Below are 57671 nucleotides of genomic sequence, written 5' to 3'. Positions count from 1 at the left end.
CCGCCGACCGGGACGGCCCGGCCCGCGCGGAGCGGCTGCGGAGGCTGGATCTCGGCGAGCGGCCCGACTCCTCGTTCGACGACTTCGACGCCTTCGCCGACAAGGTCGCCGAAGTCACCGCGTCCCCCTTCTCGATGGTCAACTTCATCGACGAGAACCGGCAGTTCTTCGCCGGACTGCACACGCCGGCGGGCCGGCGCGGCGGCAAGGAGCTCGGTGCCGTCGCGGCCGGCGGCAACCGCGGCGCCCGCCACATGGCCCGCGACCACGGCTACTGCCCGCATGTCGTCGTGCGGCGCAAGGCGCTGGTCCTGGACGACGTCTGCGACTACCCGCGGTTCGCCGGCAATCCGGTGGTCGACGACATAGGCGTCCGCTCCTACCTCGGCGCACCGCTCATCGACCGTACGGGCATCGCGCTCGGGACCGTGTGCGCCGTCGACACCGTGCCGCGCCCGTGGGGCCGCGCCGGTCTCGACACCATCAAGTCGCTCGCCCAGGAGCTGGTCCGCCAGATCGACCACCGGGAGGGCTACTGTCACCCGTGACGACTCCCGTGCGGCGGCGGACCGTGATTTCAGGCGCCTCAACTCCCTTGCGGTGGCGGACCCGTGATTCCAGGCGCCTCAACTCCCGTGCGGTGGCGGACCCGTGCTGCCACGCAGCACCACCTCCCCGTCGACCCGCACCACCCGCGACCGCCCCGCCCCCGACGGCGAGCGCAGAGCCAGCGCGATCACCTGCTCGCCCATCGCGGTGAGCGGCAGCGCCACCGTGGTCAGCGGCGGGGACAACTCCCGTACGAGAGGGATGTCGTCGAACCCCGCCAGCGACATGTCCTCCGGCACCCGCACCCCCGCCTCGCGCAGCGCGGCCAGCGCACCGACCGCCATCACGTCGGTCACCGCGAAGACACAGGTCGGCCGCCGGCCGCCGGCCGCGAGTAGCCGTCGCGCCGCCAGATGCCCGCCCTCCCGGGTGAACGCCTCCCGCACCACCCGCTCCAGCCGGATGCCCGCCCCGGCGAGTCCTTCGCGGAACCCGGCCAACCGGTCGGCTACCGTGGTCAGTTCGGGTGGCCCGGTCAGTACGGCGAACTCCCGGTGGCCGAGCGCCACCAGCGCCTTCGCCAGCTCCGCCGCCCCGGCCCGGTTCTCCGGCCGCACGGTGTCCACCCGCAGCGACCGGTGCCGGCTCACCACCGCCACCCGGCCGCCGGCGCGTACGTACGGATCCAGCTCCGCGTCCATCGCCCGCTCCCAGGCCCGGTCCTGGAAGCCGGAGCCGATCAGCAGGATGGCCCGCGCCCGCTGGGCCCGCAGCATCGAGACGTACGCGATCTCCCGGGACGGCTCACGGAAGGTGGAGGCGAGCATCACCAGCAGGTCCTGCTCCGCCGCCGCCCGCATCACCCCGCCGGCGATGCCCGCGAAGTACGGGTCGCCGACGTCATGGCAGATCAGCCCGACCGTGCGGCTGCCTTCGGTGGAGGCGAGGGCCTGCGCGTGGGCGTTGGGGATGTAGCCGAGGCGATCGGCGGCGGCCCGCACACGGGTGCGCAGGTCGTCGCGGACCCGGGTGGTGCCGTTCAGCGCGCGGGAGGCGGTGGCCGGCGACACGCCGGCCTCGCGGGCCACGGCGTCGAGCGTGACGTGAGGGGCCGGGGCGCGGCGGCGCGTATCGGGGCGGAGAGGTGTTTCCCGTTCACTCAACTCGACCCCCAGGGGTGCGGTGGTGGCAGGGCCCCGAAACTTCGGGACGACCTATTGACCGTGTGCGCGCACAGTCATTAGCGTGGCGGCACCTTATCAGAAAGCGCTTTCTGAAAGCGCCTTCAGCCCCTCACCTCCAGCATCGCAGCATCGCACAGCTCGTCACAACTACCCCCATCTTGCAGGGAGTTCACCGTGAGTGAGAGCGCGTTGGCCAGAAGGCCCGCCGAGGTGGCGGGAGTCGCCCGCCGGGCCGGTCCCACGGCGGGGGAGCGGCTGGCCCGGGCGGCGGAGCGGAGCTGGCGGCCGGTGGTGCTGCTGCTCGCCTGCTTCGCCCTCTGGTGGGTGATCGCGGCGGCCGAGCTGGTCGAGCCCTATCTCGTGCCGTCGCCCGGCGCGACCCTCGACGTCCTTACGGGCAAGGCGGGTTACCTCTGGCAGCACAGCTGGGTGACGACGTACGAGACGCTCCTCGGCTTCGTCATCGCGGTCGCCGTCGGGGTGTTCGCGGCGGTGGTGATGGTGTACTCCTCCACCGTCGAGCGCACGCTCTACCCCATCCTCCTCTTCGCCCAGGTCGTGCCGAAGATCGCCATCGCGCCGCTGTTCGTGGTGTGGCTCGGTTTCGGCATCGCTCCCAAGATCCTCATCGCCGTGCTCATCGCCTTCTTCCCGGTGGTGATCTCGATGGTCACCGGCCTCAAGGCCGTCGACCCCGAGATGCTCCAACTCTCCGCCACGATGGGGGCGAAGCCGTGGCAGACCTTCCTGAAGATCCGCTTCCCGGCCTCGCTGCCGCACCTGTTCTCCGGCCTCAAGGTCGCCGTCACGCTCGCCGTGACTGGTGCTGTCGTGGGCGAGTTCGTCGGGGCGAACGAGGGCCTCGGCTATGTCATCCTCCAGGCCAACGGCAACCTCGACACCCCGATGCTCTTCGCGGGGCTGCTGGTGATGTCACTGATCGGCGTCGTCCTCTTCGTCGTCGTGGAGATCGCCGAGAAGCTGCTACTGCCGTGGCACGCGAGCCGCCGCGAGACCTCGGCCACCACCACGTACTGAACTCCCGGAAGCCACCGTCCCGTTGCGAGAAGGGCCAGCCCATGCACGCGCGCAGACTCCTGATCGGTGCCGTACCCCTCGTCCTGGTGGCGACGGCCTGCGGCGGCAACGACGCGTCGACCACCACCAGCGATTCCGGCAAGAAGCTGGACCGGGTCACGCTGACGCTCAACTGGTATCCGTACGGCGAACACGCGCCGTTCTACTACGGAAAGCAGCAGAAGATCTTCGAGAAGCACGGCATCGACCTGGACGTCCGCGCGGGCCAGGGCTCGCAGAAGACCGTCCAGGCAACGGCCGCCGGACAGACGGACTTCGGCTGGGCGGACACGCCTGCGCTGCTCGCGGGCGTGGACCAGGGCGTCAAGGTGAAAAGCCTCGGCGTCTTCCTCCAGACCACGCCCGCCTCCGTGCAGTCCTTCGGCGCGAAGGGCATCGCCGCGCCCGGTGACCTGAAGGGCCGCACGATCGCCGGGACGGCCGGGGACGCACTCTCCAAGACCTTCCCGATCTTCCTGAAGAAGAACGGCCTCGGCGAGTCGGACGTCAAGGTCCAGAACACCGACCCGGCGGGCAAGATCGCAGCCGTGATCTCGGGCAAGACCGACGGGCTGCTCGGTTACGCCAGTGACCAGGGGCCCACCATGCAGGACAAGGCGAAGAAGCCGGTCTCCTACCTCCGTTTCTCCGAGCACGGCCTGAACTTCTACTCCAACGGTCTCCTCGCCGGTCAGAAGATCCTCGCCGCGAAGCCGGAGCTGGCCCAGCGCATGGTGCGGGCGGTCAGCGAGGCGTGGGCGGAGGCGGCGAAGGAGCCGGGGCCGGCGGTGGCCGCGATGGAGGGCGCGTCCGAGCAGCTTCCGCCGAAGGCCGTCCTGTCGGAGCAGTTCGCCACGACGCTCACCCTGCTGCACACGGAGTCGACCGAAGGAAAGGCACCCGGCGTCAACTCCGAGGCCGACTGGCAGCAGACCATCGACGTGTTCGCCGAGGCGGGGATGGTCGCCTCACCGAAGGCCGTCGGCGACTACTGGGACACGAAGACGGCGTTGAAGGGATGACGATGCCGAAGGAGAGGGCGACGACAGCAGCACCGCCGTCGAAGGAAGGTGGCGCGGCCGCGGTCCAACTGGACGATGTGGCGGTCCGGTTCCGCAGCAAGAAGCGTGATGTCACGGCATTGAGCGACGTCTCGCTGGAGGTGGCGCCGGGAGAGTTCGTCGCCATCGTGGGCCCGTCCGGCTGCGGCAAGTCCACGCTCCTCAAGCTGGTCGCGGGCCTGCTCAACGCCTCCTCGGGCGAGGTGCTGCTCGGCGGCGAACGGGTGAACGGACCACGCCACGACATCGGCTACGTCTTCCAGCGCGCGGCCCTGCTGGAGTGGCGCTCCACGCTGCGCAACATCCTGCTCCAGGCCGAGATCCGCCGGATGCCGGCGGCCCGGGCGCGGGGACGGGCGGACGAGCTGATCCGGATGACCGGCCTGACCGGGTTCGAGGACGCCTACCCGCACGAACTCTCCGGCGGAATGCAGCAACGGGTCGCGCTCTGCCGGGCGTTGCTCCACGAACCGCCGGTCCTGCTGATGGACGAGCCGTTCGGCGCGCTCGACGCCCTGACCCGCGAGCAGATGAACACCGAGCTGAACCGGATCTGGCGGTCTACCGGCACCACGGTGCTGCTGGTCACCCACTCGATCTCGGAGGCCGTCTATCTGGCGGACCGGGTGGTGGTGATGAGCCCGCGGCCCGGCACCGTCACGGAGATCATCGAGGTCGGGCTGCCCGCCGAGCGTGACTACAGCGAGACGCTGGGCCGCCCGGAGTTCCGCGCCGCCGCGGCCCACATCCGCGACCTGCTGGGGGCGGTGTCGGGGGAGGACTGAGAAGGGCGGGGGAGCGGTTGTCGTACGGGGGTGCGCTCGGCGTCCCCCGGGAGGCGGCCCGGCTCCTCGCTCGCTCCAGCCCGAAGGCGTCCGCCGGCAGATCCATGTGGGCGCCCAGCGGCGTGCTGCCCCGGTGCGCCATCCCGGCGAACCGGCCGGCCGGCTCCAGGCTCACCGAGCCGTCCGCCGGGCCGGGGTTTTTGGCGGCGAGGAGCGGCAGGAACGGGCCCAGCACCGCGCGGGCCCGTTCCAGTGTGTCGGCCGGGGCCGCGTAGCCGGCCACCGGGTCGCCCTGGATCAGCACCTGCCGGTGGGGTCGGGCGATGGCCCAGGCGCGGTATGCCCCGGCCAGGTCGTGCAGCCGTGCGCGAGAGCTTTTCGCCGCGCGGGTCTGCACCCGGTACCGGCGGGCGCGTGGTCCCTGGTGGGTCCGTTCCATCGCGGTCCCTTCTCACCGGCCGAGCTCACTCCTGCTACAGACTCTAACAAGCGCTATTGCTATGAGCTGTCGTGAGAGTTATGGTCTCTAACAGAAGTGATGAGCCGTTCTGGTGGCGTGCCCGCAGCGCGACCCGAACGAACACGGACCCATCCCGAAGGGGCACACCATGACCACCGCACCCGCTCTGCACACCGTCCTCGGCTCCGGACCCGCCGGTACGGCCCTGGCCGTGGAGCTGGTCCGCCGGGGCCATCCGGTCCGGCTCGTCGACCGGTCGGGCGGCGGCCCGGCGATCGAAGGGGTCGAACGGTACGCCGCCGATGTGGCCTCCACCGAAGGGGCCCGCGCGGCCGTGGCCGGCGCCGCCGTCGTCCACCACTGCGTCAACGTGGGCTACCACCTCCAGGTCGAGCTCATGCCGAAGATCCAGGATGCGGTCCTCGACGCGGCCGGGCGGGAAGGCGCCCGGCTCGTCGTCCTGGACACGCTCTACCCGTACGGCGAGACGCACGGCGCGGTCATGACCGAGGAATCCCCGTGGAACGCCACCTCCCGCAAGGGCCGTATGCGCGCCGAGCTGGACGCCCGCTACCTCGCCGCCCACCGCGAGGGCCGGCTGCCCGTCGTCCTCGGGCGATCCGCCGACTTCGTGGGCCCGGGGGTCCTCAACTCCACGCTCGGCGGCGCCGTCTTCCCCGCCGCGCTCACCGGGCAGCCGGTGCCGGCTCTCGGCGACATCGACCTGCCGCACAGCTACACGTACATCGCGGATGTCGCCACCGGGCTCGCCACGCTCGGGGAGCGCCCGGAGGGCGACGGCCGGGTCTGGCACCTGCCCACCGCGCCCGCGCGCACCACCCGCCAGGTCCTCGCGCTCGTGGAGAAGCGCACCGGCCGCCCGCTGGAGCTGACCGTGATCCCCGAGCCCCGCCCCTTCGGTCCCTTCGACGCGACCTTCATGGCGGAGTACGCGGAGATGTTCTACCAGCACACCGAACCGCAGATCGTCGACTCCTCGGCCATCGAGAAGGCCTTCGGGCTCACTCCGACCCCGCTGGAGGCGGCCATCGACGCCACCCTCGCCTGGTACGAGGACCTCCTGGCCGCCGCACAGCGCTGAACGCGCCGCGGCCCCGGGCGCGGAACCGCACACCCGGGACCGGACGACACGCACCACCGACCGGCGGCCGGCCGAAGCGCGGACCTGCCACCACCTGGCGGCCGGTCGAAGCACAGACCAGCCGCCGGGCGGCGGTCGTCAGTAGCGCAGCCGCGACAGATACCGGTAGCTCGTCCGCGCAGAGGCGAACGGGTCGGCCGGTGCGTCATGTTCCACCAGCCACTGCCGCACCCCGCCCTGCCGCGCGGTGTCGAACATCTCCGGGAAGTCCAGCACCCCCGACCCGACGTCCGCGAAGTCCCCGTTCGGCGCCATGTCCTTCACATGGAGCGCCGGGAACCGCCCGGGGTGCCGGACGAACAGCTCGCCGGGTGCGGAGGAGCCTCCCTTGGCCGCCCAGTACACATCCAGCTCGAACCCGACCAGCTCCGGATCGGTCTCGTCGAGCAGGATGTCGTACAGGCTGACCCCGTCCACCACCTCATGGTCGCCGCCGTGGTTGTGGTAGAGCAGCTTCAGCCCGGACTCCCGGGCAGCGAGCCCCGCCCGGTTGAACTGCCGTGCCACCTCCCGGTATCCGGCCGGGGAGTGCAGCGACCCCGGCAGGCTCGGTACCACGATCCACCGGCCGCCGAGCGTATGGACGTCCTCCAGCGCCTGCGGCAGCCCGGAGCCGGTCACGATGTCGTAGCCGACGTGTTCCAGGACGGCCTTCAGTCGCACTCGGTCCAGCATCTGCCGTATCGCGGAAGGGGAGTTGCCGTGCCGTCCGCTGACACCGACCGTCGTGTAGCCGATCTCGGCGAGCCGCTCCAGCGTGCCCGCGAAGTCCGCCGCGAGCGGTGTCCGCATCGTGTACAGGTGCATCCCGATCCCGGACGGCGGGATACGCCGGCAGCCTCGCCGCCTCCCGGCCGCCGAGGCCGGTGCCGCGCCGATGCCGGTGGCGACGACGGCGGCCGTACCGACTCCCGCACGGAGTAAGGCTCTTCGTGTGCTGTTCACGCGCTCTACGCCCCTCACTTCACGTCGATGCGCACGGCACCGGTGGTCGTGTCGCCCTTGTCGTCGGTGACCGTCAGATGCGCGGTGTAGGCGCCCTTGCGGTCGTAGCGGTGCGTCGCCGTCGCGCCCTCGGGACCGGTCGGCTTCACGTTGTCGCCGAAGTCCCAGTGGTACGAGGCGATCGTCCGGCCCTCCGCCGGCTCGACCGTGCTGCTCAGCGCGACGGTCAACGGCGCTGTGCCGGAAGACGGTTCGGCCGTGACCGTCACCTCCGTACCGCCCGCCTTCTCCACGCCCGGCCCGTTGAAGTGCAGCCAGTCGACCGAGAGCAGGTCGGCCTTGCCGGCGCTCCACTCCGGGTTGGTGAAGACGGCGTACAGCGTGGTCGTGGATCCCGGGTCCTTGAGCTCCGTCGTCGGCGAGATCAGCTTCTCCCAGCCGCCGGTGCCCGGCACGGTCACCGAGCCGAGCAACTCGCCCGTCGGGGAACCGGATCGGAACTCCACCGTGCCGCCGAGCCCGCCCGACGAAGCGCCGACCGTCACGGAGTCGACACCCTTCAGGTTCACCGGATCGAAGGTGACCCAGTCGCCGTCCTCGATCTCGATGAGCCGCTTCCCGCCGGAAGCGTCTCCCCGACTCCCCACCTCGGCGCCGCCGTTGCGGCCACCGGTCGAGATGAAGTGCTCGGCCTCGCGGTGGGAGGTGCGCAGGGTGAGCGAGGTGGAGCCGGTCAGTGCGGGAGCGTCCGGTGCGCCCTTGTCCTCGTACTGGGCGGTGATCCCGTAGTAGAGGTTCTGTCCCGGGCCGTGGCTGTCCCCGGCATCCGTGACGATCTCGCCCGTGCAGCCGGTGTAGTTGTCCAGCGGATGCAGATGGGTGTCATGGCCGAGCTGTGACTGCACCACGACCCGCGAGCAGTCGATCGGACCGTTCTGCCCGTCCTCCTCGTCACTCACCTCCACCGTGAAGGGAATGGTGTCACCGAAGCTGAACATCCCTCCGTCCGGCGGCTGTTGGATGGTCACCTCGGGCCGGGTGTTGCCGACGGTGATGTCCTGCACCGCCAGTGCCGTCAGCTCGTCGGGTCCGGTGACGGTGAGCCGGGCCGTGTGGAGCCCCTTGGCGGTGTAGGTGTGCGAGGGGTTGGCCTCGGTCGAGTCGGTGGTGCCGTCCCCGTCGAAGTCCCAGGCGTAGGTGACCGGTTGGCCACCGGGCAGTCCGGAGCCCTCGCTGGAGAAGTCCACGGTCAGTGGCGCCGGACCGCTGTCCCGGTCGACGGAGAGCTTGGCATCGGGCAGCCGGCCGTCACCGACGTAATCGATCCGGTAGATGCCCGCACCCTCGTTGCTGCCGCCGCGTCCGGTACCGCTGCCGAGCCCGAAGTCGATGACGTACAGCGCCCCGTCGGGACCGAAGTCGGCGTCGAAGGGCTGGTTCCACTCCATGTCCTCGAAGATGCCGTTGATGGAGTGGAGATCGCCCGCCTTCACCGGCTCGAAGCGCGGATCGGTGAAGTCCTGGTCCTCGCTCTGGAACGAGAACGTCTTGAACCACCGCCGGGTCAACTCGTAGTTGAACGCCTTGCCTTCGAAGTACGCGGGGAACTTCGTCCGGTAGGTGTTGTCCGGGTCGTAGTCGTAGACCGGGCCGCCCATCGGGCCGCCGCCCCCGGTGCCGACCTCCGGGAACTCCGCCGACGCGGAGTACGCGTACCAGACCGTGGCGGGCTGGGCGGGCGGCAGTTCACGCAGGCCGGTGTTGTTCGGCGAGTCGTTGACCGGCGCCGCACAGTCGAACTTCGGCCCGGACTTCTTCGCCGCGAAGTCGTAGTCGTTGAAGGGGGTGTTGTCCCCGATGCAGTACGGCCACCCGAAGTTTCCCGCCTCCGTGATACGGGTGTACTCGACGGTCCCCTCCGGCCCTCGGTCCGCCACCGCGGCCCGCGCGTCGGGACCGTAGTCCGCGACCATCAGCGCTCCGCTGCTGGGATCGGTGGTGATGCGGAACGGATTGCGCATGCCCATCGCGTAGATCTCGGGCAGGGTCTTCTCCGTACCCGGCGCGAAGAGGTTGCCCTCGGGCACGGTGTACGTCCCGTCGTCCAGCGGTGTGATCCGCAGGATCTTGCCGCGCAGGTCGTTCGTGTTGCCCGCGGTCATCTGCGCGTCCCAGGCGCGCCGGCCCTCGCCCTCGTCGATCGGCGTGAAGCCGTCCGATGCGAACGGGTCGGTGTTGTCACCGGTCGCCGCGTACAGGTTGCCGTCCTTGTCGAAGGTGAGCGAACCGGCCATGTGCGAGTTGGCCCGGCCCTCGCCGCGCAGCGTCGGGACGGTGAGCAGCCGCTTCTCGGACGAGGGATCGACGGTATTGCCGTCCGCGGTGAAGCGCGACAGGTTCAGCCGCTTCTCGACCTTGTCGGAGTAGAGCAGATAGAGCCAGTTGTTCTCCGCGAACCCGGGGTCCAGGGTCAGGCCGAGCAGCCCGTCGGACTGGCTGGTCATCTCCGGCGTGTACGCGAAGTCCAGCGCGGTCGACACCTTCATGGTCTCCTGGTCGATCACCTTCAGCTTCCCGGTCCGCTGGGCGAAGAACACCCGGCGGTCCGGGGCGATCGCCAGCTCGAACGGGTCGGCCAGGTCGCTCGTCGCGAGCGCCGTACGCTGGAAGGAACCGGTGCGCGTCGCCGTGCAGTCGCCCTCCGCCGCGCCCGCCGCCCACTGGATGCCGCCGAGCAGATGCTGGACGAAGGCCTCCTCCTGGAAGGAGGCCTTGTCGTGCCCGCCCGCGGTGAACCAGGAACGCCCGCCGTCGTAGTTCTGGCACCAGGAGAACGGGTGGTCCACGCCCTCGTCGAGTCCGGTGACCCCGTCCCGTACCTTGATCTGCGCGAGCGTGTGCACCTTGGAGGTCGGGTTGGTGCGCCAGTTGTACCACTCCTCCGTCCGCTCCCAGAGGTCCGGCAGATGCTCCGTGGACGGGTGGGCGCGGTCCAGCACCTTGACCCGGCCCGTCTGCACCTCCGGGTGCTGGTCGAAGATCGCGCCGACCAGACCCTCGTACCAGTCCCAGTCCCGCTCACTGGCGGAGGCGGCGTGCACGCCCACCCAGCCGCCGCCCGCGCGGATGAACCGCTGGAGCGCGGCCCGTTCGCCGGCGGTCAGCAAGTCGCCCTTCTCCGGCGTGGAGTTGGTGTTGTTGAAGACGACGGCCTGGAAGCGGCCGAGATCGGTGTCGTTGAAGACGGCGGAGTCCTCGGTGGCCTCCACCTCGAAGCCGTGCTCGGCCCCGAGCTTCTTCACCGCCTCGATCCCGGCCGGAATGGAGTCGTGGGTGAAGTTGGTGACCTCGGAGTAGACGAGGACCCGGTACGGGGCGGCCTGCGCCTGCGGTGGCACCGCCACCAGCAGGGCGAGGACCAGGGCCAGGAGCGAGGTGAGGGCGATGAGAGGGGATGGGCCACCGGGCGAACGGCCGACGCGGCCGGCCCGGCGTGACGAACGGCGTCTCATGGGGCGCTCCCTGTGCGGTAGATGCCGACTGTGGGGTGTAGAAAGCGCTTTCTGAAGTACGCCGTTCAGGGTAGGTTCACGGCTCCGACGGGGTCAATGGGTCTGCGGCGCCTGCCGGTTCGGGTGCGAAGCGGGTGAGTGGCGGCATGGGGTTCGGGGCGGTCTGCGGGTGGATGCCAGGTCGGGGCCGGGTGTCGGTCCGGCATCGGGTGCCGGTCCGGGGGTGGATGCCGGTCCCGCGCGTTACGGTCGGATCCCGGCAAGGCCGCCGGGATTCGACCGATCGGAGATGCGGGATGACGGCCGGAGAACCCAGGAGCGACAGCGCCACCACCCCTCTCACCGCCGCCGATGTGCGCTCGGCCGCGCTCTCGCTGCCCGACACCGGCGAGAAGCTCGCCTGGGGGCAGCCCACCTTCCGGGTGGCGGGCAAGATCTTCGCCTCGCTCGGTGACGACGACACGGCGATGGGGGTGAAGTGCCCCAAGGAGGACCGCGCGGAGCTGATCGCCACCGAGCCGGAGAAGTTCTTCCTGAGGGAGGGGCACGACGATCATTACGCCTGGCTACGCGTCCGGCTGGCCGCGCTGGAGGACGCCGAGGAGCTCGCCGCCATCCTCACCGACGCCTGGCGCCAGGTCGCCCCGCGCCGGCTGCTGGCGGCGCACCCGGAGCTGGAGGGGACGGGGGAGTCGGGGGAGGAGTGAGGGGGCCGGGTTCCACCGAGCCTCCGGCCTCCGGAGGCCTCAGCCCCGCAGAAACCCGGTGATCCGCTCGCGCAGCCCGCGCGCGTCGAGCCCGTGCGCCGCCAGGTGCTCGTCCATCTGCCCGTACCGGCGCAGCTCGGCGCGGCCCACGCCGAGGCCGAGGACGCGGTGGGGCAGCTCCATGAGCGCCTCGTTCGCGGCGGCCGTCGAGGTGCCGGCCAGATAGGGCTCCACGATCACCACATCGGCGCTCGGCCTCGCACCCGCATCGGCGCCCGGACCCGCCCCGACGGCACGGCGCAGCCCCGCCGCGTCGAACGGCCGCACGGTCGTCGCGTACAGCACGCTCACGTCCAGCCCCTCGGTGGCCGCGAGGACGTCGTCGAGCATCGGGCCGACCGCGACGACGGTCCCGCGCCGCCCTTCCCGTACGACGGAGAACCCGCCGGAGCCGCCGACCGGCCGTGCGGCCCGGTTCGCCTGGAGGGAGAGGCGTACGTACACGCGGTCATCGCCGTCCACCGCTGCCCGCAGCAGCGCCTCGGCCTCGTCGGGGTGGCCCGGCACCTGGACCGTCCAGCCCTCCAGCGTGTCCAGCAGCGCCACATCGCCCGGCGCCATATGGGTGAAGCCGCCGGCGGGCCAGTCGTACGAGCCCCCGGCGCTGACCAGGATCCCGCCCACGCCTTGGTGCCCGAAGTCCAGCTTGACCTGCTCGAACGGCCGCTCCACCAGGAAGCTGGCGAAGGTGTGCACGATCGGCCGCATCCCGGTCAGCGCCATCCCCGCACCGGCTCCGATCAGCAGCTGCTCCCTGATCCCGACGTTGATCACCCGGTCCGGGTGGGCCCGTCGGGCCGGGGCGAAGCCGTCGGCGCTGATGTCGGCGAGCACGACGGCCAGCCGGGGCTCCTCGTCCAGGAGCTGTGAGGCGGTGGCGATGAAGCGGTCACGCATGGTGTCCATGAAGGAGTCCTCCGGAGGATGCGCCGGTCACGGACCGGCCGGATCAGGGTTTACGGGGGCGGGATCAGCTCTTGGGTTCGACCTGGGCGACCACGGCGCGGGGCCGGCCGGGGTGGGGTGCGGTGAACGCCGCGTACAGGGCTTCGTGGTCGCGGCCGTCCACCGTCGCCGCCGACCATCCGGCGGCCGCGAACCGGGAGGCGATACCACCGGGCCAGCCGTGCGTGGCGGAGGCGTTGTCGATCACCAGCGTGTGCAGCTGCTCCAGCCCGGCCGGTCCGGCGTGGGCGATGGCCTCGTGGTTGCTGCCCTCGTCCAGCTCGGCATCGCCGACCAGCACCCAGACCCGCGGATCGGTGAGACCCTGGGCCCGCAGCCCGAGGACGGTCCCGACGGCCAGCGGCAGACCGTGACCCAGTGAGCCGCTGCCGATCTCCGCACCCGGGACGAGCAGCCGGTCCGGATGGTGGCCGAGCGGAGATGCGTACGATCCGAAGCCGCGCAGCACCTCCGCGTCGAAGAACCCGTGAGCCGCCAGAACCGCGTAGTACGCCATGGGGCCGTGCCCCTTGGAGAGGAGGAAGCGGTCGCGCCCGGGATCGTCGACGGTGGCCGGCGTCACGCGCAGCACCCTGTCGTAGAGCACCCAGAGCGCGTCCGTCGTGGAATGCGCGGCGGGGGCGTGCTTCTCGGCGCCGGTCATGAGGGCGATCAGGCGGCTGACGTCTGTGAAATCAGGGAGGTCGCGGAGCCCGCGTACGGGTGCGGCGGTCGTGTTCGTCATGGAGCCGAGCGTTCACCCTCGACCAAGGTTGAGGTCAAGCGGGAAACGGGTTCGTGACCACCTGTGCAAGTGCGGTATTGTTCTCATGCGCGTTCGGCCAAGGGGAAACCCCAGGTCAGGCGGGCATCGGGACGTGGCGCAGCTTGGTAGCGCACTTGACTGGGGGTCAAGGGGTCGCAGGTTCAAATCCTGTCGTCCCGACTGTGCGGAAACGCAGGTCGGAGGCCGTTCTCTCATCCGTGAGAGGGCGGCTTTTCGTGCGTGTCGGCGGGTGAGGGTCCCCGTGTCGGTCCCGCGCCCGGAGGCCACGCACCCCAGGGGAGGATCCGGGGCTACGCACCCCAGGGCTTGTCGTCGGCGGGGAGTATCTGTTCGGCCCAGATGACCTTGCCTTCGGGTGTATACCGAGTGCCCCAGCGCTCGCTGATCTGTGCCACCAGGAACAGCCCGCGGCCTCCCTCGTCCATGCCGGCCGCGTACCGCAGGTGCGGGGCGGTACTGCTGCTGTCCCACACCTCGCAGGTCAGGGTGCGATCATGCAGAAGACGCAGGTGAACCGGCGCCGCGCCGTACCTTATGGCGTTGGTGATGAGTTCGCTGAGGATCAGCTCCGTGCTGAAGACGAGTTCCTCCAGCCCCCACTCCTCCAGCTGCGCGGCCGCGCGGCCGCGCATGGCGCCGACCTCGCTCGGGTCGAACGGGACGTCCCACTGGGCGACCCGGTCGGCCCCCAGGGTGCGTGTCCGGGCGATGAGCAGCGCGATGTCGTCGGACGGCTGATCGGGGAGCAAGGCGTCGAGTACGGCGCGGCGGCCGGCGTCCGGGTCCCGGCCGGGGTGGCTCAATGCCGTACGCAGCTTCTCCAGACCCTCTGAGATGTCGCGGCTCCGCTCCTCGACCAGCCCGTCGGTGTACAGGACGAGCTGGCTGCCTTCCGCCAGGTGCAGTTCCATGGTCTCGAACGGCATCCCTCCCAGCCCCAGCGGCGGGCCGGCCGGCAGCTCCGTGATCGTCGCCGTGCCGTCCGGGGCGACCACGAGCGGTGGCATGTGCCCGGCCCGGGCCATGGTGCAGTTCTGGGAGACCGGGTCGTAGACGGCGTACAGGCAGGTCGCGCCCAGGACGCCGCCGTCGGGGTCGGCGCTGTCGCCCTCCTGGTCCATGCGCTGGACGAGGTCGTCGAGACGAGCGAGGAGTTCGTCGGGCGGCAGGTCCAGGGAGGAGAAGTTGTGCACGGCCGTGCGCAGCCGCCCCATGGTGGCGGCGGCGTGCAGACCGTGCCCGACGACGTCTCCGACGACGAGCCCTACGCGGCTTCCCGGCAGCGGGATCACGTCGAACCAGTCCCCGCCCACTCCGGACTGGGCGGGCTGGTAGAAATGCGCGACATCCACGGCACTCTGCTCGGGCAGGTCCCGTGGCAGCAGGCTGCGCTGGAGCGTCACGGCGAGATGGTGTTCACGCGTGTAGCGGCGGGCGTTGTCCATGGCGACCGCGGCACGGCCGACGAGCTCCTCCGCCAAGGACAGGTCGTCCTCGTCGAACGGTTCCGGCTTCTGCCACCGCCAGAAGTTGGCCACCCCCAGCACGACGCCCCTGGCCTTGAGGGGAGCGGCGATGAGCGAGTGGATCCCGTAGGCGACGATCGCCGATGTCCGGTCCGGGTCCTGGGCGTGCCAGCCCGGCGCGTCACGCAGATCCGGTACGAGTTCGACCGCGCCCGTGCCGTAACCGCGGGCCTGCGGCGTGGACGGCAGGAAGTCGATCAGAGCGCCCAGCGGGTACAGCGGGTGATCGGAACGGATGCCGTTGACCGCCGTGCGCCGCATGTCGGCGCCCGGGCCGGGCTCGTCGCCGTTCAGTACCGGATCGGCCAGGTCGACCGTCACGAAGTCCGCGAACCGGGGGACGGCGACGGCGGCCAGCTCCTCCGCGGTCCGCACCACGTCGAGCGTGGTGCCGATGTCACCCCCGGCGTCGTACAGCAGCTTGAGCCGTTTCCGGGCCGTTTCCGCCCGGCTGCTCAGGAGCCGCATCTCGGTGGAGTCGCGGATGGTGACCGCCGAGCCCTGCGGGCGGCCCCCGGGGTGGGTGGGCCGCTGATTGACGACGAGCAGCCGGTCCCCGGCCTCCAGCACCTCGTCGGTGGCGATCCGGCCGGACAGCAGGAGGTCCGCCATCCGGCGGTCCATGCCGACCTCGTCGACGGGGCGTCCCTCGGCATCGTCCGGCAGGTCGAGCAGTCGTCCTGCCTCGTCGTTCGCCAGGAGCAGCCGTCCATCGCCGTCGGTGATCAGCACCCCTTCGCGGACGGCGTGGAGCACCGCGTCGTGGTGCTCGTACATGCGGGTCATCTCCTGCGTGCCGAGCCCGTGGGTCTGGCGGCGGAGTCTTCGGCTGATCAGCGCCGAGCCGACGGTGGCCACCGCCAGACCGCCGGCGATGGACAGGAGGATGACCGGAAGCTGTTCGTCGGCGATGCCGGTCACGCTCTTCACCGTCAGCCCCGCCGAGACGAGGGCGACGACCTCGCCCTCGGGCGAGGTGACCGGCACGATCGCCTGGATCTCCCTGCCGAGCGGCCCCTGCACGCTCTCCGTGTGCACCCGGCCGGCGAGCGAGGGCTCGATCGTGCCGACGAACCGCTTGCCGATGCGATCGGGTTGCGGGTGGCTGTAGCGGATGCCCCGGGTGTCCATCACCACGATGAAGTCCACCCCTGCGGCCTTGCGCGTCTCTTCGGCGAGAGGCTGCAGAACCAGGGACGGGTCCGGCGCCTTCAGTGCTTCCCGTAGGCCCAGGGACTTCGCGAAGGTCTGTGCCACGGAGACCGACCGGTTGCGCGCCTCTCGGTCGATGTCGTGCCGCGACTGCAGCACCAGGGCCAGCAAGGCCCCGGCGGCGAGCAGCACCACGATCGCCACCTGAAGGACGAATACCTGCCTGGCGACGCTTCCGGATCTTCTGCCTGGGCTCAACCGCACCGGCACGCCGGAGATGAGAGGCAAGACGGGCTCACAACCCCAGTTGTAGCACCTCCCTGCGGCCAGGTCTTCTGGTGCTCACCGTACGTATCGGGGACGCCTCGCAGGGTTTTCGCTCCGTAGGGGGCGCGGCGGGGCGGGGCGTGCTCCGGCCGAGGAGCAAGTGGACAGGGCCCGGCCGCATTGTCAGTGGCGCCGCTTAGAGTCTCTTTCACTCGTCACGGTGCGTTGCCGTCGTCGGGTCTCATCAGCGTGCCGCCGCTCGGCGGCGTCGTACGGAACACGGGGAGAACAGCGCATGGGGTGGGTACCTGCGGGCGACTACGAAGTCGCCCTGGAGGCAGGCAAGGTGGTCTGCCGCAACGGGAAGGGCCGGCGGCTGAAGTCCGTACCGGCCAAACTGAAGGAAGACCCCGCGGTCGTCGGGCTGCGGCAGCTCACCGAGTGGCTGGAGCGGCACGAACTCCGGTGCCGGACCGACGTCGAGCAGTGGATGGTGCGCTCGCTGCCCGTCCCCACCGCCGTCCTCGCCGGCGTCTGGCCCGACCCGGCGTGGCAGGCGGCCCTGCGGGACGTGGTGGTCACCGGCGCGGACGGCGGGGTCGCCGGATTCCTGCGCGATGTCGACCCCGACCGCGGCCTCGGCCTCGTGGACCTGGACGGCGACACGGTCCGCATCACCCCGGACGTGGTGAGCGTGCCGCACCCCGTCCTCCTCGACGACCTGGACGACCTGAGGGAGTTCGCGGTCGAGCTGGAGGTGAGCCAGCAGGTCGAGCAGCTGTTCCGCGAGGTGTGGCGCCGGCCGCCGGGCCTCGCCCCGGACACCGTCTCCGTGGACACCTACGCCGGTGGCGTCTTCAAGGAACTGCGGTTCCTGCACGGCCGCGTCACCCAGCTCGGCTACCGGTCGCGCGGCGGATACGCGGTCTGCCCGGTCGTCGAGGACGGCGTCACCGTCGAGGCCCGCATCTGGATCGGTGAACACGACGGATACGACGCGTACGACACCGAGACGGGCCCCCTGGGCTGGACCGACCCCTCGGGGCGCGCGCTGACGGCCGCCGAGGTCGGCCCTGTCGCGTGGTCCGAGGGCATGCGCATGGCGGCGGCGCTCTACGCCGGCCGCGACGTGGAGGACGAGGAGCGGGCGGCATGAGCACCACGACGACGAACACCGACGTGAACAGCAAGGCGAACACCGACACCGATGCGGTGGTGGGCGCGGCGGCGCTGCCCGCCCAGGCCCGTGGCCGTACCGCGGAAACCCCCGCCGCCGAGGCCCGCGCCGCGGCCCTGTTGGAAGCGGGCGCCATCCTCCCGGCCGGTACCACCGACCGGGACGACGCCGACGCGCTGACCGCCCGCACCTACACGCACACCGCCTTCGGCGACCGCCCCGTGGTCCGCCTCGTGCCCGGCACCCTCGGCGAAGCCGAGGACCTGGCGCTGGAGTTCCTCGGCCTGGCCAGGACCGCCGATGCTCCCGTCGTCGGCCAGGTCCGCCGCGAGACGCTGGGCTTCCCCGCCTGGGCGCTGGTCAACGACCCGGCCAACGGGCACCACGCCCTGGCGCTGGTCAAGGACATCGAGCGGCTGGGCCGGCAGGCCAGGACCCGCGCCGGTGCCGCCAAGGAGGGCTTCGACGATCTCGGCACCCGGCTCGGCCGGGCCGTGCCCCACTTCCTCCCCACCTACTACGAGCAGGTCGCCCGCCTCTTCCTCCAGGCGGAGAACACCACCTACGCCGCTTCGTTCTTCGGCAAGGCCCGTGAGGCCGAGCGCGTCCACGGCCTCGTCGTGGACGAGGACCGGCAACGGGCCGTCTTCCTGGAGTTCGCCTTCGCCGGCGCGCTGACCGTCAAGGCGCTGCGGCAGTATGTGCGGGACCTGGTGGCCCGGCTCGACCCGGCGGACGCCTGGGCGCAGTTCCGCCGTCTGCTGGTCGAGCGTTGCGCCGCGGGCATGCCGCCCTATGCCGCGCTGCCTCAGGATGTGCGTGCCCTGGTCAAGGCCGCCGGGCTGGACCGCGAGAGCGCCGAACGTGACCTGGTGGCCGACCTGATCGGCTCTCCTGGAGTCGTCCGCGCGCCCGCCTCGTTCTGGACGGCCTACCGCCCCGCCGTCGTCGCCCTCGCCCACCGGGATGCGGCCGTGCGCGCCCGGCTGCTCGGCTTCTTCCCGGAGACCTTCACCGAGAACGGCGGCCGGGACGCGGACGGCGAGCGCGGCTGGCTCGCGCTGCTGGCCGAGTCGGGTGCGGAGGAGCTGCTCACGGCCCTCCCCGGTGCCTCCGGGAACTCCCGCGGCCCCGGCGCGTCCGACGGCCCCTCCGCTGCCGCCGCTCCCGCCGCCTTCGGCGAGGACGTGCCGTCCGTCTCCCCGGCCGACTGGCTCGCCCGCTGGGAGGCGCACCGTCGACGCTCCTCGGCCACCGCCGACCGCAGCCGCGAGACCCTCGCCCTGGTAGCCCGCGCGGCGGACCGGCTGCGTGCCGACGGACGCCCCGTCGAGCTGTTCCAGGGCCGCTGGCAGCGCACCGCCGACCTGGACATCCTCGACCTCTGCCTGGCCTCCGGCATCCCGGTCGCCGAACCGGACGAGGAGGATCCGGGCGCCACACAGCCCCCGGGCTTCGCCCTCGGCCGCTGGCTGTCCGACACCGAGCCCGGCGCCCGGGACCTCGCCGCCCTCGCCCAGCGCCCCGTCTTCCGGGCCCTGTTGAGCCGGACCATCGGCGAGCTCGGCGGCGGGCGCGGCCAGCGGCTGAGCGACGCCGGCATGGCCAGGATGGCCGCGCACCCGGTGCTCTCCGGCGTCCTGCGCGAGTGGCTGACCGCCCGCGCCGAGGAGTACACCGCAGCCCGGGGGCTCCCCGGAATGCAGACCGCCCTCAACAAGCTCTCGGGATTCCGCGCCGTGGCCGCCGAGGTCGCCCCCGAGGCGGTGCGGCTCCTCGAAGCCCACGACGTGGTGCCCCTGCTCGCCGCCACCCTGCGTACCGGCATCCTCGACGAGCTGGGCTGGCCCGCCCTTGACGAGACCTACGCCGAACTCGCCGCCGAAGCGGCCGCGGCCTCCGCACGCAACCGCCACCACCGTTCGGATCGCGTCGGCGTCACCGGCGCCTGGCCCGCGCTGATCCTGAACACCCTCGAACGCGCCGTCGTGGTCGGCCCCGAGGGCGTCCTGCTGCGCCACACCCTGCGGCTGCCCGCCACCGTCGACCACTGGCGGACCTCCGCCTTCCGTTACGTCGACGGCGAGTTGCTGGTCGTCTGGTGGGAGGACGGCAAGCAGCGCGGCTACTGGTCGCACCGCCCCGCCGAGGTGTTCACCGTCTGCGGCGAGCAGATCCCCCGCTGGGGCGGCTCCAGTGCCTCCGACGAGGTCTGCCTGCCGCTGCCCGGCGGCGGCCGCGCCACCGGCGGCAAGGCCCTGCACGCGGGCGACACCTCCCTCCCGCCGCAGCGCGCCGTCATCGGCGACGGCACCGGCCTCTGGCGCGACGGGCACCAGGGCCGCCAGCGCGTATGGCTGGAGTACGACCCCACCACCGGCACGCACGGCCGCGCCTCCCTGCCCGCCTTCCTCCGCACCGGCGTCCAGGACGGCACCCGGCTGCTCACCGAGCACTGCCAGGTGCTGCCCCTCCAGCCCGGCCTGGAGACCAGCCCGTTCGGCACGGACGGCACGGTCCTGGGCCGCTGGGTCCGCCGTACGGTCTCCGAGCCCGGCACCGCCGCCCCCGCCGACGGCCACCGGATCGTGGCCGGCACACCCGACGGCCGCACGGCGACCCTGCCGTACCCGATGTGTGACGCCGACTGCGCCCCGGTGCCCCTCGGCGCGCTCGCTCTGCCCGGCGGATCGCTGCCGGTCATGGCCCTGCACCACCGCTCCGTGGAAGCCCACCCGGCGGACACCGACGGCACCGGCGGCAACCTGTGGTCCGTCACCCCCGACTCCTCCGGCGGCAACGACGCTGCGGGCACCCCCTATGTGCCGCCCGTCGCCTACTGGCACGCACTGCGCTCCAGGGATGAGCGCGGCTCCGCCGCCCTGCGGGCCATGACCGACTCCCGGGCCGAGGAGCTGATCAAGGAGGTCGCCGCCGCGGTCACCCGGCACCTGGAGGCGTTCCGGGCCGTCGAGGAGTACACCGGGCCCTCGTCGCGTGAGCTGAGCCAGGAGGCCGTCGCCCGGATCCTGCCCGAGGTCTCCGACGTACGCCTCCTCGCCGGCGTGACCGCCCTCGTCCGCAACGCGGTGGACCGGGCCGTCGCGGCCGTCCGGTACCTGGATCCGCCCGAGCCCGCCCAGCCGGCCACCCCCAGGAACACCGCGCGTACCCAGGGCATGTTCTTCGACCACACCCCCGAGCACGCCGACGACTCGACTCTGCGGGACGCCACCGCCTTCGGCTCCGACCGCATCTACGGCGGCTGGTGGGGAGGCGGCGGCCGATGGACCACCCTCCACCAGATCCTCGCCGTCAACCATGTCCTCTGCGGTGAACCGGCGTTCGGCCCGCCCGTGCCATCCAAGGTCCCCTTCCCGCCCGTCGACGGCTGGCAGCGCGACGAGTTCACCGTGCCCGGCGGCTCCATGTCCTGGACCTCCCTCCTCGACAAGCTGCCCGAACTCGCCTACCGGGCCGCCTCTCCGGCCACCTCTCCCGAGCACCGTGCCGGGCTCCTGGTGCTGCTGGAGGCCCTCGCCGCAGGCCCGCTGGCCGACCCGGCGGGCACCGTCCGGCAGGTGGAGCTCATCGAGCCGCACGGCAGCACGCCCGGCCGGCAGGGACGCCCCGAAGCCGTGCACCGCATGGGCCAGGTGCTGCGCAAGGGCGCCCGTACGGTGGTGGTCATCGCCGAGCGTGGCCGGAACGACCGGAGCGACGCGGCCCGCTGGCTGGCCGTGGACCACGACCCGACCGGCGCCTTCGGACCCGTACCCGGCTTCACCCTGGACCGCGAGCACGTCCACCGACAGGACATCGCCCGCGACCGCCTGACCCGGCTCACCGCGCTGGTGCGGGAGGGGGGCCCCGCGCCCTGGCGCCCCGAGGCCGCCGAGGCGTTCCACACCGCCACCGGGATCGGACCGCTCCAGGCCGTCGCCCTGCTGTCGGCCGCCGTCGCGGAGCCCGGAGCCGATGCTCTCGCCCTGCTCGGCGCCAAGACCCGGGCCTTCGAAGCGGCCCAGGCCAGACTGGACGCCCTGCCCGGCGACGACCGCTACGCACTGGTCCGCGCGCTGCTGCCCACGGACCCGGCCGAGCTGTGGACCACGGGCCCCGACGTCCGGGCCGCCACCGAGGTCTGGCGGGAGCACCTGGCCTCCCTCGTCCGCGTCCCCGAGGAGCTGGACCTCGACCTGTCGGGCACCAACGCCGGCTCCGTCGACCTGGTCCTCAACGCGGGCTCCCGGAGCTGGCTCAGCCACGGCGTCGACGTCCCCGACGGGACAGGCCGACCGGGCCTGCGCCGGGTCGTCGCGCGGGGTTCGGTCGCCTCCGCCCTCACCGCGCTGCGCACCCTCGCCTACACCCTGCCGTACGGACACCCCCTGCGGGCCCACCTGCCCACCGGGCTCGCGGCCCTGCGCGACCGCCTCGCCGACCCGGTCCTGGTGCTGGACCTCGGCCTGAACTGGACGGAGTCGGGCCAGCCGATCGGCGCCCCGATCCGCGCCGCGCTCGGGCTCCCCGAGTCCGGCGGGGCGGACGCCGACGGGCTGGTCCGGGCCGGCACGGCGCTGCTCCTCGCGCCCGGCCACGGCAACAACGAGACGCTGCTGATCCGCCCGGCCGGTCTGATGGGCCCCGACGACCCGGCCTTCGGCCTCATCGAGGGCACGGTCGCCGCGCACGCCACCGGCGACCTCCTCGCCCTGCGTGCCCTGCTGGGCGAGGAGATGGAGGTGCTGGTCTCGGCGGGGCTGCCGGAGGGACGTACGGGCTCCGACGGCTCGCCGCACCACCCGGCACAGGACCCGGCCCGTGCGGTGCCGGAGCTGGTGGAAGAGGTCGCCGAGACGCTCGGCCTGAGCGCGGACGCCGCCTCCCTCTACCTGATGCTGCTCACCCTGCCCGACCCGACCGACCGCAACTGCGTCCGGTGGACGGAGTGGAAGCCGGCCCGTGTCAAGAAGGCCCGGGCCGAGCTCGCCGCCACCGGCCTCGTCCTGGAGGCGAAGCGCTCCCGGGCCGGCCGCACCCTGTTCCTGCCCTGCGGCTGGCTGGAGCGCAATGCCCCGGCGCTGCCGCTGGAGGCATGGAAGGAAGGCCTGTACCCGGTGGCCGGCGCGGTTCGCACCATGCCCCACCTCCCCGTGCCCGTGCTGTTCGCAGCGGCCTGGGCACGGGTCCGCGGCGGCGACGCCCCCGCCTTCGAAGAACTGAACACCCGCGCACCCCGGAAGGGCCGCCGCCGATGACGAGCGACACCACCACAACAAGCCGTAGCGACAGGGACACCGCTGAAGGCGTCCCGGAGCAGGCGGCGGCGCCTGGCCCGGGGCACCGCCAGGTCACCCCGCCCGAGGACCGGTACGCCACCGAGCTGGCCTTCCTCGCCGCCCACGACACCGGCCCGCGCCCGCCCGGCTGGCGGCTCACGCCGCGTGCCGTCGTCACCTTCGTGACGGGCAGCGCGGGGGAGGCGCTGGGCCTGCCCAAGGGCGTCCGGCCGGACGAAGGAGTGCCGAGCCGTCTGGTGATCGAGCAGAAGTTCGTCGGCGAACGCGCCCTGGTCGAACGGTGCGTGGTCACCCTCGCCGGCGAGCGCGGACTCCTCCTCGTGGGCGAGCCCGGCACCGCCAAGTCGATGCTCTCCGAGCTGCTCTCGGCGGCCGTCTGCGGTACCAGCGCGCTCACCGTGCAGGGCACCGCGGGCACCACGGAGGACCAGCTCAAGTACGGCTGGAACTACGCGCTGCTGCTCGCCCAGGGCCCCACCGAGGAGGCGCTCGTGCCCTCACCGGTGCTCACCGCCATGACCCGGGGAGCGGTCGCCCGGGTCGAGGAGGTCACCCGCTGCCTGCCCGAGGTCCAGGACGCTCTGGTGTCCCTGCTGTCCGAACGGCGGATCGCGGTCCCCGAACTCGCGGGCGGCGAGGGCGCCCAGGTCCACGCGGCCCCCGGCTTCACCCTCATCGCCACCGCCAACCTGCGGGACAGGGGCGTCTCGGAGATGTCGGCCGCGCTGAAGCGGCGCTTCAACTTCGAGACGGTCGGCCCGATCGGTGACGTGGACGCCGAGACCGCGCTCGTCCGCAGCCAGTCGCGCGCCGCGGTGGAGCGCGCGGGCGCCGCCTACCAGGTGGACGACGCGGTCCTCGAAGCACTGGTCACCGCCTTCCGGGACCTGCGCGAGGGCCGCTCCACGGAGGGGTGGGAGGTGGAGCGCCCTTCCACGGTGATGAGCACGGCGGAGGCCGTCTCCGTAGCGGGCTCCCTCGCCCTGGCCGCCGCCTACTTCCCGGGCGACCGGGATGTGCTCTCCCTCCTGCCCGGCCATCTGCTCGGAGTGGTCCGCAAGGACGATCCGGCCGACGCGGCACGGCTGCTGGGGTACTGGGACGGCCCGGTGCGCAGGCGCGCCGAGCAGGGGTCGGCCACCTGGCGCGCTCTGTGGGACCTGCGCGCGGTGCTGGAGAACTGACGGATGAGCCAGTCGACCACTCCCAAGACGGGGGCCACCGCCCCTGAGAGCGAGGCGGTGGCCCCCGCCCCTGATAACGAGACGGGGGCCTCCGCCCCTGATAACGAGACGGGGGCCTCCGCCCCCGATCAGTGGGCGGCCGCCGCCGAGAACCGGACGACCACCCCCGGGGGCCGGGCCCCCGCTGCCGAGGAGCCGACGGCCGCCGGTGGGGCGATGCGGCCGGCCGCCGAGGCGTCGGCCGCTGTCCCGCGGCAGATCCCCGCGGCCGGGCCCACCACCCCGGAGGCCGCGGTGGCGGCGCTCGCGGCGGACGGGCCCGTGCTGCCGTTCCTGATCGGAGTACGCCACCACGCGCCCTCCCTCGCGGCCGCCGTCCCGGCTCTGCTGGACGCGGCGGCCCCCGATGTCCTGCTCGTCGAACTGCCCGCAGAGTTCCAGCCCTGGCTGGGCTGGCTCGCCCACGAGGAGACCGTGGCCCCGGTGGCGCTGGCCGCCGTGCCTGCCGACGGCCTCTGCACGGGCGGCGAACAGGGGCCCGCCTTCTACCCGTTCGCGGACTTCTCGCCCGAACTGGTCGCCCTGCGCTGGGCGGCCCGCAACGGGGTCCCGGCCGTGGCCTGCGACCTCCCGCTCGCCGACCGGGCCTGGGCGCGGGGCGGCCGGGAGGCGCCCGCGCCGGTACCGGGGGAGGGCCGCCACGGGGTCGGGCAGGGACTGTCCGCCGCGCTCCGGACCCGGCTCACCGGCCGCGACGGCGACGACCTGTGGGACCGCCTGGTGGAGGCCCCGGCACCCGGCTCCCCACCCGAGGCGCTCCGCCGCGCCGCCCTGCTCACCGGCTGGGCACTGCGGTACGAGGCCGAGGCGCGGCACGGCGTGGACGGCACCGACCTGGTGCGCGAGGCGTGTATGCGCGAGCACATCGCCAAGGCCCTGGCGGAGGGGCGGCGGCCCGCCGTGGTGGTGGGCGCCTTCCACACCCCGGCGCTGCTGACACCGACCGCTGGGGCGGCGACGGCCCCGGCTGCACCGGACGCGCCTGAGGCTTCCGATGCTCCTGCGGGCGCAACGTACGCCCTTGCGGACGTACCGAGCGCCGCCACGGACGTACCGAGCGCCGCCACAGGCACTCCGTACGCCCCCGTTGAGGTACCCGACACCCCAGCGCCCGAGCCCGGCGCGGGTTTGACGGGAGCCGCGGCCTGCACCGTCTCTCTCATCCCGTACACCTACCCCCTGCTCGACTCCCGCTCCGGCTACCCGGCCGGCATCCGGGATCCCGAGTGGCAGCACACCGTCCTGGACGCCGCCGGGGACCCGGACGCGCTGCACGAGGCGTTGATCCGCGCCGCGGTCCGCGTCTGCGCCGCCCTGCGTGAACAGGGCCATCCCTACGGCCCTGCGGACGGCCGGGAGGTCGTCCGGGTCGCCGGAGACCTGGCCCGGCTGCGCGACCTGCCCGCCCCCGGCCGAGGCGAACTCCTGGAGGCGGTGCAGACGGTGCTCGGCCGGGGCGAGACGTACGGCACGGGCCGCGCGGTCGCCCACGCGCTCGAACGCGTCCTCGTCGGCACCCGTACCGGACGCCCCGCGCCCGCCGCTCCCCGCAGCGGCCTCGGCCCCGCCGTGGAGGCCGAGACCGAGGCACTGTCCCTCCCCGGCCCGGCGGACACGTACGAGAAGACCCCGCGCGACCTCCGGCTCGACCCGGCCCGCTCGGGCCTGGACGGGCGTCGCGAACTGCTGCTGCGCCGGCTGACGGTGTGCGGCATCCCCTACGCGCAGGAGCAGGAGGTGACCGGCGCGGCGGGTTCGGAAGGACTCACGACGCGCTGGCAGGTGCGGTGGACCCCGGCCACCGCCGCGATGCTCACCGCGGCCGGAGCCCGCGGCGTCACTCCCGCCCAGGCGGCCGAGGGCGTGCTGCGCGGACGGCACGCGGCCGAGCGCGCGGAGGGCGGCCCGACGTCCGCTCAGGTCGTACGCGGCCTCAAGGATGCCGTGGAGTGCGGGCTCCCCGCCCTGGCCGACGAGCGCCTGACGGAACTGGCGGCCGTACTCCCCGCGAGCGGGACCCTTCCCGAACTCCTCGCCGGACTCGACCTGCTGGACCGTGTAGCCGCGGGCCACCTGCCCGGCCCGGGAGCGCCCCATGACCCGGCACGCCCCAAGGCCTCGAACGCCGTCGCCCCCCTCTCCACCCGCATCGCGAACGCGGCGGAGCTGCTGACCTCGGCGGCGGTCCGCCAGGTCGACGGCCTCACCGGTTCCGAGGAACCCGGGGACGCCCGGGCGCTGCTCGAACTGGCGCAGCGCGCCGACCGGGTGGGCGGCATCCGGCTCGCCGACGCCCTCGCCCGGCTGGCCGCCGACGGCACCCCGCTGATCGCCGCGGCCGCCGGAGCGGTCCGGGTGCTCACGGGCCACGAGCAGGCCGAGACCTTCGGGGTACGCGTCGCCTCCTGGGTGGACGCGGCGGTGGACAGCCACTCCCGGGCCGCCCTCACCGCCCGTCTCACCGGCGTCCTGACGGCGGCTGGCCCGCTCCTGACCGTCGGCGTCGCGGCCCTGGACCCGTTGCTGCACCGGGTCGTCGAGGTGGACGACACCGCGTTCCTGTCCCGGCTGCCCGCTCTGCGCGGCGGCTTCGACACCCTGAGCCCGGCCGCCCGGGACCGGCTGCTGGACACCGTGGAGGAGCGCCTGGGTGAGCGGGTGGACCTCGCCGGCGTCGACGACCCGGCGGAGCTGGCGCGCCGCACGGTCGCCGACCTGACGGCCCGCGACCTCCTGACCGCCCTCGGGCTGCCTGTCCCGCCGCCCGGCGACACCCATTGGCCCCCGCCCTCGACCGCCACCACAGTGCCTCAGCTGCCGGCTCCCGCCGCGCCCCCGCCGGTGGCCTCCGCCGTCACCGCCCCGCCTCCGGCCGACGCGGCGCGCCTTCGTCCCCGTACGACCGAGGACGCCGCCGACACCGCCCCGGCGCCCGGTCCCGAGACCGGCGCCCCCGCTGCCACTGGCACCGCCTCGGCGCCCGGTCCCGGAGCCGCCCCCGCACACGCCGCCGGTCCCACACCCGAATCCACAACCGAATCCACCACCGGACCTGTCCCCGCCCACACCCTTGCCCCCACCGACCGGTGGCGGCTCGTCCTCGGCCGACGCCCCGACCAACTGCCGCCCGGGGCCGCCCGCCTGGCCACCGCCCTGGACGAGCTGTACGGCGCGGGGCGCGGCGAGGGCTCCCGTGGCGGCCTGCCCATGACCGGCCGAGGCCGAGGCGGTCGCGAGGCGTCGTTCCCCGGTGTGCGCGAGTGGTCCGAGGAGCTTGCCGCGCTCTTCGGCCCCGGCGTCCGTGAGGAAGTCCTCGCCGCCGCTGCCGCGACCGGCCGGCAGGACGTCCTCACCGAGCTCGATCCGGCCGCAGCCGCCCCCTCCGTAGAACTGCTCCGCACGGTCCTGCGCTACGCGGGCGGCCTCCCCGAGGCACGCCTCGCGGCGCTCCGGCCGCTGGTCCGCCGCCTGGTCGACGAACTGACCCGGCAGCTGGCCACCCGGCTGCGGCCGGCCCTCACCGGCACCATGCTGGCCAGGCCCACCCGCCGCCCGGGCGGACGACTGGATCTGCCGCGTACGCTGCGCGCCAATCTGGCCACCGCCCGCCGTACGGCGGACGGCACGGTCCGGATCGTCCCCGAGAAGCCGGTGTTCCGCAGCCGTGCCCGCCGGTCGGCCGACTGGCGCCTGATCCTGGTCACGGACGTCTCCGGGTCCATGGAGGCGTCGACGATCTGGTCCGCGCTGACCGCTTCCGTGCTGGCCGGGGTGCCGACCCTGAGCACCCACTTCCTGGCCTTCTCCACGGAGGTCGTCGACCTCACCGGCCATGTGCACGACCCTCTCTCCCTCCTGCTGGAGGTGAGCGTGGGCGGCGGCACGCACATCGCCGCCGGGCTACGGCACGCGCGCAGCCTGATCACCGTGCCCAGCCGCACCCTCGTCGTCGTCATCAGCGACTTCGAGGAGGGCGCTCCGCTCGGCGGACTGCTCTCCGAGGTGCGGGCCCTGGTCGCCACCGGCTGCCAGGTACTGGGGTGCGCCAGCCTCGACGACGCCGGCCGACCCCGCTACTCGACGGGTGTCGCCGGGCAGCTCGTGGCCGCCGGCATGCCCGTGGCGGCCCTCAGCCCACTCGAACTCGCCCGCTGGATAGGGGAGAAGACCGCATGACCGCCGCCCAGTTGCCACCCGTCGCGCCGGAGGTCACGGCCACGCTGGTCGAGGACCTCTCGCCCCGGCTGCGCAAGCGGCTGGACGCGGCGGTCACCAAGCTCTCCACCCGCCCGACGCACCGCGACGGAGACACGGTGACGATCGCGGTCGACGACGACACCGAACTGCGCCTCCACGCCCCGGGCGGCGTGGTGGCCACGGTCGACGCCATCACCTGCGGCTGCCTCCTCGCCCCGGCCTGCGTCCACCGCGCGGCCGCCGCCTGCGCGGCCCCAGCGGCCGACCCGGTCCTCGACCCCGCCCCCGGTACCGCCCCCGCCCCGACCGTACAACCGCCCCCGGCGGCCCCAGGATCCACCCTGCCCTCCGACTCCGACCTGCCCCCCGGCGGCACGGCCCCGGCGACCACCCCCGACCAAGGAAGCGCCACCGCCGCCACCCCTGCCCCCGCCCCCGCCCCCGACGAGGCAACCCCCGCTCAGCGCGAGGCGGCCACCGCCCTCTGGTCGGTGGGTGCCGCCGTGCTGGAGGCGGGTGTGGACGGGGCCGGTGCCGTAGCCCAGGCGGCACTGCTGCGCGCCGCGCACACCGCCCGGCTCCGGCAACTGCCGCGCGGCGCCTCCGCCGCCCTGTCCGTCGTCACCCTGCTGCGCGCGGCCCGCGCCGGGGACCCCTCCTACCGCACCGCCGACCTCGTCACCGCCCTCGCCGAACTCCTGGGCACCGCACACCGCGTGGGGACGGCCTCCGGTGCGGAGCTGGCAGCTGTACGGGGCCGGGCCCGCCGCCCGTACAGCCCGGACGGCTCCCTGCGCCTGTACGGTCTGTTCACCGAACCCGTGGTCACCGACTCGGGCCACGGCGGCGCCCGCACCTGGGTCGCCACGCCCGACGGCCGGCTCTGCACCGTCGGCGACGTCGCACCGGGCGGGGCGGGGCGCGCCCGGGGCGTGGCCGACCGCACCGTGCGCCTCGGGGACACCGCCCTCACCCACCGCGAGCTGGGCCGAGCCGGCCTCGCGGTCTCCGGGGCGACCGTCTCGCCGGACGGCAGACTGGGCGCAGGGAAGGGCGTCAAGGCCGTCACCGCCCGGGGCGCGGCCTGGACGGAACCGCCCCTCGCCCCTCTGTGGGAGCCACCGCCGGCCGAACAGGCCGCCCGCGCCCTGCGGTCCGTCTCCCGCTACGCGGAACCGGACAGCGGTGGCAACGACCTGCTCTTCCTTCACGTCGAACTCCTGGGCGCGGTGAGGGAGCCGGCCGGTACGTGTCTGCTCGCGCGGTGCGTCGACGGCGGCGCCCTCGTCCGTCTCACCGTCGCCGACGACGACCCCGCACTGGCCCACCGCGACAACCTGATGCTTCTGGCCACGGCACCGGGGACGCGGCTCCGGATCATCGGCCGCCTGGTGCCCGCGCCGCACCCCCGGCTCTCCTTGCTCGCCTGCTCGCACCCCACCGGGGAGTCCACGGTGGACCTGGGCTTCGACCGCCTGAGCCGCGCCGACCTCCCCGACCCTGGCGCCCCCGTGCACGCCGCCCCGGCTCCGCCCGGCGGCCCCGGTACGGAGTCGCCCCTCCACCTCCTGGAGCGCCGCGTCGAACAGACCGTCCCGGCAGGCCGGGCCGCCCTCGGCATGCTCGGCGACGTCACCGCCGAGGCCCGCCGCCTGCGCCGCGCGGGCCTGCCCACGGCCGCCGGGCTGCTCACCGCCCTCCGCGCCTCGGCGGCCCGACGCGAACGCGACCTCTTCGGCCGCCTCCTCCCCGCCGACACCGACGGCTTCGCCGCCCACTGGCTCGCCGCCGCCCGCTACACGGCCGCCGTCACGGAGTCGCTGTGCGCGGCGGCCTGGGAACCTGGCCCGGCCGCTCACACCGGCACCGCTACGGAAGCCACCGCCCCCCGCCCCGCCGAAAGCCGCCGATGAGCACAGGGCGAGCGCGCCGCCGCCCACGAGGAGCGCGGCGGCCGCCGTACCGGCGAGGATCTTCGTACGCGGGTGTCCCTGCGCGGGGGCGACGAGTCCGCCCCGCTGACGAGTCCGCCCCGCTGAAGCCATCGGCCGTCGCCGGGTTCACCCAGTCTGCGACCGAGGGTGACTTCCGTCGGTGGAGCTGCGCCATCGGGGCCGGTGACGATGACAGCGACGGCCTCGTCCACTTCACCGTCACCCAGGAACCGCCCCTGGTCGAGCGGCACCGCGCCGACAACGAGGACCGGTCCGCCCTGCTGACCTGCGCGGGCACGCCGACCCTGGTCCAGGTCGGGCACTTCTTCGGACAGAAGGAGAGGCCCGGCCGCACCGGCCTCCGACCGGACGCGGACCTGCTGACCGACCTGACCGACGCCGTCGCCGACCAGGCCGGGTGCGAGCGGGCGTGACCGGCGCGCCCAAGGGCCGTACAGCCCGCTGGAGGGCGATGGCCCCGCACCACCGACGCCGGGCACCCGGTGCCGGGACCTGGACCGCATCGGGGCCGAGACCTGGACCACATCGGTCCGCGGCCGGGATGCCTTCGGTGCACCCGGATGTTGGCGAGGTGGGGTGTCACTCCGCACCTCGATGAAGCTGGTGGAGCCGACCGATCCAGCAGACCCGTGAAGCAGATGAACAGGACATGATGTGACCGACCTCGACACCGACCGTGCGGCCGCGACCCTCTCGCGACCCTTCTCGGTCCGCGGACTCACCTCCCGTAACCGCATCGCCATGGCGCCCATGACCAGGCAGTTCTCGCCCGAGGGCGTCCCCGGCCGGGACGTGGCGGACTACTACGCCCGCCGGGCCGCCGGGGGCGTGGGGCTGATCATCACCGAGGGCACCTACGTCGACCACGACTCCGCCGGGACCAGTGACCGCGTCCCGCGCTTCCATGGCGAGGACGCGTTCGCGGGCTGGGCCGAGGTCGTGGACTCCGTACACGGAGCGGGCGGCGCCATCATCCCGCAGCTGTGGCACGTGGGCGTCACCCGCACCGAGGGCGCGCCCCCGGTGGCGGACGCCGAACCGGTGGGTCCCTCTGGCTTCTCCCTCACCGGCGAGCCCAAGGGACGCGCCATGACGCAGAAGGACCTCGACGACGTCATCGCCGCCTTCGCCGACGCTGCGGCCGCCGCCGAGCGCCTCGGCTTCGACGGTGTCGAACTCCACGGCGCGCACGGCTACTTGATCGACCAGTTCCTCTGGGCCGGCAGCAACCGCCGTACCGACGCCTACGGTGGCGACCTCGTCGCCCGTACGCGGTTCGCGGCCGAGATCGTCGCGGCGTGCCGGGCCGCGGTCTCCGACGCCTTCCCGCTCTTCTTCCGCATGTCGCAGTGGAAGATGACCGCCTACGAGGCCAAACTCGCCCGGACCCCCGCCGAACTCGACTCCCTGCTCACACCGTTGGCCGAAGCCGGGGTCGACGTCTTCCACGCCTCCACCCGCCGCTACTGGCTCCCGGAGTTCGATGACTCCGACCTGAACCTGGCCGGCTGGGTGAGGAAGATCAGCGGCAGGCCGACGGTCACGGTCGGCTCGGTCGGCCTGGACGGCGACTTCTTCAACGCCTTCGCGGGCAACGACTCCGGCGTCACCGGCATCGGCCGGCTGCTGGACCGGATGGAGCGCGACGAGTTCGACATGGTGGCGGTCGGCCGCGCACTGATCGCCGACCCGGAGTGGGCGGCCAAGACCCTGCGCGGACGGACCGGGGACATCACGCCGTTCGGCGCGGAGATGCTGAAGACGCTGCGCTGACGGGGGAGTCGCGGGCCCGGAGGGCTGAACAGGGGAGGGCTCCCGCGCCGAGCCCTCCCGGATTCGGCCCTCGCGCCGTCCGCCCCCGAGGGGGCTCGGTTCGCGTTCCGGCGAGTGTCGTCGCGTACGTGGCCGAATGCGATGTTTATCGGAGCGCGTTTCCAGAAGCCCGATCCATGGGCCGTCTCGTCCGGTTCATACTCGGGCCTGCGGGGGCGCCCCGGCTCCCTTGATGTGGCAGGTGCATGGCTATCGGCGTGCGGTGGTCCGCCCTGCCCGGAAGCCGGCAAGCGCCCTGCTTCCTCGCTACTCAACCGGTACGGCCCAGGAGGGCGCGATGAACGAGCAAGGAGCACCTGCCGTGAAGGTGAAGACGTTACGCCTGTCGCTCACCCTCGGCCTGGCCTCCGCGCTGCTGGCCCTCCCGACGACCGCACACGCGCAGACGGCCGGCAGCCACGACCAACACGCGCAGGCGGTCGGCATCCGCGACCAACACGCGCAGGCGGCCGAGGACCACGCCCGGACCCTGGCGGCTCTCAAGGCGCTCCAGGCGAACGCGGGCCCCGGCGCCGGCGTCCACGCGGGGGACGGAGCCACGTCCTGGACCCTCTCCACCGGCACGGGCACCGTCAACTAGAACCGGCCGATCCAGCCGGACGAGCACTTCCGGGCCGGGAGCCAGACCAAGACCTTCGTCGCCGTCGCGGTCCTGAGGCTGGTCGAGAAGGGCGCCCTCTCACTGGACGAGCCGATCGGAGGCCTGCTGCCCGGCGTGGTCACCGGCAACGGGTACGACGACACCGCCATCACCGTGCGCCACCTCCTCCAGCACACCAGCGGGATCCCGGCCAACGGCCTGCCCCTCCCGCAGGCCGGTCCGGACGGCACGTACACGCTGGCCGCCCTGGTGAAGGACGGGCTCCGCTTCGCCCCGGCCGCGGCTCCGGGTGTTGCGTTCCACTACTCCAACACCAACTACGAGATCCTCGGCCTGCTCATCGAGAAGGTGACCGGGCTGCCGGTGTACGAGGCGATCACGACCGGGGTCATCGAGCCCCTCGGCCTGACCCGGACCATCTTCCCGGCGGCCGGAGACCGAGCCGTCCCCGAACCTGCCGTGCGCGGGTACCGAGGCGCCCGGATCGGCGGCTTCTTCCTCTGGCTCGACGGAACGGTCTACGAGCCCAGCAACTTCTACGCCTCCGGCGCCGTCATCTCCACCCTGAAGGACCTCACCGCCTTCTACCGGGCTCTGCTCGGCGGTGAGGTGCTCACGCCCGCATCCCTGGCCGAGCTGGAGCGGACGGTCGAGCCCGGAGCGCCGGGAGTCGAGTACGGGCTCGGCATCACCGCCTACGCCCTGTCCTGCGGCGGCAAGGCCTGGGGTCACAACGGTGCCGTACCGGGCTACTTCACCCAGACACTCGTCACGAAGGACGGCCGCCATGCCTCCGTCGTGACCAACGCCCACCTGGTGACCAACGTCCCGTCCGCACAGATGATGAAGGTGCTGGACACGGCCCTGCGAGTCCCGCGACTGACGTGCCACCGCCAGATGCCGCCTTCCCGGCACCTCTCGCCGCCGCTGTACCGAGGTACACGCGGCGCTGCCGGCACCGCCCGCACCGGGGCGCGCGACCGGTGCCGGTCCCGGGCCCACTCGTCCCCGGCGGGCCGAGCTCCCACTTGGCGGGCCGTACCTCCCGCATTTACCGGCCCGTCACGGCCCCTTCCCTTCTGTTCGGTTCTCTTGGAGCATTCTGTTCGCTTCTGTTCCCCCACTCCAAGAGGCCCCCACGCATGACTGAGATGAATCGGCGCCGGTTTCTCCAGATAGCCGGTGCGACCGCCGGATTCTCCGCCCTGTCGGGCAGCATCGAGCGGGCTGCCGCCATCCCCGCCCACCGGGCCGGCGGGACGATCCAGGATGTCGAGCACATCGTCGTCCTGATGCAGGAGAACCGTTCCTTCGACCACTACTTCGGAGCGATGAAAGGCGTCCGCGGCTTCGGTGACCCGCGGCCCGTGACCCTGCCGAGCGGAAAGTCCGTCTGGCACCAGGCGGACGCGGCGGGCAAGGTGACGCTCCCGTTCCACCCGACCGCCGACGACCTCGGGATGCAGTTCCTCCAGGGCCTCAACCACGACTGGCCCGGCGGCCAGCGCGCGTACAACGGTGGCCGTTACGACCGGTGGGTGCCGGCCAAGACCCCCACCACCATGGCCTACCTCACCCGCGAGGACATCCCCTTCCACTACGCGCTCGCCGACCGCTTCACCGTCTGCGACGCCTACCACTGCTCCTTCATCGGGGCGACCGACCCCAACCGCTACTACCTCTGGTCCGGTTACACCGGCAACGACGGCTCGGGCGGCGGACCCGTGCTCGGCAACGAGGAGCGGGGATACGGCTGGCGGACGTACCCCGAGCGGCTGGAGGAGGCCGGGGTCTCCTGGAAGATCTACCAGGACATCGGCGACGGCCTGGACGCGGCCGGCCACTGGGGCTGGATCAACGACGCCTACCGGGGCAACTACGGCGACAACTCGCTGCTCTACTTCGACAAGTACCGCAACGCCCAGCCCGGCGACCCGCTGTACGACAAGGCGCGCACCGGCACCGACGTGTCCGCCGGCGGCGGCTACTTCGACGCGATCGCCGCCGACGTACAGTCCGGGAAGCTGCCGCAGATCTCCTGGGTCGCCGCCCCCGAGGCCTTCACCGAGCACTCCAACTTCCCGTCCAACTACGGCGCCTGGTACATCGCGGGCCTGCTCGACGCCCTCACCTCCGCCCCCGAGGTGTGGAGCCGTACCGCCCTGTTCATCACGTACGACGAGAACGACGGCTTCTTCGACCACGTCGTCCCGCCCTACCCGCCGTCCTCCGCGAACCAGGGCCTCTCCACGGCCGACACCACCACGGAGATCTACCCGGGCGGCCCCTCGTACGGCGCCGGCCCCTACGGCCTCGGCCCGCGCGTCCCGATGCTCGTCGTCTCGCCCTGGAGCACCGGCGGCTACGTCTGCTCCGAGGTCTTCGACCACACCTCCGTCCTGCGGTTCATGGAGCAGCGCTTCGGCGTGCACGAGCCGAACATCTCGCCTTGGCGGCGGGCGATCTGCGGCGACCTCACCTCCGCCTTCGACTTCGGCCGCACCCAACCCGCCCCCGGCGACCTGCCCGACACCTCCGCGTACGAGCCCCCGGACCGCGAGCGCCACCCCGACTACCGGCCCACCCCGCCGACCGTCGGTGCCATGCCCGCCCAGGAACCTGGCAGCCGGCCGACCAGGCCGCTCCCGTACGAGCCGTACGTCGACGCGGCCGTGGAACCGGACAGCGGGAAGATCGCGCTCACGTTCAGCCCGGGCACGGCGGCCGGCGCGCAGTTCTACGTCACCTCCGCCAACCGCACCGACGCCCCCTGGACGTACACCGCGGGCGCGGGCCTGACCCTGACCGACCGCTGGAACTCCGCCTACTCCGGCGGCAGCCACGACCTCACGGTGCACGGCCCGAACGGCTTTCTGCGTACGTTCCGGAGCCCGGGCGCCACCGCCGGGCCCGAGGCCACCGCCCGCCACAACGGCACCAGCGGCAACCTGGATCTCACGGTCACCAACTCCGGGGCCACGGACGCCGTACTGACGATCACCAACGCCTACGGAGGAGCGGAACAGACCGTCACCGTACGGCCCGGAGCCTCGGTCTCGCGCACGGTGGACCTGCGGGCCGGCAAGCGCTGGTACGACGTGTCCGTGGCCCTCGACGGGGAGCCGGGATTCCTGCGGAGGTTCGCGGGCCACGTGGAGACGGGGGCCGTGGGAGTCAGCGACCCGGCGACCGTCACCGGGTGATGTGCGCACGCAGACCGCGCGCCCGCGTGCGGGTGAGCCCGGTGGAGGTCTGCTGACCGATGTACGGGGGGCCGGGCGGGACCATGTTGTCCCGCCCGGCGCTCCGGTGGACGGATCCGCTCAGGCGGCTCCGCCGTTGCCCGCTCCCGCGCCCGACGCCGCCTTGATGCCCTTGACGATCTCGTCCAGGACGGACAGCTTCGGAGCGTCCTTGTTGATGTCGAAGCCCGACCGGACCACCACGAGCATGTCCTTGGAGGCGGGGGAGGGGAAGACCAGCGACTCCACGTAACCGTCGTCGCCCTTCTCCGTCACCACCTTCCAGCGCACCGCGTACCCCTTCTGGCCCGCCACGGTGACCGCCGCGGACTTGATCTCCTCGTGCGAGGTGATCCTGCCGTAGGACTCGCCGCCGTACGACTGCTCGGCGTTGACGGCGATGTCCTTCTTGGCCGCCTCCTCCGGTGTCCCGGCCGTGAGCTTCAGGGCCGCGGCGGGGGCCGAGGACACTCCTCCGCGTACACACGTCTCCGCGGTCCCGCCCGGGCAGGTGTGCTCACCCGTCGTCAGGCCGGCGCCGACCGGAGCGGACCTGCCCTTCCACCCCTTGGGCACCGGCAGGCTGATCCCCGCCGCCAGGTCCGTCGCATAGCCCGGCTCGGTCGGCGGGAGCTGCTCGCCGGGGCCTTGGGCGCCACCGTCCTCCTCGCCGCCACCGTCGCCGCCGCCCTTGCCTCCGTCGTCGGGCGCGCCCGATTCCTCCGGGGCGGACGGGGTCCCGGACGGTGAGGCGACCGCGATGCCCGGCCGGCCGCCGTCCTCGCGCAGCAGGTACATCCCGCCCCCGATCGCGGCGAGCACCACCGCACCGACGGTCATGCCGACGCCGATACGGATCCCCCGGCGACGGACCGCGGCCGGTGACGGGCGGACGTGGCCCGTCCACTGAGCTCCGTCCCACCAGCGTTCCTGGTCGGGGCCTTTACCTGAATACCCGGGATCTGGATGCCAGCCGGGCGGGGTCATCTGGGTCACGGGTGCACCTTATGCGGGCCGGGTGAGAATCGTATGAACCGACCGCGAGGCGACGGCGTGTGCGCATCCCGCCGTCACGGCTCGATCAGGCCCGCGCGGATCGCGTACCGGGTGAGCTCCAGACGGTCGCGCAGCCCGAGCTTGTGGAGCAGGTTGGCGCGGTGCCGCTCCACGGTCTTGACGCTGATGACCAGCAACTCGGCGATCTCCTTGGAGGAGTGCCCCTCGGCCACGAGCTTGAGGATCTCCTCCTCGCGCTCGGTGATCGCCCGCGCCGGGAGGTCCTCGCCGTCCTTGGCCCGGTCGAGGAAGTTCCGGATGAGCGCCGTGACCGCGCCCGGATAGAGGAACGGCTCGTCGCGCATCGCCGCCCGGCAGGCCTCCACCAGATCCCGGTCGGCGACCGACTTGAGGACGTACCCGGCCGCCCCGGCCTTCAACGCCTCGAAGAAGTACTGCTCGTTGTCGTACATCGTCAGCATCAGGATGCGCAGGCCCGGCAGGACGCGGGAGAGCTCACGCGCCGCCTGCAATCCCGTCAGCCGGGGCATCGCGATGTCCAGGATGGCCAGATCCGGCCGCTCGGCGCGTGCCATCTCGATGGCCTCGGCGCCGTCGCCCGCCTCGGCCACGACCGTCAGGTCCGGCTCGCCGTCGAGGATCAGCCGGACCCCTCGGCGTACCAACGCGTGGTCGTCCGCCAGCAGGATCCGCGTCGGCGCTGCGGGTCCCCGGGAGGGGGACGGGGTGGAGAGAGGCATGGTCACCGGCTTTCGTTCCGGACGGGCACATCGAGACGTACTTCGGTACCGCCCTCCGGCCCCGGGCCGAGGAACAGTTCGGCGCCGATCAGCAGGGCGCGCTCGCGCATCCCGCGCAGTCCAGCCCCCTCGGGCGTGTCCCCGAGGCCCCGGCCGTCGTCGCGGATGCGCAGCTCCACGCCGCAGGGGCTGCGGAGCAGGGAGAGTGCGAGCCGGGAGGCACCGGCGTGACGGACCGTGTTGGTGAGCGCCTCCTGCGCGATCCGGTAGATGACCAGCTCGGCCTCGGCGTCCAGTTCCGGCAGGTCCTTGCCCGTCTGCCGGCTGATCGTCAGGCCGTCGGGCGTCGGCGTCTCGGTGATCAGAGCCGTCAGCGCGCTGACCAGACCCAGCTCCTCCAGCACTCCGGGACGCAGCCGGCGCGCGATCCGGCGGATCTCGTCCAGGGAGCCCCGGGTGATCTCCTGGACCTGCCGCAGCTCGCCGCGGAGCGGCTCTGGGGCGTGGTCGGCGACGCGCTTCAGTTCGAGGAGAACGGCGGTGAGCGTCTGCCCGACCTCGTCGTGGAGCTCCTGCGCCACCCGGCGGCGTTCGGCCTCCTGGGCGGAGAGCGCGCGGGCGCTGCTGGTGGCGCGTTCGGCCTCCAGCCGGTCGAGCATCGTGTTGAACGTCTCGATCAGGGCGGCGATCTCGCCGTGCCCGGCCACCTCCGGGCGCGGGCTCGGGCGCAGCAGGTCGGTCGTCGTCATCGCCCGGGTGACCCGCTGGAGAGGAAAGAGGCCGAGCCGGAGCAGGGCCGCGTTGGCGGCCAGCATGAAGGCGATCCCGCCGGTCAGGATCACCGCCTCGGTGAGCAGGACCGGCGTGGAGATGGTGATCGGGCCGAGCAGCAGCAGGGCACCCGCGGCGACCAGCACAGCGGCGTTGAGCAGAAAGATCCGCCAGAACAGGGACAAGGGAGCACGGCCTCCATCGGACGTCGAGCGGTTGCGGGCGGTGGCGAGGGTTCAAGGAGCGTCGGGTTGTGGTCGAGCACCTGGTTGGTGTCGGGCCTCGGTCGGCGTTGACGTGGGCCTCGACAGCCTCCACTATCGTCGCTGCGCGCGAGAAACACGCTGTCGCCCCGATGCCCCACCTGCGCCGATGGGAGGGCGCGCGGCTCACCGCGCATCTGCATGGTGCACACCCCTCGATATGGGTGCTGCCCCCGATGGTCCTCCCGGACGCTCCCGCCGATCATGAAATCAGGGCCCGGGGGGCCCTGCCTGTGCCGCATCACGGGGCCGGCGCCGCAGGGACCGAGAGGTCTCCGTACCGGGAGGGAGACACCATGCCCACGTACGACGAACAGCTGCGCGCCCTGGAGGAGCAGCTGCATCGCGACGACCCCGGTTTCGCGGCGGCGATGGCCGACGGCACCCCGCGCAGCCCCCGTGAGTACCGCCGCCGCAACGCCTGGCTGGCGATGGCCTTCGGGCTCACCGCCCTGGGCATGGGGATCGCCATCGGCCACGGCCTGCTGATCGCCACGGGTCTGGTGGTGTCGGGAGCGGCCGCCCACCTCTTCGACCCGCAGCGCGGTCGCCGGCACGGCAAGGACATCCCCGGCACCCTCCAGAACCCCGGCACCCGCGAAAACCCGGACGCCCCCGGAAACCCGCGAACCCCCTGACACGCGGCGCCCGCACCGCCGCATCCGCCGGCCCCGCCGCACGGGCCGACGAAGGCCCCGACCGCCGAACCGGTCGGGGCCTTCGTGCGCTGTCGCCCGTGTACCGCCTTCATATGCGCGCCGTACGCGTTGTGCGCGGGGTGCGCTCGGAGCGGGTAACCGGTGCGGCCGCTGATCCGGCCCGTTCCTGGCGTGCGCTGAGCCCGTGCTTGGGCTGAGCCACGTATGGTCCGACCATGGAAACCTCGTAGCGAACTGTCAGCCGTGAACCGAGAACCCGACGGTGGAGGCCCCATGCGCATCGGACTCTTCGCCACCTGCCTGGGCGACACGCTCTTCCCCGACGCGGTGCGCTCCACCGCCGTCCTGCTCGCGCGCCTGGGCCATGAGGTGGTGTTCCCGCCGGAGCAGACGTGCTGCGGACAGATGCACATCAACACCGGCTACCAGCGCGAACCCGTGCCACTGGTCCGGAACTTCGCCGAGCAGTTCGGTGACGCCTCCATCGACGCGGTGGTCGTGCCGTCCGGCTCGTGTGCCGGATCGGTCCGCCACCAGCACGCGATCGTCGCGGACCGCTACGGGGATGCCGGGCTTCGGGCCGGGGTCGCGACCGTCGCGGCGAAGACGTACGAGCTCTCCGAACTCCTCGTGGACGTGCTCGGTGTGACGGGCGTCGGCGCCTACTTCCCGCACCGGGTGACGTACCACCCGACCTGCCACTCACTGCGGATGCTGCGCGTCGGCGACAGACCGCTCCGGCTGCTGCGTGCCGTGGACTCCATCGACCTCGTCGAGCTGCCCGGCGCCGACTCCTGCTGCGGGTTCGGCGGGACCTTCGCGCTGAAGAACGCCGAGACCTCCACCGCGATGCTCCACGACAAGCTGGCCGGCATCGCCGCCACCGGGGCCGAGGTCTGCACCGCGGGCGACTCCTCCTGCCTGATGCACATCGGCGGCGGCCTCTCCCGTACCCGCTCCGGCACCCGCACCCTCCACCTCGCCCGGATCCTCGCCGCCACCCGCGCCACCCCCGACGTCCTGACGGAGGCCGCCGCCGTATGAGCACCTTCCTCGGCATGCCCGCCCGGCCGCCCCACGCTCCGTACGGCACCGGCAACCTGCGCGGCGACGAGCCCTTCCCCCGCGCCGCCCACCAGGAGCTGGGCAACGGGCAACTGCGCCGCAATCTCGCCAAGGCCACCACCACCATCCGCGCCAAACGGCTGAGCGTCACCGGTGAGCTCCCCGACTGGGAGGCCCTGCGCGAGGCCGGGTCCGCCATCAAGACCGACGCGATGAACCGGCTGCCGGAACTCCTGGAACAGCTGGAACGCGAGGTCACCGAGCACGGCGGCACCGTCCACTGGGCCCGCGACGGCGCCGAGGCCAACGAGATCGTCGCCCGGCTGGTGAAGGCCACCGGCAGCGACGAGGTCATCAAGGTCAAGTCGATGGCCACCCAGGAGATCGGGCTCAACGAGCACCTGGAGTCGGTCGGCATCACTCCGTACGAGACCGACCTCGCCGAACTCATCGTGCAGCTCGCCCACGACAAGCCCTCCCACATCCTGGTGCCCGCGATCCACCGCAACCGGGACGAGATCCGGCAGATCTTCCTCGACCGCATCCCCGGCGTCGACCCGGAACTGGACAACGTCCCGGCCCACCTCGCGGCGGCCGCACGCGCCTATCTGCGCGAGAAGTTCATGACGACGAAGGTCGCCGTCTCCGGTGCCAACTTCGGCGTCGCAGAGACCGGCACCCTCTCCGTCGTCGAGTCCGAGGGCAACGGCCGCATGTGCCTCACCCTCCCCGACACGCTGATCACCGTGATGGGCATCGAGAAGGTGCTGCCGCGCTACCAGGACCTGGAGGTCTTCCTCCAACTGCTGCCGCGTTCCTCAACTGGTGAACGCATGAACCCTTACACCTCGTTGTGGACCGGAGTGACCCCCGGCGACGGCCCGCAGAACTTCCATCTGGTGCTGCTCGACAACGGGCGTACGGCCGCGCTCGCCGACGCGATCGGACGCGCGGCGCTCAACTGCATCCGTTGCTCGGCCTGCCTCAACGTCTGTCCGGTCTACGAACGGACCGGCGGCCACGCCTACGGTTCGACCTATCCCGGTCCGATCGGTGCCGTCCTCACCCCGCAGCTCGCCGGGATGCATGCGGCCGCCGACGACCCCAACAGCTCGCTGCCCTATGCCTCCAGCCTCTGCGGAGCCTGTTTCGACGCCTGCCCGGTGAAGATCGACATTCCCTCCCTGCTGGTGGAGCTGCGTCACCAGCACACCGAACAGACCGGCACCACGCCGGAGAAACTGGCGATGAAGGCGGCCGCCGCCGTGATGAAGCGGCCCGCGCTGTACACGGGTGCGCAGAAGGCGGCCGGCCTCGGCCGCGCGGTCGCCGGACGCGACGGGACGATCTCCCGGCTGCCCCCACCGTTCAGCGGCTGGAGCGACAACCGCGACATCGCGGCCCCGCCCCGGCAGACCTTCCGCGCCTGGTTCGCCTCGGACGAAGGCAGGGCCGCGCTCCGGTCCGCCGCCGCAGAACACGGCCAGGGCCGGGACCGGGTGGAACGAGAACGGGACCGGGACGAGGGCGAACGCGATCCGGGCCACCGAGGGGACGGGACGACATGACCACGGCCCGCGACACCGTGCTCGGCCGGGTCCGTGACGCCATGGCCCTGGCTCCGGCGCCCGCCACCGTCGTACCGCGCGCCTACCGCACCGGCCGGGTCCTGCCCGACGCCGAACGCCTAGCCCTCTTCAGCGACCGGCTCCGCGACTACAAGGCCGAGGTCCACCGCTGCACCGCCGACCGTACGGCGCAGCTCGTCGCCGATGTGCTGCGCGACCACGGCGCCCGCCGGATCGGTGTGCCGGCCGGGCTGGATCCGCGCTGGCTCGACGCGTACGACGGCGAGGTGGGCCAGGACGCGGCGGACATCCCCGCACCTCGACTGGACTCCCTGCACGCGGTGGTGACCGCATCCGCCGCCGGCTGCGCCGAGACCGGCACGATCTTCCTGGACGGCTCGCCCGACCAGGGCCGCCGAGCGCTGTCCCTCGTCCCCGATCTGCACCTCTGCGTCGTCGACCTCTCCTCCGTCGAGGCCGGAGTGCCCGAGGCGGTGGCCCGGCTGGTGCCCGAGCGGCCGACCACGCTGATCAGCGGCCCTTCGGCCACCTCGGACATCGAGCTGGAACGGGTGGAGGGCGTGCACGGCCCCCGCACCCTGGTGGTGGTGATCCGTACCGACAGGTGACCGGGCCGCGGTCGCCGCCCAGCCGTGGCCACCACCTTGCCGTGGTCGCAACCTGTCTGTGGTCTTCACCTTGCTACGGTCCGACCTCCACGTGGTCCACCGCGACCGCCCCCCGGCCGAAGACGATCCGCGTCCGCGCGCCATTCTCCGCCCACCCGACCTCGACCACCGCCTCACCGCCCGGACCGGTCCGTCGTACGTCCACCGCGTCCACGAGCGGCGCCAGCGGCCCGGCCTCCGGCTGCGCCGTGAGTGAGGCGAGGGCCACCAGCACCACGTTCCCCGTCACGTCGGCCGCGGCCAGCCGAGGCAGCACCGCCCAGCGAGTGAACGCCGTGCCTTGCGGGGCCCGTACCTCTTCCGGAGCCTCCCAGCCGTGGAGGCCGTACAGCTGGGAGCGGACCGGGCCGCCGGGCTCCGTCGCCCAGCCGGTCAGTTCGGCCCGTGCCCCGTCCGGCGCCCCCAGGACCCGGTGCACCCGCAGTTCGTAGCGGCCCCGTGCCACCGTCAGGCTCTCCACCCGGAGCCCGGGGACGGTGGAGGGGCCTGACGGGAACACGGGCACGTGCCAGGACCCGGCCCAGCCCCAGCCCTCGCCGTGGCCGGCACCGAGCGGACGGATGCGGCGCCTGGTGCTGCGTACGCCGTCGACCGTCACCGACAGGTGGTTGTCCGCGGGGTTCGCCGCCGAGGTCGGGCCGGTCACGGTGGAGTAGGCGAGCCGGGCGTAGTGCGGGTCCGCGTCGGCCGCCGACTCGCCCTCGTCCGGGCGGACATGGTCGCTGCCGTGGTTGTGCATCCGCACCACACCGTCCGCCCCTGTCGACTGGACCAGCAAGCCGGGCGCCGGTACGGAGAGCACCCGGTCCGAGTCCTCGCTCGGGGCCGCCTCCTCCACCGACGTCCATAGCGGGTGTCCGGCCGGGGCCAGCAGCGCCACGAACGCCTTCGACGCCCAGTAGGGCGACGCGGGACCGGAATAGGACTGCAGCGTCGCCGGGTGCGCGCCGTGCCAGCCGAGGCTCAGCAGTCCGTCACCGCCGCTCGCACCCCGCTCCAGGAAGTACCGCACCGCCCCGTTGACCAGCCGGCGGGACACGCCCGGCGCGAGCGGGGTGTGCCCGGTCACCGCGCCCAGCCCCACAGCCGCGCCCGCCGCGAACCGGTAGGTGAGCGAGCGCCCGAAGTACAGCGGAGCCCCGTCGCCGCCGAACATCAGCGAGAAGCTCTCCAGATGCTCACGCAGCCGCGCCCCGTGGCGCGCGGACTCCCCTCCGCCGCCTGCGAGATGGGCATCCAGCACCGGATACAGGTGCAGCGCCCAGCCGTTGTAGTGGTCGAAGGCGCGCCCGTCCCCGTCGGCGTACCAGCCGTCGCCCCGGTACCAGCCCTCCAGCAGTTCCAGCGCCCGCTCCCGCGCCCGGGCCGTCTCCGCGTCCCCGCGCCCCACCGACTCCAGGAAGCCGGCGACCGTGTACGGGAAGAGGTACCAGTTGTTGCCCGCCGGAACGTGGCGCAGCGCGCCCCGCAGCCACAGCTCCGCCCGGTCCCGCACCTCGTCCGACAGCCGCTCCCAGAGCCAGGGCCGGGTCAGCCGCAGCCCGAGCGCGACGGACGCGGACTCCACCATGGGCTGCCCCCGCACCTGGTGGTCCAGGATGACCGGCCAGGACTCCGCGTCGTCCCGCCCGGGCGTACGCGTCCCGGCCGCGAGCCCTCGCGCGTACCGGTCCAGCCAGCCGTGCGGATCCTGCCCCGCTGCCCCGGCGACCCGGAAGGCGGCCGCCAGGAAGGTCCGCGCGTACCCCTCGAGCCCGTCGGAGCGCACGCCGGAGTGCGACGGAGGACCGGGCAGGTCCAGCAGGGCCCCGCCGGGGGTGGCCCACTGCCAGGCGGCGTGCAGCAACCCGTCGGCGGCGGCCTCCCAGTGCGCTCGCGTGTACCCGGTGTACGGGCTCGACGCCCGGTCCTCCGGAGGCAGTTCGAAGGGCGGGGAGCGGAAGGTCGTCATACGGGGAGGCCAGGCCCTTCGTGGTGGACACGGTCGGCACGGCAGATCCTGATCGAGTGATCACGAGCGGTCAAGAGAGCGAGGGGAAGCCGGCGAAAGCGATCAGAATGATCAGCGTTCAGCGATCAGCCCCCCGGAACGGCCACATCTACATAGGGCCCCGGGCTCAGGGCAGCAGCAGCCAGTCCGCGCCGACAGCCGCCAGCAGACCGGCCCCGAGCAGCCAGCTGCCGAGCCGCGTCCGGCCGTTCCTGCTGAGCTCGATCACCAGGCCGCAGAGGATGAGCGCGAGCCCGTACACGCCGACGACCAGCACCGACGACCGGCTCGCGATCCGCAGGGCGAGGACCACGCCCATGGCCACCATGCCCACGGACGAGAGGACGACCCGCAGCTGCCGAGCCTGCCGTGGCGTCAGTCTCTTCCCTGCCACGGGCTCGGCCCCGGCATCGACCTCAGCCCCGGCCCCACCTTCGTCCGGGCGCTCGGTTTCGGCCGTCTTGTCGGGGTGCCCGGCGTGCTCGGCATCCGCAGCATCCGCGGCGTTCTTGGCGTCCTTGCCGCCGTCCACGCCGCCGGTCACGTTCTCGGCGGGCTCCGCCACCGCGGTCTCGGCTATCGGGGTGTCGGTGTCCCGGTTCCGGCCCTCGCGCCGGTCCCGGTCCTGGTCCTGGTCAGAAGTGCTCATGGAGCCGGATCGTAAGGGATGCGCGGCAGGCCCGTTCCCGGACCCGCTCGTTCGGCCACCGGTGCGGGCCATGAGCCCCTCGCCGGCTACCCGAGCAGCCGCGGCGCCTCGACCGCCGCGTCCACCGGGCGCCCCGCATCCACGCGACCCGCCAACTCCCCGGCCCAGTCGACCAGTCCGCCGACCCTGATCCCGTACGGCAGGGGATCGGCGTACCGACGGACCTCACCGTACGAGGTGAGCGCGCCCGCGCCCCGCCGCAGCAGCCGCGCGCCGCCCGCCGAGTTGCCGCGCGCCGCGTGCGTCAGCCCCACGGCCAGCTGCGCCAGCCCCCGCCACAGCTCACGCTCGCGCTCCGGCCCCGACTTCCAGGCGTCCTCGAACACCTCGTGGGCATGGAACGGCATCCCCGCGTCCAGCAGCCGCTGCGCCTCCCGGAGCGTCTCGTCCGGCGTGCGGACGACGCCCTCGGGCTGTCGCTCGACGCCGGGTGCTCCGTACGGCAGTGGCCGCCCCAGCCCGTCCCGGGGGCGCGCATTGCGCGCCCGGCCCTCGGTGTCGCGGTCCCTGTGCGTCTCGTTCACTCCTCGATTGTGCCCCGCACCTGCGGGGAATCGGCCGAACCCTGTCGGTGAGCACCCGCGCGCGACTAGGCTCGACTGTCGTCACTGCATGCCATTTGGGGAAGGGTGGGCATGAAGCCGTCCCGGCCGTTGTACGAGCGTGAACCGGAACTCGCCGCCGCCGCGAGGGCGGTGGACGATCTGTGCGGAGCGCAGGCCGTCGGCGGGCTCCTGGTCTTCAGCGGGGAGGCGGGGCTCGGGAAGACGGCCCTGCTCGCCGAGATCCGGGCGATGGCCGCCGACCGCTGCACGATCTGGTCCGCCCGGGGCGGTGAGACCGTCACCTCCGTGCCGTTCCACGTCGTACGGCAGTTGCTGCAGCCCGCGCTCGACCAGTTCCCGCCCGACGAGAAGCGGGCCCTGTTCGGCGACTGGTACGACACCACGGCGCCCGCGCTCGGACTGGCCGAGCCCAGCGGCCCGCAGCCCGACCCGCAAGGTGTCCGCGACGGCCTCGACTACGTCGTCGCCCGGCTCGCCTCCCGTCTCAGCCACCGGCCGTTACTGCTCCTGGTCGACGACGCCCACTGGGCGGACGGCGAATCCCTCTCCTGGCTGGCCTCGTTCACCGCCCGCCTCGGTGAACTCCCCTTGCTCGTCGTCCAGGCGTACCGGCCGCAGGAAATGGCCGAACGCAACGCGAGCTACGTCGCTGACCGCGAGGCGGAACGCGGCTCCGACGGCCAGAGCGCGATCACCCGGGTCGCCCTGCGGGCGCTGACCCCGGACGCCACCGCCGAACTGGCCCGCGCGGCTCTGGGCGAACACGCGGACGACCCGTTCTGCCGCGAGGTCTGGGCCGTCACCGGCGGGAATCCCTACGAGGCGGTCGAGCTGGTCGCCAAGGTCCAGGACCAGGAGCTGGCCCCGGTCGAGGAATCGGCCGGGCAGCTGCGGGAGCTGGGCGCCTCGGCCCGGGGCAGCGGGCTCGTCGCCCGGCTGGAGCGGCTCGGCACCAACGCCAACCGGTTCGCGTGGGCCGCCGCCGTGCTCGGCACCGACATCTCCCAGGAGCTGGCCGCCACGCTCGCCGGAATGAGCTCGGCGGAGGCCGCCGACTGCACGGCCCGGCTGCGTGACGCCCGTATCGTCAGCGGTTTCGACCCGCTGGAGTTCGTCCACCCGCTGATCGCCACCGCCGTCTACCGCTCGATCCCGCCGGCCACCCGCACCGCGATGCACGGCCGCGCCGCCTGGGCCATCACCCGGGCCGGCCTCGGCGCCGCGGCCGCCTCCCGCCACCTGCTGGAGGTCCACCCGGACGACGACCAGGAACTGGTCGCCCAGCTCCGCGAAGCCGCCGGCCAGCACCTCGCTGTCGGCGCCCCCGAAGCGGCCAGGCGCTGCCTGGAACGCGCCCTGGAGGAGCCGCCCCGCCCGAAGGACCGCGCCGTCCTGCTGTACGAGCTCGGCTGTGCCACCCTGCTCAGCTCCCCGCCCACCACGGTCCAGCACCTGCGGGCGGCCCTGGACATGCCCGGCCTCGACGACGGCCTGCGGGTCGACGCCACGTTCCGGCTCGCCGCCGCGCTCGCCCACAACAACCAGCTCAAGGACGCGGCGCTCTCGCTGGCCGCCGAGGCGGCCCGTACGGCGCCGGGCCCCGGCCTGATGCGGCTGCAGGCTGCGCACTTCATGTGGGAGGGTATGCAGGCCACCGAGGACGACGGCCCGGCCCGCTCCCGCCGCCTCACCCGCAACGCCGACCACCTCAAGGGCCGCGACAACTCCGAACGGGCCCTGCTCACCCTGCGGGCCTTCGACGCTATGCTGCGCGGCGAGAACGCCCAGCTCATCGTCGACCTCTGCGAACGCGCCCTGATCGACGGCAGCCCCGCCCGCGGCCTCGGCTGGACCGACTCCGAGTGGGGCTTCGAACTGCCCACCATGGTCGGCATCACCTACACCTTCACCGACCAGCTCGACCGGGCCGAGAGCCTCTTCGGCGAAGCGGTTCGGGCGTTCGAGATCTCCGGCTGGAGCGGCGCCCACCTGGCGTTCGCGCACACCCTGCTCGGCATGGTCCACCGCCGGCGCGGCCGTCTCGCGGAGGCCGAGGGCTTCCTGAGCGAAGGGCTCCGCCTCGCCGACCGCGTCGGCTCCGGCCTGCCCGTCCACTGGGACGCGGCATGCCTGCTCATCGACACGCTGCTGGCCCGGGGCCGTACGGAGGAGGCCCGCAAGATCGCCGACCGCTACCACTTCGGACCGCCCTACCCCAGCGCCATGGTCCTGCCGGACGGCCCGTGCATCCTGGGCCGCCTGCTGCTGGCCGAGGGCCGCAAGGAGGAAGCGATCGCCGAACTCGAAGCGGCGGGCGCGGCCCTGGAGTCACGCGAACGCTTCAACGGCATCTGGGCACCGTGGGCCGGCGACCTCGCCCGAGCCCTGGCGGACGACGACCCGGCCCGCGCGGCCCACCTCGCGACCCGCGCCCGGGTGCACGCGGAACGGTTCGGCACGGACACCGCCATCGGTGAAGCCCTGCGCTGCGTCTCGCTCTTCGCACCGCCCGAGGAGGCGGAGCAGCTCCTCGCCGACGCCGTCCGACACCTGGAGCGGTCCTCCTCCGCCTACGAGCACGCGCTCGCCCGCGTCGACTACGGCATCGCGATCGGCTCCCACCGCGAACTGGCCCGGGCCCAGAAGCAGGCCATGGCCTGCGGAGCCGAAGGCCTGGCGGCCCGCGCCCAGCGGGCACGGACGTCGATCCGGTCCTCGGAGTGAGGTAATGTTTGTCCTGCGCGACCGCCCCGGGAAACCGGGCGGAATCGCATCGGGACGTGGCGCAGCTTGGTAGCGCACTTGACTGGGGGTCAAGGGGTCGCAGGTTCAAATCCTGTCGTCCCGACTCGTGAGAGTCGTAGACCGTAGGGCCGGATCGATATTCTGATCCGGCCCTACGGTCTTTTCTTTTCTGTTGTTGCTACTCCTGGACCGGTGTTCCGGTGCTCCTCACCGCGTAGTCGGGCAGTCGGTACCCCAGTTCCTCCAGACGATCGGCAACGGCGTGCGGGTGCAGTTTCAGGATGGTGGCAGCGCGCGCGACGTGAACGAGGGAGACGGCTTGGCCGTAGGAGAGCCAGGGGGGTTCTGCGTCGAGGTCGCGGCTGACGAGATGCAGATCGGTCGGCCCCACCTCGCGGGGACTGGTGGCGGGCAGGTGATACCCGTAGTCCATCAGGCGGGACGCCACGTGCTCGGTGGAACACCCGAGCATCTGCGCGGTCAGAGGGATGTGGGCCGGATGGACTGTCTGTTCGGGGAGGAGCCATGGTGCGCGCCCATCCCGGTCGCGGCTGAGTATGTGCAGGTCACTATGGCTGGTCGCCGGCAGTGGACGCGTCGGAACCTTGTATCCGAGAGCGACCAGTCGGGCGGTGGCCTCTTCGACGGAACGCCCCGTTGCTCTGGCGGCCTGGATGATGTGCGCGGGTAGGCAGGCTTCCCCAGGGTTGAGCCACCGGTCGCGGGCGCGTGTGTCCGTGCCGATGAGCTGGATGTCATCAGCGGAAAGCTGAGGCAAGGGAGGAGCGGGCACCGAGAACCCGAGCGCCGCGAGTCGGGCTGCGACGTCCGCGGTCGAGCGGCTCGTCCTGGTGGCCGCCATCGCGATGTGTGCCGGATCGACCGGCGCTCCATAGGGGAGCCAGGGGGACGTTCCATCCAGGTCGAGGCTGAGGATGCGCAGGTCACCGGGCTCCCGAGACGTTACCGGGTGTACCGGGGTGCTGTAGCCGAGTGCTGCCAGGCGGTCGGTGATGTGCTCAGGGGAATGCTCCGCCATGTCGGCAGCCCGGATGATCTGAGCGGGATGGACGACTTCTTCGAGAGGAAGCCAGGGAGCCTGCCCGTTGAGGTTGGTGCTCGTGAGCCGTACGTCGTCCGCGTTCCACTCGGGAAACGGGGGAGCGGGCACGGAGAATCCCAGTTCACCCAGACGGGAGGCTACGTCCTCTACGGATCGTCCTATCCTGGCCGCCACCGTGGTAAGCAGCCCCATGCTCACCGAGGAACTCTCCTGAAAAACTGACCCGAACCACGGTGAGTGGCTCCACGGTGTCCAATCGGGCATGAGCATCAAAGTGTCTGACGGCATGGGGAGCGGGTGGGGTGAGACGCCGTCTGTGATAAATCCGGGAAAGAGTCCGGCGTCGGCGAGAGGGCGAAGCCTGAACGCTTCTGCCCCTACGGGTGCCGAGGAGAACTTCAGCAGGTTATCGGCTGCGGCGGTGGAAAATCCGAGACTTTCGTCCGCCGCGAAGAATCCTGATCTGGTGATGTCCACTTCACGGCCGGCGATCCGCCACGGGGCGAAGCGGCCGCGCACCGCTTCCGCGAAGATCTTGTCGGCGATGTCCGGGCTGTCCCAGACGAAGCCCTCAAGCCATCTCGGCTCGAACAGTCCGGATTCCTCGGCCAGCAACGTGGGGATTTCCTGCCGGAGCAGCAGATCGACCTCCGCCATGTTGAGGTCGATGATCCGCCGCCGGTCGATGGTGAGTCGCGGAGTCCGGTCACCCGACAGATTGACCACGGCCCCGAACAGGCTCTCGCCTGCCCAAATACCGTCTGCGAGCACGGCGCCCCCGCTGTTGCACCACCAGACGGCAGGTGTGGACGTGGCCACCGTGCGCGCTCCTGCCTCCCGAGCAGCGTCCTCGGAGTGGGCATCGTAGCCCCCCAAGGGAGCCACGCCCGAGAGGACGTTCGGCGTCCACACCGTAGGCTCTGCCTCGCCCTCCCTGGCCGTGACCTCGAACTCGGACAGCCAGAGAATGCGCCGCAGCACATCGACGCAGGATGTGACATCGGGCGACCGGAGTCTGAGGCGAACGCTCGTGTAGGCCTCGGCGCAGCGGTCCAGGGGCTGGATGCGGAAGAGCGAGCCCGGCCCCGCGATCTCCACACGGAGTTGCTGGCCCGGCAGACCGTCGGGGGTCAGACGGCAGGTCGTGACGGTGATGTCGTCCGCCAGCATGAAGTAGCTGAGCACCCCCACACCGAACTGGCTGTTGGGATGCATCGTGATTCCGTGTTCCTCCCAGCGCGCCCGCTCCTCGATGTACTCCGGCAGGTCCGCGAAGCGCATGCCGGCGTGCGAGAAGACGTCCCGCAGCTCGACCTCGCCCATGCCGATCCCGTTGTCACGGCACTCCAGGTAGGGTCCTGCCGCGTCGACCCCTTGGGTGAAGGAGATCCTCCCCTTGTACGGTGCGGTCTCGGAGCCCGTGGCGCGCAGGTACCGGGTCCGTGCATCGCGGTACCGGCAGGCGTCCAGGGCGTTCTGGTACAGCTCGCGGATCGCGAGCGCGGGGTCCCCGTACAGCTCCTCGCCCATCAGCAGTTCCTGGATGCGGTCGTCCGCCAGCCGGAAGCGGAGTTCGGTCGACGCGTAGACCGGTCGCCCGCCCGCTTCGATCGCGGGGGTCACCTGGTCGGCGGTGACGTGCAGCGGGAGGTTGCGCAGCAAGGCCGGGCGTTCCTCGTCGCCGGTGCTGATGTCGATCCGGGCCAGGCGTGTGTCCAGCGCAGCGGCGTGCTGGCGCAGGCCGAGGTCGACCGCCAGGTGGTCGCACGTCGCGCTGAGGATCCGCGTCCGTCCGTTCGAGTCCCACCGCACGTTCTCCAGGGTGTTGTGCAGGCCCGGAAGGTCCACGGCATAGCCGATGCCGATGTGGTCGACGACCAGTTCGGACAGGGTGACGGGGTCGATGGCGAAGAGATGGGCGATGCGCAGCATCTCGGCGAGCTGGTGGACCCGGACACGCTGGGCGGTCTCAGCCACTCCCACGTTCCGGGGCCTGGCCTTCCCCTCGTCCTGCGGCCGGGGAAGCTGGGGCGCGCGCAGGAGTTGGGCCACCAGCCCGGGCTCCAGGACCTCTTCGACGAGGCGCTTCTCCCGGGGCGAACGCTTGCCCAGCGGAACGGCCAGGTCGTCCAGCAGGGTTTCCACGGAGGAAGGCTCGTACAGTCTGGGTTGCCTGATGAGCCAGCGGTGGAAGAGCCACCAGCCGATGGCGTCCGACGCGCCTTTTCCGGAGTTGCGCAGCGCCCTGCGTACCAGCCGGGGATATCCCCGCAGGAATCGCTCGTACCCGCGCCGGGCCGAGGACGTGCTCTGGGCGTCGGTGAGGTTGGTGGGCTCGACCGAGTGGTACCGCCTCATGTTCCGCTTCCAGAACACGGCGTGGAGGTAGGGATGCGTCACGAGGAGGAACACCTCGGCGGCGGAGAGTTCCAGCTCCTCGGGGCGCAGGCTGCTGTCGAGCAGCAGGCTGTCGGTCCACTCCGCCACACGGTCGGTGTAGGACGGCGAATGCCATGGGTCTGCGGCGAGCTCTGTCTCCTCGCGCGCGGTCGCGCTCGCGGCCCGGGCCACGAGGGCTGTCGCGGTGTCGCGGAGCAGGGACAGGCCGCGCTCGTCGGCGACGTAGTTCCACAAGGGGTGGTCGCGGGCAGCGGTCACCCATTCGTGGTCCTCCAGAACGGATGCCGGTGTGGAACTGCTCTGGTCCTGCGGGCTGCCCGTGAACGCACGGTTGCTCGCGAGCACGATCTGGTGGCCGAGGTCCCTGGTACTCATCCTCGGCTGGGGGACACGTAAGTCCTCCACGGCTCTGTTCTGCAACCGGCCGTGCAGAGCGTTGAAGATGTCGGTCATGGTGAGCTCGGGCAGGTGCTCGCCTTGGCGCCCGCCGCTCAGCTCACCGGCCAGGCCCTCCCTGAGCAGGGCTGTGAGCTCCAGGGTGAAAACGCTGCCCTCGGGCAGGCACAAGGAGCGTTCCGTCTCCGCTGCGGAGGTGAGGACACATGCCCCGGTGATCTCCATGTCCAGCTGCGTCGGTGCCGTCTCGTCCGACATGGGCAGAGCACGGCCGCTGAAGCAGCAGTCGACGATGACCACCTTGCGCTGGGCGGCTGATCCGGACACGAGGTCACGGACGTCGTTGTACTTCACCGAGTGGTAGGCCCGCCGGACGCTCGATGCCCGGGTGGCGAGGTGGAAAGTCCGGTCCCGGCCTCCGAAGTGTCCGTGTCCCGCGTAGTAGACCAGCAGGAGGTCGGTGGCCTCGGCGGCGGCGTCGTGCAGGGCGTCGAGTAATTCCTGCGGCGACGCTCCGTGCGGTACCTCCGTGCAGTCCTCTTCCGCCAGTCCGCCGACGTCCTTGCTGGTGAGAAGCGGGAGCAGGGCCGGCACGTTGTGCTTTACGCCGTCGAGGGCGGACAGCTCGTCGTACGCGTGGACGCCGAACAACACCGCCCTGGACCGGCCCGCGCCGGAGGTCACGCGTCTGCCTCCGGTGGCGGGGCGTCACCGAGGCGGCGGAGCAACTCCGCCAGTTCCTCGGGTGAGAGGTGACCGATGTCGACCGTGCTGTCGCCGTGCACCAGGCGACTGCCGCCGCCCCCGTCGTCCGCGCCGGTTCCCGGCCCGCCATCACGCCTGACCGAGCGCCAGGTCACGTAGGCCAGAGCGAAGTTCGCGATCTCGACCGCGTTCCCGAGGAGGATGTCGAGCGCCTCCAAGGTGTTCATGGTGGGGCCCTGGCCTCCGACGGCCGAGACCTTCAGCCTGGCAGTGCCCGGGTCCTCGGCCAGCCATGTCTGAAGGTCTACGAGGGCTTCCTCGTCGCCGTCCCCAGCAATGCGAAACTTCATCCCCACCGTCCCCGTGCCCATGCGGCTGTGCCAGTGGGCGTGAGTTTATCCACGGCTGGGTGTGTCGAGGAGGTATCGCGACAATTCGTGGTAACCACTTGGGTCGCGTCCGGCTGCCCACCGGCCCGCCGGACGTGTCAGGCCAGAAGCTTCGCCTTCGCCCGCTCGTACTCGTCCTCGTTGATGGCGCCCTTCTCCTTGAGCTCGGCGAGCTTCGCCAGATCGTTCACATGGCCGGTGGAGCCGGAGGAGCCCTCGCTGTTCGCGGCCTCCCTCACGTACTGCCGGAAGGCCGCCTCCGAATCCTTCACCGCCTTGGCGTCGCGCTCGTGCATGCTGCGGCCGCGCACGATCAGGTAGATCAGGACGCCCAGGTAGGGCAGGAGGATGACGAAGATCAGCCAGCCCGCCTTGGCCCAGCCGTTCAGCGTGTGGTCGCGGAAGAGGTCCGTGATCACCTTGAACAGCAGGAAGAACCACATGACCCAGAGGAACAGGTACAGCATGGTCAGGAAGAGGTTCAGGAGCGGGTAATCGTCCATGGGGCCAACTCCGTTCGCGCGGATGGTCCCTCATTCATACGCTTGGTCCCTTTTCTCCGCATCCGTAGCCGGACCATCAGGACCCTGATCAGCGCCGCTCTCCGGCTCCGCCGATCCGCAGGAGGTGCGCCGGCGGATGGGTGAGGCCGAGGTCCGGGCGCCAGGCCGCCAGGATCTGGGCCGACGGGTCGAACAGCGGTGTGGGCAGCTCCTCGGGTGCGGTCCACCGCCAGGCGCTGATCAGGTGCGGCTCGGTCACCTCGGGGATGCCGGAGTGCAGGCGTACGAGGGCGGCCATACTGATCCGGTTGATCCCGCCGATCACGTCGTGGACCATCGCGAAGACGTCCACCGCGCCCTCGTCCACGGTGAGACCGGTCTCCTCGCGCAGCTCACGGGCGGCGGCCGCCGCGACCGACTCGTGCGTCGGGTCGACCTTGCCGCCGGGCAGCTCCCACGTACCGCTGTGGTGCCGTCCCAGGAGCACCCGCCCCTGCTCGTCCTCGACGATCACCCCGACCCCGAGGGCGGCCTGTGCCGTGGGCGGGCGGCTGTTGCGGGAGGGGCCGGTGAGGGGGTCGGTGGTCTCGGTGGCCATGGTGCTGGGTCTCCGCTCTCCGGGGCGTCTTACGGGTCGGTGGGTAGGGAACACCGTAACGACACCGAGCCCCTGGTCCCGCTCAGACCACCAGGCGCAGAGCGGTCGCCGAGATGCCCAGCCGTACGCTCTGACCCCAGGTGAGCTCCAGCGCGTCGGACTCCATCCCGTCCCCGAAGACGACGATCCGGTCCGACTCCACGGTGAGCCGCAGCCCTTGGTCCCGGCCCAGTTCGCCGGAGACCAGCGAGGTGCCGGTGGCCGGGGACGGCCAGGCCTCGCGGACGAACCAGAGGAGGCGGGGGTCGCACGGCGCGGGCAGGGGTGCGGTGGAGCCGCGCTCCAGCCACAGCGAGCGAAGCCAGCCGGTGGCGCCCGTTCCGGTGCCGACGAGAACCCCTGAGGAGGCCTGCGCCTCGCCCGGGGAGCCGTCGCCGTCGGGGGCCAGACGGTAGCGGGCCGTCTGGTGGCCGGGCGGGCCCAGGTAGATCTCGTTGAGCGCGACCAGCCGCTGCGTGTCGTCGGCGACCGCCTCGACCATCGTCAGCGCCTCCACCGTGGAGCCGGCCGCCGTCGCCGCTCGCAGCAGGGCGGCCGCGTCGGTACGGCGGTGGCGGACCAGGACGCCGGGGTTGCGGCCGGGATCGGTGTCGATGCCCACCACCGGCTGCCCGGACAGGTACTTCGCCGCGTTGGCGACCAGCCCGTCCTGGCCGACCACGACCACCACGTCCTCCGGCGCGAAGAGGAACCGGTCCAGATCCGCCCGCTCCACCCGGCTGGAGCGCCAGGTGAGCGGCACGGCCGCCGCCACCTCCCGCAGGGCCTCCTGGGTACGGTGGTGGCGCCGGGCCACCTCGTCGATCGAGCGGCCCCGGCTGGAGAGGAAGAACGCGGCCTGACCGTGCGTTCCGTGCCGGGCGAGCAGCTCCTCGTACTCCGTCCTGCGGTGGACGAGCACCGCCCGGGGCGCCAGGCTCACGCTCCCGCACCGCCTTCCGCGCGGCCGAGCTTGGCGAGCAGGCCGGTGAGGACGTCGGGGGAGAGGGTGAGGCTCTCGATGCGCGGCACGTTCTCCGCGAGCCGGGTCGCCGCCAGCGCGTGCAGCGTGGCCGGATCGACCTCGCCGTGCACCCGCAGCCAGGCCGCCTGCGCCTCGGCGCGCGCCGCACCCGTCTCGCGCGCCGCTTCTGCCTCCGCACGCGCCAGGCGCACCTTGCGCGCCGCCTCGGCCTCCGTCCGTACGCCGTCGGCAGCGGCCTTCTCCTCGGCCTCGCGGCGGGCGTTGGTGCCGCGCTGGTCGACCAGCTGTTCCTCGCGCCGGGCCAGTTCGATCTGGCTGGCCAGCTCGTTCTCGGCGATGGTGCGCTCGCGCTCGACGGCCACCGCGCGCCGCTCGTACGTGGCCCGGTCCGCCTCCTGCTGGATCTGCTCGCGCGCCGGCGTGCGCAGGGCGCGCTCGACCTCGGCCTCGGGGCGGATCGCGACGACGCGCACGGCCACCACGTCGATGCCGGTGGCCGGGAGCCTCGGCTCGGCGGCGAGACCGGTGGCGACCCGTTCCCGTACCGAGGCGACCCCGTCCACCAGGGCCGCCGCCAGCGGAGTGCGGGCCAGGACGTCCAGCGTGTGCTGCTGCGCGGTCTCGGTGAGCAGTGTGGCGATCTGCTCCAGCGGCGCGCTGCGCCAGTTCCCGGTGTCCGGGTCCACGGAGAAGTCCAGCCGGTCGGCCGCCAGCGCCGGGTCGCTGACCCGGTAGGTGACGGTGGCCTGCACGGTGACGTCCTGGAAGTCCGCCGTACGGGCGTGGAACGCCATGGCCAGCTCCCGGTCGTCCACCGGCACCTCGGAGAGCGCCGCCGACAGCGACCGGTACCAGAAGCTGAGCCCCCGGCCGTCGTGGGTCAGCTTGCCGCGCTTGTGGTGGCGGATGTGGGCGGTCGGCGCGGAGCGCAGATGCCGCCAGCCGAAGCGGCGGGTGATGTCGGCCATGGGTCCCCCTGGGAGTCGGACTCGTACACGGATTCGTAGCGAACCGGTACGTGGATCCGCACGTGGATGCGTACGCGATCTCGTCATTACGACGATAAGGGGTGGAGGTCTATATGGTCAAGGTGACGAGAAGGGGATCCGGCCGGCGCTCCCGCGGACCAGGTCCCTGGCCGGGATCTCGCCGCCTCCGTGCACCGCCAGGTCGGCGCCGTTGACGTACGAGGAGTGCGGTCCGGCGAGCCAGAGGCAGGCGTGGGCCACATCCGCCGGGGTCGCCAGGCGGCCCATGGGGATGATGCCGGCGACCGTGGCGCCCTCGTCCGCGCCGTAGCGCTCGCTCGCCTCCGCGGTGCGGATGAGGCCGGCGGTGATGTGGTTCACCCGGACCTTCGGCGCCCACTCCAGGGCCAGGGCCCGGGTCAGGCCGAGCAGTCCCGCCTTCGCCGCGGAGTAGGCGGCGGTGCCTGGTTGCGGGTCGTGCGCGGAGACGCTGCCGATGTTGATCACCGCGCCGCCCTCCGGCTGCTCCCGCATGACCAGGTTGGCGGCCTGCGCCACGTAGAAGGGTGCGAGGAGGTTGAGGGCGACGACCTTCTCGACGAAGCGGGGCGAGGCGGTGGCCGCGTCGGCGTCGGGGGAGCCGCCCGCGTTGTTGACGAGGGCGTCGAGCCGGCCGAACCGCTCGGCGGCGGCCGTGACCAGCTGGGCCGCCGCCGCCGGGTCCCGGACGTCCGTGGAGCGGAATGCGGCGGTCCGGCCGGCCGACGACGGCAGCGCGGCGGGTGCGGTACGGCCGCAGACCATGACCTCCGCGCCCGCCGCCAGGAAGGCCTCCGCGATGGTCGCGCCGATGCCCTTGGTGCCGCCGGTGACGATCACCGCCCGCCCGGTGAAGTCGATCGGGTCGCTCAGCTCCATGCGTCCGCCTCCCGTGTGCGTGGACGCGGAATCTACCAATCGCTTGTTAGGCGCGATAGGGCTGCGGGTGCCCGGAGACACGGCCGGGGGGGGGGGGGGGGCCGGGTCCCCCGCCCCCCCCCCGCCCGGGCCCCGCCCCCCCCCCCCCCCCCCCCCCCCCCCCCCCCCCCCCCCCCCCCCCCCCCCAGCCCCCC

At 72.5% G+C, this 57671-nt stretch carries 40 protein-coding genes, 2 tRNA genes and 2 pseudogenes (1 of these 44 only partly in view); 24 read left to right on the top strand and 20 right to left on the bottom strand.

The window, feature by feature from the left end:
* Positions 1-548 carry the 3' portion of a GAF domain-containing protein gene (locus ACIRR8_RS14765; RefSeq protein WP_404063772.1) on the top strand. The gene continues 37 nt to the left of window position 1, outside the view, so the window shows 548 of its 585 coding nt (coding positions 38-585); the start codon falls outside the window, past its left edge; the stop codon is at positions 546-548.
* A gap of 78 nt (positions 549-626) precedes the next feature.
* On the opposite strand, the gene ACIRR8_RS14760 is transcribed toward ACIRR8_RS14765, so the two are convergent.
* Positions 627-1712 (bottom strand): LacI family DNA-binding transcriptional regulator, encoded by a 1086-nt coding sequence (locus ACIRR8_RS14760; protein WP_404063769.1) that lies wholly within the window; start codon positions 1710-1712, stop codon positions 627-629.
* 195 nt (positions 1713-1907) lie between these two features.
* Between ACIRR8_RS14760 and ACIRR8_RS14755 the strand changes: the two genes are divergently transcribed.
* The 3 genes from ACIRR8_RS14755 to ACIRR8_RS14745 are packed head-to-tail and all read left to right on the top strand — an operon-like array spanning position 1908 to position 4656.
* A complete protein-coding gene (locus ACIRR8_RS14755) occupies positions 1908-2771 on the top strand; it encodes an ABC transporter permease (protein WP_404063766.1) in 864 nt (287 codons plus the stop codon).
* A gap of 41 nt (positions 2772-2812) precedes the next feature.
* Complete coding sequence (locus ACIRR8_RS14750; protein WP_404063763.1) at positions 2813-3832, top strand: ABC transporter substrate-binding protein; 1020 nt, start codon at positions 2813-2815, stop codon at positions 3830-3832.
* The gene (locus tag ACIRR8_RS14745; RefSeq protein ID WP_404063760.1) at positions 3829-4656 is read left to right on the top strand and encodes an ABC transporter ATP-binding protein; all 828 of its coding nucleotides are present in this window, start codon (positions 3829-3831) and stop codon (positions 4654-4656) included. Before ACIRR8_RS14750 ends, ACIRR8_RS14745 begins: the two co-directional genes overlap by 4 nt.
* On the opposite strand, the gene ACIRR8_RS14740 is transcribed toward ACIRR8_RS14745, so the two are convergent.
* Positions 4538-5095 (bottom strand): TetR-like C-terminal domain-containing protein, encoded by a 558-nt coding sequence (locus ACIRR8_RS14740; RefSeq protein WP_404063757.1) that lies wholly within the window; start codon positions 5093-5095, stop codon positions 4538-4540. The genes ACIRR8_RS14745 and ACIRR8_RS14740 overlap by 119 nt on opposite strands.
* Before the next feature lie 169 nt (positions 5096-5264).
* On the opposite strand from ACIRR8_RS14740, the gene ACIRR8_RS14735 reads away from it, so the two are divergent.
* A complete protein-coding gene (locus tag ACIRR8_RS14735; RefSeq protein WP_404063754.1) occupies positions 5265-6218 on the top strand; it encodes an NAD-dependent epimerase/dehydratase family protein in 954 nt (317 codons plus the stop codon).
* A 138-nt stretch (positions 6219-6356) separates the two neighbouring features.
* On the opposite strand, the gene ACIRR8_RS14730 is transcribed toward ACIRR8_RS14735, so the two are convergent.
* Together ACIRR8_RS14730 and ACIRR8_RS14725 are read right to left on the bottom strand one after the other, a co-directional pair.
* Entirely contained in the window at positions 6357-7085 is a 729-nt protein-coding gene (locus tag ACIRR8_RS14730) for a sugar phosphate isomerase/epimerase family protein (RefSeq protein ID WP_404064331.1), read from the bottom strand.
* A gap of 152 nt (positions 7086-7237) precedes the next feature.
* On the bottom strand, positions 7238-10735 hold the full coding sequence (locus ACIRR8_RS14725; protein ID WP_404063751.1) for a ThuA domain-containing protein: 3498 nt from the start codon (positions 10733-10735) through the stop codon (positions 7238-7240).
* 296 nt (positions 10736-11031) lie between these two features.
* Between ACIRR8_RS14725 and ACIRR8_RS14720 the strand changes: the two genes are divergently transcribed.
* Positions 11032-11442 (top strand): MmcQ/YjbR family DNA-binding protein, encoded by a 411-nt coding sequence (locus ACIRR8_RS14720; protein ID WP_404063748.1) that lies wholly within the window; start codon positions 11032-11034, stop codon positions 11440-11442.
* A 39-nt stretch (positions 11443-11481) separates the two neighbouring features.
* Here the strand turns inward: ACIRR8_RS14720 and ACIRR8_RS14715 are convergent, their stop codons facing one another.
* Both ACIRR8_RS14715 and ACIRR8_RS14710 read right to left on the bottom strand, forming a co-directional pair.
* Positions 11482-12408: a transketolase family protein gene (locus ACIRR8_RS14715; protein ID WP_404063746.1), complete on the bottom strand. Its 927-nt coding sequence runs from the start codon at positions 12406-12408 to the stop codon at positions 11482-11484.
* Between the two features lie 64 nt (positions 12409-12472).
* A complete protein-coding gene (locus tag ACIRR8_RS14710) occupies positions 12473-13192 on the bottom strand; it encodes a transketolase (RefSeq protein ID WP_404063743.1) in 720 nt (239 codons plus the stop codon).
* Between the two features lie 127 nt (positions 13193-13319).
* Here ACIRR8_RS14710 and ACIRR8_RS14705 point away from each other — a divergent pair.
* Positions 13320-13393, top strand: a tRNA-Pro gene (locus ACIRR8_RS14705).
* Between the two features lie 131 nt (positions 13394-13524).
* Here ACIRR8_RS14705 and ACIRR8_RS14700 read toward each other — a convergent pair.
* On the bottom strand, positions 13525-16116 hold the full coding sequence (locus ACIRR8_RS14700) for a SpoIIE family protein phosphatase (RefSeq protein WP_404063740.1): 2592 nt from the start codon (positions 16114-16116) through the stop codon (positions 13525-13527).
* A 358-nt stretch (positions 16117-16474) separates the two neighbouring features.
* Between ACIRR8_RS14700 and ACIRR8_RS14695 the strand changes: the two genes are divergently transcribed.
* From ACIRR8_RS14695 to ACIRR8_RS14645, 11 genes and pseudogenes are all read left to right on the top strand, one after another.
* Positions 16475-17335: a DUF4132 domain-containing protein gene (locus ACIRR8_RS14695; RefSeq protein WP_404063736.1), complete on the top strand. Its 861-nt coding sequence runs from the start codon at positions 16475-16477 to the stop codon at positions 17333-17335.
* The gene (locus tag ACIRR8_RS14690; protein ID WP_404063733.1) at positions 17332-22617 is read left to right on the top strand and encodes a hypothetical protein; all 5286 of its coding nucleotides are present in this window, start codon (positions 17332-17334) and stop codon (positions 22615-22617) included. Before ACIRR8_RS14695 ends, ACIRR8_RS14690 begins: the two co-directional genes overlap by 4 nt.
* Positions 22614-23843, top strand: coding sequence for an AAA family ATPase (locus ACIRR8_RS14685; RefSeq protein ID WP_404063730.1), 1230 nt, complete (start codon positions 22614-22616; stop codon positions 23841-23843). Before ACIRR8_RS14690 ends, ACIRR8_RS14685 begins: the two co-directional genes overlap by 4 nt.
* A 3-nt stretch (positions 23844-23846) precedes the next feature.
* Positions 23847-27251 (top strand): annotated as a pseudogene (locus tag ACIRR8_RS14680) (DUF5682 family protein); the annotation flags it as partial.
* 204 nt (positions 27252-27455) lie between these two features.
* Positions 27456-28079, top strand: a pseudogene (locus tag ACIRR8_RS14675) (vWA domain-containing protein); the annotation flags it as partial.
* Entirely contained in the window at positions 28076-30013 is a 1938-nt protein-coding gene (locus tag ACIRR8_RS14670) for a hypothetical protein (RefSeq protein WP_404063727.1), read from the top strand. The pseudogene ACIRR8_RS14675 and the gene ACIRR8_RS14670, both read left to right, overlap by 4 nt.
* Positions 30010-30468, top strand: coding sequence for a hypothetical protein (locus ACIRR8_RS14665; RefSeq protein WP_404063724.1), 459 nt, complete (start codon positions 30010-30012; stop codon positions 30466-30468). The genes ACIRR8_RS14670 and ACIRR8_RS14665 overlap by 4 nt, the downstream gene beginning before the upstream one ends.
* Positions 30469-30709: 241 nt before the next feature.
* Complete coding sequence (locus ACIRR8_RS14660) at positions 30710-31828, top strand: NADH:flavin oxidoreductase (protein ID WP_404063722.1); 1119 nt, start codon at positions 30710-30712, stop codon at positions 31826-31828.
* Positions 31829-32165: 337 nt separating this feature from the next.
* Entirely contained in the window at positions 32166-32468 is a 303-nt protein-coding gene (locus ACIRR8_RS14655) for a hypothetical protein (protein ID WP_404063719.1), read from the top strand.
* Between the two features lie 9 nt (positions 32469-32477).
* Positions 32478-33635, top strand: a complete 1158-nt coding sequence (locus ACIRR8_RS14650; protein ID WP_404064327.1) for a serine hydrolase domain-containing protein — start codon at positions 32478-32480, stop codon at positions 33633-33635.
* Positions 33632-35692, top strand: a complete 2061-nt coding sequence (locus ACIRR8_RS14645) for a phosphocholine-specific phospholipase C (RefSeq protein WP_404063716.1) — start codon at positions 33632-33634, stop codon at positions 35690-35692. Before ACIRR8_RS14650 ends, ACIRR8_RS14645 begins: the two co-directional genes overlap by 4 nt.
* A 120-nt stretch (positions 35693-35812) precedes the next feature.
* Here ACIRR8_RS14645 and ACIRR8_RS14640 read toward each other — a convergent pair whose 3' ends face one another.
* From ACIRR8_RS14640 to ACIRR8_RS14630, 3 genes are all read right to left on the bottom strand, one after another.
* Positions 35813-36718: a DUF2510 domain-containing protein gene (locus tag ACIRR8_RS14640; RefSeq protein WP_404064325.1), complete on the bottom strand. Its 906-nt coding sequence runs from the start codon at positions 36716-36718 to the stop codon at positions 35813-35815.
* A gap of 83 nt (positions 36719-36801) precedes the next feature.
* The gene (locus ACIRR8_RS14635) at positions 36802-37488 is read right to left on the bottom strand and encodes a response regulator (protein WP_404064322.1); all 687 of its coding nucleotides are present in this window, start codon (positions 37486-37488) and stop codon (positions 36802-36804) included.
* Between the two features lie 2 nt (positions 37489-37490).
* Positions 37491-38444, bottom strand: a complete 954-nt coding sequence (locus ACIRR8_RS14630) for a HAMP domain-containing sensor histidine kinase (RefSeq protein WP_404063713.1) — start codon at positions 38442-38444, stop codon at positions 37491-37493.
* A 374-nt stretch (positions 38445-38818) separates the two neighbouring features.
* Here ACIRR8_RS14630 and ACIRR8_RS14625 point away from each other — a divergent pair, with 374 nt between their 5' ends.
* The 4 genes from ACIRR8_RS14625 (at position 38819) to ACIRR8_RS14610 (ending at position 42443) form a co-directional block, all read left to right on the top strand.
* The gene (locus tag ACIRR8_RS14625; RefSeq protein WP_404063710.1) at positions 38819-39160 is read left to right on the top strand and encodes a DUF3040 domain-containing protein; all 342 of its coding nucleotides are present in this window, start codon (positions 38819-38821) and stop codon (positions 39158-39160) included.
* A 294-nt stretch (positions 39161-39454) separates the two neighbouring features.
* On the top strand, positions 39455-40225 hold the full coding sequence (locus ACIRR8_RS14620; protein ID WP_404063707.1) for a (Fe-S)-binding protein: 771 nt from the start codon (positions 39455-39457) through the stop codon (positions 40223-40225).
* Entirely contained in the window at positions 40222-41814 is a 1593-nt protein-coding gene (locus tag ACIRR8_RS14615) for a lactate utilization protein B (protein ID WP_404063704.1), read from the top strand. The genes ACIRR8_RS14620 and ACIRR8_RS14615 overlap by 4 nt, the downstream gene beginning before the upstream one ends.
* Positions 41811-42443, top strand: a complete 633-nt coding sequence (locus ACIRR8_RS14610) for a lactate utilization protein C (protein ID WP_404063701.1) — start codon at positions 41811-41813, stop codon at positions 42441-42443. The genes ACIRR8_RS14615 and ACIRR8_RS14610 overlap by 4 nt, the downstream gene beginning before the upstream one ends.
* A 73-nt stretch (positions 42444-42516) precedes the next feature.
* On the opposite strand, the gene ACIRR8_RS14605 is transcribed toward ACIRR8_RS14610, so the two are convergent.
* From ACIRR8_RS14605 to ACIRR8_RS14595, 3 genes are all read right to left on the bottom strand, one after another.
* Complete coding sequence (locus tag ACIRR8_RS14605; protein WP_404063698.1) at positions 42517-44454, bottom strand: DUF2264 domain-containing protein; 1938 nt, start codon at positions 44452-44454, stop codon at positions 42517-42519.
* Between the two features lie 166 nt (positions 44455-44620).
* A complete protein-coding gene (locus tag ACIRR8_RS14600) occupies positions 44621-45142 on the bottom strand; it encodes a hypothetical protein (RefSeq protein ID WP_404063695.1) in 522 nt (173 codons plus the stop codon).
* A gap of 86 nt (positions 45143-45228) precedes the next feature.
* The gene (locus ACIRR8_RS14595; protein WP_404063693.1) at positions 45229-45726 is read right to left on the bottom strand and encodes a DUF309 domain-containing protein; all 498 of its coding nucleotides are present in this window, start codon (positions 45724-45726) and stop codon (positions 45229-45231) included.
* A 111-nt stretch (positions 45727-45837) separates the two neighbouring features.
* Between ACIRR8_RS14595 and ACIRR8_RS14590 the strand changes: the two genes are divergently transcribed.
* Both ACIRR8_RS14590 and ACIRR8_RS14585 read left to right on the top strand, forming a co-directional pair.
* Positions 45838-48492 carry an ATP-binding protein gene (locus tag ACIRR8_RS14590; protein ID WP_404063690.1) on the top strand — a complete coding sequence of 885 codons (2655 nt, stop codon included), beginning with the start codon at positions 45838-45840 and terminating at the stop codon, positions 48490-48492.
* 50 nt (positions 48493-48542) lie between these two features.
* Positions 48543-48616, top strand: a tRNA-Pro gene (locus ACIRR8_RS14585).
* Positions 48617-48691: 75 nt separating this feature from the next.
* On the opposite strand, the gene ACIRR8_RS14580 is transcribed toward ACIRR8_RS14585, so the two are convergent.
* The 7 genes from ACIRR8_RS14580 to ACIRR8_RS14550 all read right to left on the bottom strand — a co-directional run bounded on the left by ACIRR8_RS14580 (position 48692) and on the right by ACIRR8_RS14550 (position 57477).
* Positions 48692-53056 (bottom strand): caspase family protein, encoded by a 4365-nt coding sequence (locus ACIRR8_RS14580; protein ID WP_404063687.1) that lies wholly within the window; start codon positions 53054-53056, stop codon positions 48692-48694.
* Positions 53053-53427, bottom strand: coding sequence for a hypothetical protein (locus tag ACIRR8_RS14575; protein ID WP_404063684.1), 375 nt, complete (start codon positions 53425-53427; stop codon positions 53053-53055). The genes ACIRR8_RS14580 and ACIRR8_RS14575 overlap by 4 nt, the downstream gene beginning before the upstream one ends.
* A 137-nt stretch (positions 53428-53564) precedes the next feature.
* Entirely contained in the window at positions 53565-53969 is a 405-nt protein-coding gene (locus tag ACIRR8_RS14570; RefSeq protein WP_404063681.1) for an SHOCT domain-containing protein, read from the bottom strand.
* Between the two features lie 88 nt (positions 53970-54057).
* Entirely contained in the window at positions 54058-54567 is a 510-nt protein-coding gene (locus ACIRR8_RS14565; protein ID WP_404063678.1) for an NUDIX hydrolase, read from the bottom strand.
* 82 nt (positions 54568-54649) lie between these two features.
* Positions 54650-55549 carry a hypothetical protein gene (locus ACIRR8_RS14560; protein ID WP_404063675.1) on the bottom strand — a complete coding sequence of 300 codons (900 nt, stop codon included), beginning with the start codon at positions 55547-55549 and terminating at the stop codon, positions 54650-54652.
* A complete protein-coding gene (locus ACIRR8_RS14555) occupies positions 55546-56559 on the bottom strand; it encodes an SPFH domain-containing protein (RefSeq protein ID WP_404063673.1) in 1014 nt (337 codons plus the stop codon). The genes ACIRR8_RS14560 and ACIRR8_RS14555 overlap by 4 nt, the downstream gene beginning before the upstream one ends.
* Before the next feature lie 117 nt (positions 56560-56676).
* Positions 56677-57477: an SDR family oxidoreductase gene (locus ACIRR8_RS14550; protein WP_404063670.1), complete on the bottom strand. Its 801-nt coding sequence runs from the start codon at positions 57475-57477 to the stop codon at positions 56677-56679.
* Positions 57478-57671: the final 194 nt, after the last annotated feature.

Source organism: Streptomyces sp. NPDC101178 (genome assembly GCF_044767965.1).
GTDB lineage: Bacteria > Actinomycetota > Actinomycetes > Streptomycetales > Streptomycetaceae > Streptomyces.
The sequence above is the reverse complement of the archived record's forward strand: the minus strand, read 5'-3'. Positions and strand labels throughout refer to the sequence as shown.

What these genes read in the sequence shown, in the direction of transcription:
- ACIRR8_RS14625 (WP_404063710.1), top strand. Translation starts at nt 38,819, where the DNA reads ATGCCCACGTACGACGAACAGCTGCGCGCCCTGGAGGAGCAGCTGCAT.
- ACIRR8_RS14690 (WP_404063733.1), top strand. Translation starts at nt 17,332, where the DNA reads ATGAGCACCACGACGACGAACACCGACGTGAACAGCAAGGCGAACACC.
- ACIRR8_RS14685 (WP_404063730.1), top strand. Translation starts at nt 22,614, where the DNA reads ATGACGAGCGACACCACCACAACAAGCCGTAGCGACAGGGACACCGCT.
- ACIRR8_RS14695 (WP_404063736.1), top strand. Translation starts at nt 16,475, where the DNA reads ATGGGGTGGGTACCTGCGGGCGACTACGAAGTCGCCCTGGAGGCAGGC.
- ACIRR8_RS14730 (WP_404064331.1), bottom strand. Translation starts at nt 7,085, where the DNA reads ATGCACCTGTACACGATGCGGACACCGCTCGCGGCGGACTTCGCGGGC.
- ACIRR8_RS14610 (WP_404063701.1), top strand. Translation starts at nt 41,811, where the DNA reads ATGACCACGGCCCGCGACACCGTGCTCGGCCGGGTCCGTGACGCCATG.
- ACIRR8_RS14565 (WP_404063678.1), bottom strand. Translation starts at nt 54,567, where the DNA reads ATGGCCACCGAGACCACCGACCCCCTCACCGGCCCCTCCCGCAACAGC.
- ACIRR8_RS14600 (WP_404063695.1), bottom strand. Translation starts at nt 45,142, where the DNA reads ATGAGCACTTCTGACCAGGACCAGGACCGGGACCGGCGCGAGGGCCGG.
- ACIRR8_RS14555 (WP_404063673.1), bottom strand. Translation starts at nt 56,559, where the DNA reads ATGGCCGACATCACCCGCCGCTTCGGCTGGCGGCATCTGCGCTCCGCG.
- ACIRR8_RS14735 (WP_404063754.1), top strand. Translation starts at nt 5,265, where the DNA reads ATGACCACCGCACCCGCTCTGCACACCGTCCTCGGCTCCGGACCCGCC.
- ACIRR8_RS14715 (WP_404063746.1), bottom strand. Translation starts at nt 12,408, where the DNA reads ATGGACACCATGCGTGACCGCTTCATCGCCACCGCCTCACAGCTCCTG.
- ACIRR8_RS14740 (WP_404063757.1), bottom strand. Translation starts at nt 5,095, where the DNA reads ATGGAACGGACCCACCAGGGACCACGCGCCCGCCGGTACCGGGTGCAG.
- ACIRR8_RS14670 (WP_404063727.1), top strand. Translation starts at nt 28,076, where the DNA reads ATGACCGCCGCCCAGTTGCCACCCGTCGCGCCGGAGGTCACGGCCACG.
- ACIRR8_RS14615 (WP_404063704.1), top strand. Translation starts at nt 40,222, where the DNA reads ATGAGCACCTTCCTCGGCATGCCCGCCCGGCCGCCCCACGCTCCGTAC.
- ACIRR8_RS14720 (WP_404063748.1), top strand. Translation starts at nt 11,032, where the DNA reads ATGACGGCCGGAGAACCCAGGAGCGACAGCGCCACCACCCCTCTCACC.
- ACIRR8_RS14710 (WP_404063743.1), bottom strand. Translation starts at nt 13,192, where the DNA reads ATGACGAACACGACCGCCGCACCCGTACGCGGGCTCCGCGACCTCCCT.
- ACIRR8_RS14750 (WP_404063763.1), top strand. Translation starts at nt 2,813, where the DNA reads ATGCACGCGCGCAGACTCCTGATCGGTGCCGTACCCCTCGTCCTGGTG.
- ACIRR8_RS14665 (WP_404063724.1), top strand. Translation starts at nt 30,010, where the DNA reads ATGAGCACAGGGCGAGCGCGCCGCCGCCCACGAGGAGCGCGGCGGCCG.
- ACIRR8_RS14550 (WP_404063670.1), bottom strand. Translation starts at nt 57,477, where the DNA reads ATGGAGCTGAGCGACCCGATCGACTTCACCGGGCGGGCGGTGATCGTC.
- ACIRR8_RS14645 (WP_404063716.1), top strand. Translation starts at nt 33,632, where the DNA reads ATGACTGAGATGAATCGGCGCCGGTTTCTCCAGATAGCCGGTGCGACC.
- ACIRR8_RS14620 (WP_404063707.1), top strand. Translation starts at nt 39,455, where the DNA reads ATGCGCATCGGACTCTTCGCCACCTGCCTGGGCGACACGCTCTTCCCC.
- ACIRR8_RS14655 (WP_404063719.1), top strand. Translation starts at nt 32,166, where the DNA reads ATGAACGAGCAAGGAGCACCTGCCGTGAAGGTGAAGACGTTACGCCTG.
- ACIRR8_RS14605 (WP_404063698.1), bottom strand. Translation starts at nt 44,454, where the DNA reads ATGACGACCTTCCGCTCCCCGCCCTTCGAACTGCCTCCGGAGGACCGG.
- ACIRR8_RS14590 (WP_404063690.1), top strand. Translation starts at nt 45,838, where the DNA reads ATGAAGCCGTCCCGGCCGTTGTACGAGCGTGAACCGGAACTCGCCGCC.
- ACIRR8_RS14575 (WP_404063684.1), bottom strand. Translation starts at nt 53,427, where the DNA reads ATGAAGTTTCGCATTGCTGGGGACGGCGACGAGGAAGCCCTCGTAGAC.
- ACIRR8_RS14640 (WP_404064325.1), bottom strand. Translation starts at nt 36,718, where the DNA reads ATGACCCCGCCCGGCTGGCATCCAGATCCCGGGTATTCAGGTAAAGGC.
- ACIRR8_RS14635 (WP_404064322.1), bottom strand. Translation starts at nt 37,488, where the DNA reads ATGCCTCTCTCCACCCCGTCCCCCTCCCGGGGACCCGCAGCGCCGACG.
- ACIRR8_RS14745 (WP_404063760.1), top strand. Translation starts at nt 3,829, where the DNA reads ATGACGATGCCGAAGGAGAGGGCGACGACAGCAGCACCGCCGTCGAAG.
- ACIRR8_RS14570 (WP_404063681.1), bottom strand. Translation starts at nt 53,969, where the DNA reads ATGGACGATTACCCGCTCCTGAACCTCTTCCTGACCATGCTGTACCTG.
- ACIRR8_RS14725 (WP_404063751.1), bottom strand. Translation starts at nt 10,735, where the DNA reads ATGAGACGCCGTTCGTCACGCCGGGCCGGCCGCGTCGGCCGTTCGCCC.